This window comes from Streptomyces sp. NPDC058751 (assembly GCF_042746485.1).
Taxonomy (GTDB): domain Bacteria; phylum Actinomycetota; class Actinomycetes; order Streptomycetales; family Streptomycetaceae; genus Streptomyces.
Genome location: NZ_JBHYPZ010000017.1, coordinates 77,899 through 132,709 on the forward strand (window position 1 = coordinate 77,899; position 54,811 = coordinate 132,709).

54 protein-coding genes and 1 tRNA gene (1 of these 55 cut by a window edge) are annotated in these 54,811 nt (G+C 70.4%); 34 read left to right on the forward strand and 21 right to left on the reverse strand.

What is annotated here, in order from left to right; all coding sequences use genetic code 11:
* Nucleotides 1-180 precede the first annotated feature (180 nt).
* Nucleotides 181-2,958, reverse strand: coding sequence for a penicillin acylase family protein (locus ACFW6B_RS17730; protein WP_386596954.1), 2,778 nt, complete (start codon nt 2,956-2,958; stop codon nt 181-183).
* A gap of 199 nt (nt 2,959-3,157) precedes the next feature.
* On the opposite strand from ACFW6B_RS17730, the gene ACFW6B_RS17735 reads away from it, so the two are divergent.
* From ACFW6B_RS17735 to mscL, 6 genes are all read left to right on the forward strand, one after another.
* Nucleotides 3,158-4,750: a potassium/proton antiporter gene (locus tag ACFW6B_RS17735; RefSeq protein ID WP_386596956.1), complete on the forward strand. Its 1,593-nt coding sequence runs from the start codon at nt 3,158-3,160 to the stop codon at nt 4,748-4,750.
* A 337-nt stretch (nt 4,751-5,087) separates the two neighbouring features.
* Nucleotides 5,088-6,350, forward strand: coding sequence for an MFS transporter (locus ACFW6B_RS17740; RefSeq protein ID WP_386596958.1), 1,263 nt, complete (start codon nt 5,088-5,090; stop codon nt 6,348-6,350).
* Nucleotides 6,351-6,418: 68 nt separating this feature from the next.
* Nucleotides 6,419-6,736 (forward strand): FmdB family zinc ribbon protein, encoded by a 318-nt coding sequence (locus ACFW6B_RS17745; protein WP_386596960.1) that lies wholly within the window; start codon nt 6,419-6,421, stop codon nt 6,734-6,736.
* Nucleotides 6,737-6,838: 102 nt separating this feature from the next.
* Nucleotides 6,839-7,714, forward strand: a complete 876-nt coding sequence (locus tag ACFW6B_RS17750) for an S-methyl-5'-thioadenosine phosphorylase (protein WP_386596962.1) — start codon at nt 6,839-6,841, stop codon at nt 7,712-7,714.
* Nucleotides 7,715-8,008: 294 nt separating this feature from the next.
* Nucleotides 8,009-8,551 (forward strand): hypothetical protein, encoded by a 543-nt coding sequence (locus ACFW6B_RS17755; protein ID WP_386596964.1) that lies wholly within the window; start codon nt 8,009-8,011, stop codon nt 8,549-8,551.
* A 114-nt stretch (nt 8,552-8,665) separates the two neighbouring features.
* Entirely contained in the window at nt 8,666-9,136 is a 471-nt protein-coding gene (mscL, locus tag ACFW6B_RS17760; protein WP_386596966.1) for a large conductance mechanosensitive channel protein MscL, read from the forward strand.
* A 105-nt stretch (nt 9,137-9,241) separates the two neighbouring features.
* Here mscL and ACFW6B_RS17765 read toward each other — a convergent pair whose 3' ends face one another.
* Nucleotides 9,242-9,424: a hypothetical protein gene (locus ACFW6B_RS17765; protein WP_386596968.1), complete on the reverse strand. Its 183-nt coding sequence runs from the start codon at nt 9,422-9,424 to the stop codon at nt 9,242-9,244.
* Between the two features lie 119 nt (nt 9,425-9,543).
* Between ACFW6B_RS17765 and ACFW6B_RS17770 the strand changes: the two genes are divergently transcribed.
* Nucleotides 9,544-10,602 carry a P1 family peptidase gene (locus tag ACFW6B_RS17770; RefSeq protein WP_386596970.1) on the forward strand — a complete coding sequence of 353 codons (1,059 nt, stop codon included), beginning with the start codon at nt 9,544-9,546 and terminating at the stop codon, nt 10,600-10,602.
* Between the two features lie 369 nt (nt 10,603-10,971).
* The gene (locus ACFW6B_RS17775) at nt 10,972-11,721 is read left to right on the forward strand and encodes a DUF6227 family protein (protein ID WP_386596972.1); all 750 of its coding nucleotides are present in this window, start codon (nt 10,972-10,974) and stop codon (nt 11,719-11,721) included.
* 84 nt (nt 11,722-11,805) lie between these two features.
* Here the strand turns inward: ACFW6B_RS17775 and ACFW6B_RS17780 are convergent, their stop codons facing one another.
* Nucleotides 11,806-13,395 carry an MFS transporter gene (locus tag ACFW6B_RS17780; protein ID WP_386596974.1) on the reverse strand — a complete coding sequence of 530 codons (1,590 nt, stop codon included), beginning with the start codon at nt 13,393-13,395 and terminating at the stop codon, nt 11,806-11,808.
* Nucleotides 13,396-13,457: 62 nt separating this feature from the next.
* Between ACFW6B_RS17780 and ACFW6B_RS17785 the strand changes: the two genes are divergently transcribed.
* Nucleotides 13,458-14,441: a helix-turn-helix transcriptional regulator gene (locus ACFW6B_RS17785; RefSeq protein WP_386596977.1), complete on the forward strand. Its 984-nt coding sequence runs from the start codon at nt 13,458-13,460 to the stop codon at nt 14,439-14,441.
* Nucleotides 14,442-15,056: 615 nt separating this feature from the next.
* Here the strand turns inward: ACFW6B_RS17785 and ACFW6B_RS17790 are convergent.
* A complete protein-coding gene (locus ACFW6B_RS17790; protein ID WP_386596979.1) occupies nt 15,057-16,055 on the reverse strand; it encodes an RNA polymerase sigma factor RpoD/SigA in 999 nt (332 codons plus the stop codon).
* Between the two features lie 169 nt (nt 16,056-16,224).
* Between ACFW6B_RS17790 and ACFW6B_RS17795 the strand changes: the two genes are divergently transcribed.
* On the forward strand, nt 16,225-16,749 hold the full coding sequence (locus ACFW6B_RS17795; RefSeq protein ID WP_386596981.1) for a GNAT family N-acetyltransferase: 525 nt from the start codon (nt 16,225-16,227) through the stop codon (nt 16,747-16,749).
* 85 nt (nt 16,750-16,834) lie between these two features.
* Here ACFW6B_RS17795 and ACFW6B_RS17800 read toward each other — a convergent pair whose 3' ends face one another.
* A complete protein-coding gene (locus tag ACFW6B_RS17800) occupies nt 16,835-17,641 on the reverse strand; it encodes a dioxygenase (RefSeq protein WP_386596983.1) in 807 nt (268 codons plus the stop codon).
* A 159-nt stretch (nt 17,642-17,800) separates the two neighbouring features.
* On the opposite strand from ACFW6B_RS17800, the gene ACFW6B_RS17805 reads away from it, so the two are divergent.
* Nucleotides 17,801-18,310 (forward strand): MarR family winged helix-turn-helix transcriptional regulator, encoded by a 510-nt coding sequence (locus ACFW6B_RS17805; protein ID WP_386596985.1) that lies wholly within the window; start codon nt 17,801-17,803, stop codon nt 18,308-18,310.
* Between the two features lie 249 nt (nt 18,311-18,559).
* On the opposite strand, the gene ACFW6B_RS17810 is transcribed toward ACFW6B_RS17805, so the two are convergent.
* Nucleotides 18,560-20,110, reverse strand: a complete 1,551-nt coding sequence (locus ACFW6B_RS17810; RefSeq protein ID WP_386596987.1) for an MFS transporter — start codon at nt 20,108-20,110, stop codon at nt 18,560-18,562.
* A 270-nt stretch (nt 20,111-20,380) separates the two neighbouring features.
* Nucleotides 20,381-21,025, reverse strand: a complete 645-nt coding sequence (locus ACFW6B_RS17815) for a TetR/AcrR family transcriptional regulator (RefSeq protein ID WP_386596989.1) — start codon at nt 21,023-21,025, stop codon at nt 20,381-20,383.
* Between the two features lie 280 nt (nt 21,026-21,305).
* On the opposite strand from ACFW6B_RS17815, the gene ACFW6B_RS17820 reads away from it, so the two are divergent.
* The 5 genes from ACFW6B_RS17820 (at nt 21,306) to ACFW6B_RS17840 (ending at nt 25,718) form a co-directional block, all read left to right on the forward strand.
* Complete coding sequence (locus tag ACFW6B_RS17820; RefSeq protein WP_386596991.1) at nt 21,306-22,583, forward strand: M6 family metalloprotease domain-containing protein; 1,278 nt, start codon at nt 21,306-21,308, stop codon at nt 22,581-22,583.
* A 76-nt stretch (nt 22,584-22,659) separates the two neighbouring features.
* Nucleotides 22,660-22,956 (forward strand): hypothetical protein, encoded by a 297-nt coding sequence (locus ACFW6B_RS17825; protein WP_386596993.1) that lies wholly within the window; start codon nt 22,660-22,662, stop codon nt 22,954-22,956.
* 60 nt (nt 22,957-23,016) lie between these two features.
* Nucleotides 23,017-23,649, forward strand: coding sequence for a ScbR family autoregulator-binding transcription factor (locus tag ACFW6B_RS17830; protein WP_386596994.1), 633 nt, complete (start codon nt 23,017-23,019; stop codon nt 23,647-23,649).
* A 259-nt stretch (nt 23,650-23,908) separates the two neighbouring features.
* Nucleotides 23,909-23,981, forward strand: a tRNA-Arg gene (locus ACFW6B_RS17835).
* Between the two features lie 87 nt (nt 23,982-24,068).
* On the forward strand, nt 24,069-25,718 hold the full coding sequence (locus tag ACFW6B_RS17840) for a tyrosine-type recombinase/integrase (protein WP_386596996.1): 1,650 nt from the start codon (nt 24,069-24,071) through the stop codon (nt 25,716-25,718).
* A gap of 90 nt (nt 25,719-25,808) precedes the next feature.
* Here the strand turns inward: ACFW6B_RS17840 and ACFW6B_RS17845 are convergent, their stop codons facing one another.
* Nucleotides 25,809-26,366 carry a hypothetical protein gene (locus ACFW6B_RS17845; RefSeq protein ID WP_386596998.1) on the reverse strand — a complete coding sequence of 186 codons (558 nt, stop codon included), beginning with the start codon at nt 26,364-26,366 and terminating at the stop codon, nt 25,809-25,811.
* A gap of 78 nt (nt 26,367-26,444) precedes the next feature.
* The gene (locus ACFW6B_RS17850; protein WP_386597000.1) at nt 26,445-27,128 is read right to left on the reverse strand and encodes a hypothetical protein; all 684 of its coding nucleotides are present in this window, start codon (nt 27,126-27,128) and stop codon (nt 26,445-26,447) included.
* A 464-nt stretch (nt 27,129-27,592) separates the two neighbouring features.
* Here ACFW6B_RS17850 and ACFW6B_RS17855 point away from each other — a divergent pair, with 464 nt between their 5' ends.
* Together ACFW6B_RS17855 and ACFW6B_RS17860 are read left to right on the forward strand one after the other, a co-directional pair.
* Complete coding sequence (locus ACFW6B_RS17855; protein ID WP_386597002.1) at nt 27,593-28,111, forward strand: hypothetical protein; 519 nt, start codon at nt 27,593-27,595, stop codon at nt 28,109-28,111.
* Between the two features lie 142 nt (nt 28,112-28,253).
* The gene (locus ACFW6B_RS17860) at nt 28,254-28,457 is read left to right on the forward strand and encodes a hypothetical protein (protein WP_386597004.1); all 204 of its coding nucleotides are present in this window, start codon (nt 28,254-28,256) and stop codon (nt 28,455-28,457) included.
* A 355-nt stretch (nt 28,458-28,812) separates the two neighbouring features.
* Here the strand turns inward: ACFW6B_RS17860 and ACFW6B_RS17865 are convergent, their stop codons facing one another.
* Complete coding sequence (locus tag ACFW6B_RS17865) at nt 28,813-29,037, reverse strand: hypothetical protein (RefSeq protein ID WP_386597006.1); 225 nt, start codon at nt 29,035-29,037, stop codon at nt 28,813-28,815.
* A gap of 134 nt (nt 29,038-29,171) precedes the next feature.
* Nucleotides 29,172-29,900: a hypothetical protein gene (locus ACFW6B_RS17870; protein WP_386597008.1), complete on the reverse strand. Its 729-nt coding sequence runs from the start codon at nt 29,898-29,900 to the stop codon at nt 29,172-29,174.
* Nucleotides 29,901-30,282: 382 nt separating this feature from the next.
* Between ACFW6B_RS17870 and ACFW6B_RS17875 the strand changes: the two genes are divergently transcribed.
* The 3 genes from ACFW6B_RS17875 (at nt 30,283) to ACFW6B_RS17885 (ending at nt 32,963) form a co-directional block, all read left to right on the forward strand.
* The gene (locus ACFW6B_RS17875; protein WP_386597010.1) at nt 30,283-31,164 is read left to right on the forward strand and encodes a tyrosine-type recombinase/integrase; all 882 of its coding nucleotides are present in this window, start codon (nt 30,283-30,285) and stop codon (nt 31,162-31,164) included.
* 289 nt (nt 31,165-31,453) lie between these two features.
* Entirely contained in the window at nt 31,454-32,218 is a 765-nt protein-coding gene (locus ACFW6B_RS17880) for a hypothetical protein (protein ID WP_386597012.1), read from the forward strand.
* Between the two features lie 175 nt (nt 32,219-32,393).
* Nucleotides 32,394-32,963: a hypothetical protein gene (locus tag ACFW6B_RS17885; protein ID WP_386597014.1), complete on the forward strand. Its 570-nt coding sequence runs from the start codon at nt 32,394-32,396 to the stop codon at nt 32,961-32,963.
* Between the two features lie 250 nt (nt 32,964-33,213).
* Here the strand turns inward: ACFW6B_RS17885 and mobF are convergent, their stop codons facing one another.
* The 5 genes from mobF to ACFW6B_RS17910 all read right to left on the reverse strand — a co-directional run bounded on the left by mobF (nt 33,214) and on the right by ACFW6B_RS17910 (nt 42,260).
* A complete protein-coding gene (mobF, locus tag ACFW6B_RS17890) occupies nt 33,214-37,350 on the reverse strand; it encodes a MobF family relaxase (RefSeq protein ID WP_386597016.1) in 4,137 nt (1,378 codons plus the stop codon).
* 225 nt (nt 37,351-37,575) lie between these two features.
* Nucleotides 37,576-38,385, reverse strand: coding sequence for a hypothetical protein (locus tag ACFW6B_RS17895; RefSeq protein WP_386597018.1), 810 nt, complete (start codon nt 38,383-38,385; stop codon nt 37,576-37,578).
* The gene (locus ACFW6B_RS17900) at nt 38,382-39,908 is read right to left on the reverse strand and encodes a hypothetical protein (RefSeq protein ID WP_386597020.1); all 1,527 of its coding nucleotides are present in this window, start codon (nt 39,906-39,908) and stop codon (nt 38,382-38,384) included. The genes ACFW6B_RS17895 and ACFW6B_RS17900 overlap by 4 nt, the downstream gene beginning before the upstream one ends.
* Nucleotides 39,901-40,668 (reverse strand): AAA family ATPase, encoded by a 768-nt coding sequence (locus ACFW6B_RS17905; RefSeq protein WP_386597022.1) that lies wholly within the window; start codon nt 40,666-40,668, stop codon nt 39,901-39,903. The genes ACFW6B_RS17900 and ACFW6B_RS17905 overlap by 8 nt, the downstream gene beginning before the upstream one ends.
* Nucleotides 40,668-42,260 carry a Mu transposase C-terminal domain-containing protein gene (locus ACFW6B_RS17910; RefSeq protein ID WP_386597024.1) on the reverse strand — a complete coding sequence of 531 codons (1,593 nt, stop codon included), beginning with the start codon at nt 42,258-42,260 and terminating at the stop codon, nt 40,668-40,670. The genes ACFW6B_RS17905 and ACFW6B_RS17910 overlap by 1 nt, the downstream gene beginning before the upstream one ends.
* A 273-nt stretch (nt 42,261-42,533) precedes the next feature.
* Between ACFW6B_RS17910 and ACFW6B_RS17915 the strand changes: the two genes are divergently transcribed.
* From ACFW6B_RS17915 to ACFW6B_RS17930, 4 genes are all read left to right on the forward strand, one after another.
* Complete coding sequence (locus ACFW6B_RS17915; protein WP_386597026.1) at nt 42,534-43,208, forward strand: recombinase family protein; 675 nt, start codon at nt 42,534-42,536, stop codon at nt 43,206-43,208.
* Nucleotides 43,205-43,369, forward strand: coding sequence for a hypothetical protein (locus tag ACFW6B_RS17920; RefSeq protein WP_386597028.1), 165 nt, complete (start codon nt 43,205-43,207; stop codon nt 43,367-43,369). The genes ACFW6B_RS17915 and ACFW6B_RS17920 overlap by 4 nt, the downstream gene beginning before the upstream one ends.
* The gene (locus tag ACFW6B_RS17925) at nt 43,366-43,599 is read left to right on the forward strand and encodes a hypothetical protein (RefSeq protein WP_386597030.1); all 234 of its coding nucleotides are present in this window, start codon (nt 43,366-43,368) and stop codon (nt 43,597-43,599) included. Before ACFW6B_RS17920 ends, ACFW6B_RS17925 begins: the two co-directional genes overlap by 4 nt.
* A gap of 108 nt (nt 43,600-43,707) precedes the next feature.
* Nucleotides 43,708-43,848: a hypothetical protein gene (locus tag ACFW6B_RS17930; RefSeq protein ID WP_386597032.1), complete on the forward strand. Its 141-nt coding sequence runs from the start codon at nt 43,708-43,710 to the stop codon at nt 43,846-43,848.
* A gap of 18 nt (nt 43,849-43,866) precedes the next feature.
* On the opposite strand, the gene ACFW6B_RS17935 is transcribed toward ACFW6B_RS17930, so the two are convergent.
* The 3 genes from ACFW6B_RS17935 to ACFW6B_RS17945 form a co-directional block, all read right to left on the reverse strand.
* Nucleotides 43,867-44,310 carry a DUF2267 domain-containing protein gene (locus tag ACFW6B_RS17935; protein ID WP_386597034.1) on the reverse strand — a complete coding sequence of 148 codons (444 nt, stop codon included), beginning with the start codon at nt 44,308-44,310 and terminating at the stop codon, nt 43,867-43,869.
* Between the two features lie 59 nt (nt 44,311-44,369).
* Nucleotides 44,370-44,765, reverse strand: a complete 396-nt coding sequence (locus tag ACFW6B_RS17940) for a DUF2267 domain-containing protein (protein WP_386597036.1) — start codon at nt 44,763-44,765, stop codon at nt 44,370-44,372.
* Nucleotides 44,766-44,868: 103 nt separating this feature from the next.
* Complete coding sequence (locus ACFW6B_RS17945; RefSeq protein ID WP_324975789.1) at nt 44,869-45,300, reverse strand: Hsp20/alpha crystallin family protein; 432 nt, start codon at nt 45,298-45,300, stop codon at nt 44,869-44,871.
* A 151-nt stretch (nt 45,301-45,451) separates the two neighbouring features.
* On the opposite strand from ACFW6B_RS17945, the gene ACFW6B_RS17950 reads away from it, so the two are divergent.
* The 3 genes from ACFW6B_RS17950 (at nt 45,452) to ACFW6B_RS17960 (ending at nt 48,306) form a co-directional block, all read left to right on the forward strand.
* Nucleotides 45,452-46,060, forward strand: coding sequence for a type III effector protein (locus ACFW6B_RS17950; RefSeq protein WP_386597039.1), 609 nt, complete (start codon nt 45,452-45,454; stop codon nt 46,058-46,060).
* Between the two features lie 313 nt (nt 46,061-46,373).
* Entirely contained in the window at nt 46,374-46,766 is a 393-nt protein-coding gene (locus ACFW6B_RS17955) for a hypothetical protein (protein WP_386597041.1), read from the forward strand.
* Nucleotides 46,767-47,997: 1,231 nt separating this feature from the next.
* Nucleotides 47,998-48,306, forward strand: coding sequence for a helix-turn-helix domain-containing protein (locus tag ACFW6B_RS17960; RefSeq protein ID WP_386597043.1), 309 nt, complete (start codon nt 47,998-48,000; stop codon nt 48,304-48,306).
* 10 nt (nt 48,307-48,316) lie between these two features.
* On the opposite strand, the gene ACFW6B_RS17965 is transcribed toward ACFW6B_RS17960, so the two are convergent.
* Entirely contained in the window at nt 48,317-49,084 is a 768-nt protein-coding gene (locus ACFW6B_RS17965) for a GntR family transcriptional regulator (RefSeq protein ID WP_386597045.1), read from the reverse strand.
* Between the two features lie 3 nt (nt 49,085-49,087).
* Complete coding sequence (locus ACFW6B_RS17970; protein WP_386597047.1) at nt 49,088-49,627, reverse strand: GntR family transcriptional regulator; 540 nt, start codon at nt 49,625-49,627, stop codon at nt 49,088-49,090.
* 307 nt (nt 49,628-49,934) lie between these two features.
* On the opposite strand from ACFW6B_RS17970, the gene ACFW6B_RS17975 reads away from it, so the two are divergent.
* The 6 genes from ACFW6B_RS17975 to ACFW6B_RS18000 all read left to right on the forward strand — a co-directional run.
* Nucleotides 49,935-50,243, forward strand: a complete 309-nt coding sequence (locus tag ACFW6B_RS17975; protein WP_386597050.1) for a helix-turn-helix domain-containing protein — start codon at nt 49,935-49,937, stop codon at nt 50,241-50,243.
* Nucleotides 50,244-50,325: 82 nt separating this feature from the next.
* The gene (locus tag ACFW6B_RS17980; RefSeq protein WP_386597052.1) at nt 50,326-50,616 is read left to right on the forward strand and encodes a WhiB family transcriptional regulator; all 291 of its coding nucleotides are present in this window, start codon (nt 50,326-50,328) and stop codon (nt 50,614-50,616) included.
* A complete protein-coding gene (locus tag ACFW6B_RS17985; RefSeq protein WP_386597054.1) occupies nt 50,613-50,804 on the forward strand; it encodes a hypothetical protein in 192 nt (63 codons plus the stop codon). The genes ACFW6B_RS17980 and ACFW6B_RS17985 overlap by 4 nt, the downstream gene beginning before the upstream one ends.
* The gene (locus ACFW6B_RS17990; protein WP_386597056.1) at nt 50,801-51,985 is read left to right on the forward strand and encodes a hypothetical protein; all 1,185 of its coding nucleotides are present in this window, start codon (nt 50,801-50,803) and stop codon (nt 51,983-51,985) included. Before ACFW6B_RS17985 ends, ACFW6B_RS17990 begins: the two co-directional genes overlap by 4 nt.
* A 26-nt stretch (nt 51,986-52,011) precedes the next feature.
* Nucleotides 52,012-52,551: a hypothetical protein gene (locus ACFW6B_RS17995; RefSeq protein ID WP_386597058.1), complete on the forward strand. Its 540-nt coding sequence runs from the start codon at nt 52,012-52,014 to the stop codon at nt 52,549-52,551.
* 77 nt (nt 52,552-52,628) lie between these two features.
* Nucleotides 52,629-54,811, forward strand: the 5' portion of a protein-coding gene (locus tag ACFW6B_RS18000; RefSeq protein WP_386597060.1) for a hypothetical protein. It continues 106 nt past the right edge of the window; the window shows 2,183 of its 2,289 coding nt (coding positions 1-2,183); the start codon lies at nt 52,629-52,631; the stop codon falls past the right edge of the window.

The window sequence follows — 54,811 nt, forward strand, 5'->3', positions numbered from 1 at the left end:
GGGGGGCCCCCCGGTCCGGGCGCGCCCGGCCGGCGGGCGGCGCGGGGGGGGCGGGGGGGGGGGGCCGGCGGGGGCTGCCCGCGCCCCCCCCCGCCCGGCCGGCCCCCCCACTTCCGTTCGGACGCCGGCTTCAGGGCGTCGGGTGCGGCGGGGACGCCGGCTCCGACGGCCGCCGGAGCGTCAGGGCTTCAGCACCAGGGTGTCGCTCGTCTGCTTGTCGACGGCCTTCTTGGTGAAGGCCCACGGCAGGAGTTCTCCCTCGACCCACTTCTCCGTCTGGTCGGTGTAGTGCGCGTTGTAGGCGTGCCCCGAGGCGCCCGAGAGGTTGATCCACTTGGACTTGTCGAGGTCGCCGAGGTTGACGACCATCCGCATCGAGGGCACCCAGACCACCCCGTAGCCGCCCGCCGCGTTCCAGCCGGTCGCGTTGACCGTCGCCTCGCCGCCGCCGAGGTTCCAGGGACCGCGGTTGAGCATGTACTGCAGGAAACCGGGGCCCGCGGTACCGAGGGTCTGGTTCTTCAGGAACAGGCGGTGCAGCCGGCCCCAGCTCCAGGTGTCGATGTCCTTGCCGAGCTTGGCGGTCAGCTCCCAGCGGGCGTCGTCCATGGCCCGGCGGAACAGGTCGTCCCGGGTGGCGGTCGCCTCCTCGGTGCGCGTCCTCGGCAGCTTCCACCAGTCGTTGCGCTCGTCGTCGATGATCTTGCGGATCACCTCGAACCAGCGGTCGCCGCCGTCCGGCTGCGCCTGGTCCGGCTCGCGCTGGCCGCACTCGCGCACGGTCTGGTCCTCGTCCGCGGGACCGGTGCTGTCGGCCTTCTCGACCCACAGGCACTGGCCCTTGACCCGCAGTTCCTTGGGCAGCTTGTTGCCGAAGGCGAGCTTGAGGATGTTGCGCCAGGTGGCGTTGAAGTAGGCGGCCGCCGCGGAGTCGGCGTCCTGGGTGTAGTCCCAGCCCTCCAGGAGCTTCTGCGCGTCGCGGACGTCCTTGTCGGGCACGTCGATCTTGAGCAGCTTCGGCACGATCAGCTTGGCGATCTCGCTGCTGTTGTCGAGCTGCATCTGGCGCATGTCGTCGGTCGAGATCTTGGCGCCGCCCTTGGTCTTCGCCTCGATCAGGTCGGTGATCCGCTGGCTGCGGGTGCCGTAGCCCCAGTCCGTGGTGAGCGTGTACGGGTACTTGTCCGGGTCGACGACCGCCTGATTGGCGGTGACGATGTAGCCGCGGGAGGGGTTGTACTCGTAGGGCAGGGCGGACTGCTTGATGTAGCCGGTCCACCGGTACTTCGAGTCCCAGCCGGGCGAGGGCAGCGAGCCGTCGTCGCCCTTCACGCGCGTGGGGATCTTGCCGGGGAGCTGGTAGCCGATGTTGCCGTTCGCGCCGGCCCCGTCGGCGTAGACCAGGTTCTGGGACGGCACGTCGAAGGACGCGGCCGCCTTGCGGAACTCGTTCCAGTCCGACGCCCTGTCCATCGCGAAGACGGCGTCCATGGTCCTGCCCGGGTCCAGCGCGGTCCAGCGCAGTGCTATCGCGTAACCGTCACCGCGGTCGGGCGCCTCGGCGTCGACCGTGGCCTTCTTGCCGACCTGGACCAGTTCGTCGTCACGGTCGGAGAGCAGCGGCATCCCGTCCCGGGTCTGCCGGACGACGATCGTCTTGGCGGAACCGCCCGCGACCTTGATCGTTTCCTTGCGGGTGGTGAACGGCAGCACCTTGCCGTCGTACTCGTAGCCCTCCCCGGTGATCTTCTCCAGGTAGAGGTCGGTGACGTCGACCCCGGAGTTGGTCATGCCCCAGGCCATGTCGGCGTTGTGGCCGATGACCACGCCGGGCATGCCCGCGAAGGTGTAGCCGGAGACGTCGTACTGGCACTCGGCCGAGACGGCGGTGCAGTGCAGGCCCATCTGGTACCAGACCGAGGGCAGCGACGCCGACAGGTGCGGGTCGTTGGCCAGCAGCGGCTTGCCGGTGATCGTGCGGCTCCCGGCGACGACCCAGGAGTTCGAGCCGATGCCGTTGCCGTTCACACCGACGGCGGTGGGCAGGTCGTCGAGGACCTCGTAGAGCCCCGAGAGCTGGCCCTGGAACCCGGCCGGCGTCTCGGTGTCGCCCGTGAGCCCCGTGCCCGCCGCACCCGCCGTGCCCGCGGAGGACGCCGGGGCGGCGTCCGAGGACGTGTACGTGCCGGTGGCGCTGTCGTACGAGCCCGTCCGGACGATCGTCTTGTTCCTGCCGTACGGGTACTCCGGGTACAGGTCCGCGATCTGCTTCGGGCCGAGCCGGCTCGTCATCAGCGAGCGGTCGATCTCGTCCTGCATGTTGCCGCGCAGGTCCCAGGCCATCGCCTTGAGCCAGGCCACCGAGTCGACCGGGGTCCACCCGGTCGGCTCGTAGTCGTTGGTGAAGCCCAGGGCGGCGTACTCCAGGGAGATGTCCTCGGCGCTCCTGTCCTTCAGGTAGGCGTTGACACCCTCGGAGTACGCCTGGAGGTACTTCTTCGTGGAGGCCGACAGCTTGGTGTCGTACTCCTTCTTCGCGATCCGGTCCCAGCCCAGCGTGCGCAGGAACTCGTCGTTCTCGACCTGGCCCTCGCCGAACATCTCGGAGAGCCGGCCCGAGGTCATGTGGCGGCGCACGTCCATCTCGTAGAACCGGTCCTGCGCCTGGACGAAGCCCTGGGCCATGAACAGGTCCTCGTCGGACGAGGCGTAGATCTGCGGGATCCCGTTGCCGTCGCGCTGGACGGTCACGGGCCCCGACAGGCCCTCGAGCCGGATGGATCCCTCGGTCTGCGGGAAGGAGGCGCGCACCGTGCTGATGCTCCAGTACCCGCCGAAGGCGATGCCTCCGATGATGGCGAGAACCAGGACAATCAAGAACAGTCGGGCTTTGCGCCCCTTCTTCCTGCCGGACTTGCCGGGCTGCTGGCCGGAAGAGGCGGTGGTGTTGGGGGGCATCGCTGTCCTTGCTGTCCTAACGCGAGCGGCAGGCGGTCCTGGAGTGCTGGGGCAACCATAGGCGCAGGGCCCACCGCGCCTTGACGCGGAGTAGGAAACCGGGGAGCACGACCGTTCGATCTTGCCTCCGGGAACGTCAAGAAAACGTCAAGACTTAGGTAAGGTAACGAAGTACTTGCACTGAAGTGGCCGGCTTCCGGTGCTCGGATCCTGGGCCGCCGACGGCGGAGACGGATCGGCGAGAAAGGAACAGCCCCTGACTGTCCACCACCTCAACCAGCTCCTGCTCGTGTGCTCGCTCGTCCTGCTCCTCGCGGTGGCGGCGGTCAGGATCTCCTCACGCAGCGGGCTCCCCACGCTGCTCGTGTACCTGGGCATCGGTGTCGCGATCGGCCAGGACGGAATCGGGGACATCCAGTTCAGCAACGCCGAGCTGACCCAGGTCATCGGATACGCGGCCCTGGTCGTGATCCTGGCCGAAGGCGGTCTCGGCACGAAGTGGAAGGAGATCAGACCGGCCCTTCCGGCGGCCTCCGCGCTGGCGACGGTGGGCGTCGCGGTGAGCGTCGGCGTGACGGCCGCGGCCGCGCACTACCTGATCGGCCTCGAATGGCACCAGGCGCTCATCATCGGGGCGGTCGTCTCCTCGACGGACGCGGCGGCGGTCTTCTCCGTCCTGCGGAAGATCCCCCTGCCCTCTCGCGTGACGGGCATCCTGGAGGCCGAATCGGGCTTCAACGACGCTCCGGTGGTCATCCTGGTCGTCGCGTTCTCCACCACGGGCCCGGTGGAGCACTGGTACGCGCTGATCGGCGAGATCGCGCTGGAGCTGACCATCGGCGCCGCCATCGGTCTCGCGGTCGGCTGGCTGGGCGCCTACGGACTGCGGCACGTGGCACTGCCGGCCTCCGGCCTGTACCCGATCGCCGTGATGGCGATCGCCGTCGCCGCGTACGCCGCCGGCGCGCTCGCCCACGGCAGCGGCTTCCTCGCCGTCTATCTCGCCTCCATGGTGCTCGGGAACGCGAAGCTGCCGCACTGGCCCGCCACACGCGGCTTCGCCGAGGGGCTCGGCTGGATCGCCCAGATCGGCATGTTCGTACTTCTCGGCCTCCTGGTCACCCCGCACGAGATGGGCGACGACATCGTCCCCGCCCTCCTCATCGGCCTGGCGCTGACCATGGTGGCGCGGCCGCTGAGCGTGATCGTCAGCCTGCTGCCGTTCCGGATCCCGTGGCAGGAGCAGGCGCTGCTGTCCTGGGCCGGACTGCGCGGCGCCGTGCCCATCATCCTGGCGACGATCCCGATGGTGAGCGGTATCGAGGAGAGCAAGCGGATCTTCAACATCGTCTTCGTCCTGGTCGTCGTCTACACCCTCGTCCAGGGGCCGACCCTGCCCTGGCTGGCCCGCAAGCTCCGTCTCGGGCAGTCCGCGGGCGCCGCCGACCTCGGCATCGAGTCGGCGCCGCTGGAGCGGCTGCGCGGCCATCTGCTGTCCGTCGCGATCCCCGAGGGGTCGCGCATGCACGGTGTCGAGGTGGGCGAGCTGCGGCTGCCTCCCGGCGCGGCGGTCACCCTCGTCGTCCGCGAGGAGAAGTCCTTCGTGCCCCTGCCCACGACGGTGCTGCGGCTCGGCGACGAGCTGCTGGTGGTGGCGACCGACCCGGTCCGGGACGCGACCGAGAGACGTCTTCGCGCGGTGGGCCTGGGCGGCAAGCTCGCCGACTGGCTCGGCATAGGCAACGGCGACGACGGAACGGAACACCGGACACGGCACCGAACGGGCCTGTGACACGACCGCCGGGCCCCGGCCGGCTTCCTGCCGGGCTCCGGGCGGGGCCCGCGCAGGACGTCGAACGCGTGCCCGGACACTCGGAAACGAAGGGCGTTCACAGGCCCGCGCCCGCGGAGTGCTCTTTTTCACAGGCCCGGCCCGACGGCCACCCCCTGTACGATGAACGCACACCTTGATCGAACCAACTCTGCCTGACGCAGAGCTGGCGCGACCGTATGGCGGCCGTGACGTCCTTCCGCAGAGGACACCGGTATCTACCGCAGATCCGCGCAAGAGGACAGCTCTCGGCGCCCCCCGCACGGGCGCGCTACCAGGCGGCAGAAAGGCACGGGCCGTGGCATCCACGGTCACCTCCCGTCCTGGATACGGACAACTGCTGCGCACCCGCGGCGCCTGGACGTTCCTGCTCCCCGGCTTCGCCGCCCGTCAGCCGTTCGCCATGCTGACGATCTCCATCGTGCTGCTCGTGCAGCACACCACCGGCTCGTACGGGGCGGCCGGCGCGGTCGCGGCCGTCACCGGTGTCTCCATGGCGCTGTTCGCGCCCTTCACCGGCCGTCTGGCCGACCGGCACGGACAGCGGGCCGTCCTGCTCCCCGGCGTCATCGCGCACGCCGTGGCCGGCTTCTCCCTGACCGCGCTCGCGCTGTCGGGAGCCCCCCTGTGGGCGCTCTTCGCCGCCGCCGTGCCCACCGGCGCCTCGGTGCCCCAGATCAGCCCCATGGTGCGGGCCCGCTGGGGCGTGAAGCTCCAGGACTCGCCCCTGATGTCGACCGCGGCCGCCTTCGAGTCCGTCACGGACGAACTGACCTTCGTCCTCGGCCCGCTGCTCGCCACCGCGCTGTGCACCGCCGTCGCCCCCGCCGCGGGCCTGCTGACCGAGGCGTCGCTGACCCTGGTCGGCGGCCTGCTGTTCGCCGCGCAGAAGAGCACCCAGCCCGCGGTCTCCGCCGCCGGGCACGCGCGCGTGGAGCACGGTTCCGCCCTGCGCATCCCCGGGGTGCGCGTTCTGATCATGACGTTCCTCGGCATCGGCTCCGTCTTCGGCGGCATGCAGGTCTCGCTGGCCGCGTACACCGAGTCGATCGGCGAGCCCGGCCTGAACGGTGTCCTGTACGGCGTCTTCGCCGCGGGCAACATGCTCTCGGGCGTCGTCTGCGGCGCCCTCGCCTGGAAGGTGGCCCCGCAGCGACGGCTCGTCCTCGGGTACGCCGCCCTCGCGCTGGCCGCCTCCGGGCTGTGGGCCGCGAACTCGGTGGTCGTCCTCGCCGGCCTCGGCCTGGTGGTCGGCATGTGCATCGCCCCGAGCCTGATCACCGGCTACACCCTGGTCGAGAGCCTCGTCCCGCGGGGCGCCCGCACCGAGGCCTTCACCTGGCTCACCGGTGCCGTCGCGCTCGGCCAGGCGGCGGCCGTCACGGTCGCCGGACAGCTCGAGGACAGGCTCTGGGACGGTGCCGGGTTCCTGGTGCCGATGGCCGGTACGGCACTGGCCCTGGCGGCCCTGGTGGCCCTGCGTTCACGCCTGGCCGTGCAGGCCCCGGGCCGCGCCGTCGCGCGTGGCGTCGGTCACCGCGTGCCGGTGGCAGTGGACTGATCTCGCGGAATACGTCAGTATGGATCGTCGTTAGCACTCACTGAGTGAGAGTGCCAGGAGGAAGACAAGTGCCGACCTACCAGTACCAGTGCACCGAGTGCGGCGAGGGCCTCGAGGCGGTGCAGAAGTTCACCGATGACGCTTTGACGGAATGCCCGAGCTGCAACGGCCGCCTGAAGAAGGTCTTCTCGGCCGTCGGCATCGTCTTCAAGGGCTCCGGCTTCTACCGCAACGACAGCCGCGGATCCTCGTCGAGCAGCTCGCCCGCGTCGAAGTCGTCCACGACCTCGTCCTCGGACACGAAGTCCACGTCGACGGCGTCCGCCTCGTCGTCCTCGGACACGAAGTCCTCGGGCACCAGCTCGGCCGGCAGCTCCGCGGCCTGAGGCCGCACGGCCGCACAAGGCTCGTTCGCGCGGACCCCGTCGTCGTACGACGACGGGGTTTTCCGCGTTCTTCCGTCCGGGACAGCCCGTAGGGTGCCGTCCATGGCGAACACGGAGAACCCACAGACCACGGCCGAGCAGCCGACGGCCTCGGCCGAGATCGGCGTCATCGGCGGCTCGGGCTTCTACTCCTTCCTCGACGACGTGACCGAGCTGCGGGTGGACACTCCTTACGGACCGCCCAGCGACTCCCTGTTCCTCGGCGAGATCGCCGGCCGGCGGGTCGCCTTCCTGCCCCGCCACGGCCGCGGCCACCACCTGCCGCCGCACCGCATCAACTACCGCGCCAACCTGTGGGCGCTGCGCTCCGTCGGCGCCCGCCAGATCCTCGGCCCCTGCGCCGTGGGCGGACTGCGTCCCGAGTACGGGCCCGGGACCCTGCTCGTTCCCGACCAGTTCGTGGACCGTACGAAGTCCCGGGCGCAGTCCTACTTCGACGGGCTGCCGCTGCCCGACGGCACCGTGCCGAACGTGGTGCACGTGTCGCCGGCCGACCCGTACTGTCCCGTCGGACGTGAGGTCGCGCTGGAAGCGGCCCGCGGGCGTGGCTGGGAGCCGGTGGACGGCGGCGCGCTCGTGGTCGTGGAGGGTCCGCGGTTCTCCACCCGGGCCGAGTCGCTCTGGCACCAGGCGCAGGGCTGGTCGGTGGTCGGCATGACCGGGCACCCCGAGGCCGTGCTCGCCCGCGAGCTGGAACTCTGCTACACGTCGTTGACGCTGGTCACCGACCTCGACGCGGGCGCCGAGACCGGTGAGGGCGTCTCCCACGACGAGGTGCTGAAGGTGTTCGCGGCGAACGTGGACCGGCTGCGGGACGTGCTGTTCGACGCGGTCGCGGGACTGCCGGCGAACGGATCCCGGGACTGCCTGTGCACGAGGGCACTGGGCGGGATGGACCCCGGCTTCGAACTGCCGTGACCCGGGCTGCCGCAACTCGGATTTCCGTGACCCGGGCTGCCGGGACCTGGACCGCCGTTCCCTGGACCGCCAGGGCCTGGACTGCCAGGGCCTGGACTGCCAGAGCCTGTACTGCCGGGACCTGTGCGGCAACGCCGCGGGCAGCTGCGGCCCTCACCCGAATTGGGCGGAATCTCCCGTTCGGGTGAGGCAGTTGTCCACAATCGCCGGGTGGTCCACGGACGTCTGCGGGCTTCGCCGCGAGGGCTCATCGTGGGAGCGCAAGCCGGTCCCTCGTCGCAGGTGGTGGTCACCATGGTTCAGCTCTCGCAGCACATCCGCCCGCCGGGCGCGGAGACGCCTCCGACGTGCGAGGTGCCGCAGTTCGCGCCCGTCCGTGTGCGGGGCGGGCGCTGTCGGCTGCGGCTCCTCGCACGGCACAGGAGGCGGGCGGTCGCCGCGGGCCTGGCCATGACCGCCACCGCGCTCGTGGCGGCCGGCCCGGGCGGCTCCGGGAGGGTGCGCGGACATCCGGCGTCCGCACCCTCCACCACCGCCTCCACCACCGCTTCCACTCCCGTACGCGGACCTGGCGCGGCCGAGACGGTGAGGGCGCCGGTCCGGATCGCGGACGGCGACACGGCGAGCCTGTTGCGTCCCGGCGACCGGGTCGACGTGGTCGCGGCGGACAGCGGCGGCGAGGTGCGGGTGGTCGCGGCCGGAGCGCGGGTCACCGGGGTTCCGGACGTCTCCACGACCGGCACCGGAACACTGGTCGTCCTCTCCGTTCCGCGTGCGACGGCCGTGCGGCTGGCCGGCGCCGGCACCACGTCACGACTGGCGGTGACGCTGCGATGAGCACCGAAACCGTGCCGGGTCCGTCGTTCGGGCCACCCGGTTGGACAGACGCGCCACGCCCTGCCGTAGGTTGCGGAGCTGTTTGTTCCACGATCCGCGCGGAGGGGTGTCCCAGTGAGCGACAACAAGCAGCCCGGCGTCTGGGAGGGCTTCAAGGCCTTCCTCATGCGTGGCAACGTCATCGACCTGGCCGTCGCCGTGGTCATCGGCGCGGCCTTCACCAACATCGTCAACTCCGTGGTGAAGGGGATCATCAACCCTCTGGTCGGCGCTGTCGGCACGAAGAACCTCGACAACTACAGCTCCTGCCTGGAGGGCCCCTGCACGGGCACCGGAGCGGACGCCACGGGAATCCGCATCATGTGGGGCTCGGTGCTGGGCGCCACCCTCAGCTTCGTGATCACCGCCACCGTCGTCTACTTCCTGATGGTGCTGCCGATGGCCAAGTTCCTGGCCCGCCAGGCGGCCCGCCAGAAGGCGAGGGAGGGCACGAAGGAGGTCATCGAGGTGTCCGAGCTGGAGGTGCTGAAGCAGATCCGCGACGAGCTGGTGGCCCAGCGCGGCCAGGGACGCCGCGACCACTGACCGGCGGGACTGCGGGCGGGCACCGCCCGGGAGTCCGGCCGGCGTCGGCACCGGGAGACCGGGTTCCGCGCGTCGGGGCAGGGGCGCCGGGGCCCGGGACCGGGCTCAGAGGTGGTGGGGCGGCTTCTCGTCGAGGAAGCGCTTCAGGTCGGCGGCGCTGTCACCGGTGCTGTCTGACCGCTCGCCCCACCCGCGGTCCGTGTCGTCCGAGGACTGCTGGTCCAACGGATCGTCGAAGACCAGCGCGGGCTTCGGATCGCGCGGTTCGGGGGCGGGGGCGGAACTCATGCCCCCAGCGTACGCCGCGGGGGCACGGGTCCCGTCCCTGGGCGACCGGGCGGCCCTCGCCACGGAGATCACCTCCGCGCCGACCGTGACGGTCCGGGCGGCCGGGGAAGACTGGGCACATGACAGTTGACGCTCTGACAGATGTCGTGGGTCTGCGGGTGGGTCACGCGACACGCACCGGGGACGGGTGGCTCACGGGGACGACGATCGTGCTCGCGCCCGAGGGCGGTGTGATCGCCGCCGTGGACGTGCGCGGCGGCGGGCCCGGCACCAAGGAGACGGACGCCCTCGATCCGCGCAATCTCGTGCAGAGGATCGAGGCGGTCGTACTGACCGGAGGCAGCGCGTACGGGCTGGACTCGGCGTCGGGTGTCATGGCGTGGCTGGAGCAGCGGGGACGCGGGGTGCGGGTGGGGCCGGACCCGACGCACGTCGTGCCCGTCGTCCCCGCCGCCTGTGTCTTCGACCTCGGGCGCGGCGGCGACTTCCGGTCGCGGCCGGACGCCTCCACCGGAACCGCCGCGGTCGAGGCCGCCGCCGCGAGTGCGCTGCGCGCGCCGGTGCGCGAGGGCGGAGTGGGCGCCGGCACGGGGGCGGTGGCCGGAGCGCTCAAGGGCGGGGTCGGGACGGCGAGCGCCGTGCTGGAGTCGGGTGTCACGGTGGCCGCGCTGGTGGTGGCCAACGCGGTGGGATCGGTGGTGGAGCCGGAAACGGGTTTGCTGTACGGGGAGTTGGCGCGAGGACGCACGGCGGGGCCGTCGGCCGCGGTGCGCGAGGCGGCCCGGCTGCGGCTCGCGGAGGCCGCTGCGAGGAACACGCCGCCGCCGTTGAACACGACGCTCGCCGTCGTCGCCACCGACGCCGGTCTGACGCGGGCGCAGGCACAGAAGTTCGCGGGTACGGCGCACGACGGGATCGCGCGTGCCGTGCGGCCGGTGCATCTGCTGAACGACGGGGACACGGTGTTCGCGCTGGCCACGGGTGACCGGCCGCTCGACGCCGGGAACCCCCTGGCGCTCAACGAGATCCTCGCGGCGGGCGCGGACCTGGTGACGCGCGCGATCGTGCGCGCCGTACGCGCGGCGGAGCCGGTGGACGGACCGGGCGGGGCGTGGCCGTCGTACGAGGAACTGTACGGGGAGGGCGGGGAGGGGGAGGGCCCCGGTTCTCCCGGGTGATCGCGTGACGGAGCGGGCCGGGGCCCGCCCGACGGGATCCCGTAGCCACCGGGATCCCATAGCCACCGGGATGCCGTGACCGCCGGAACCCCGTGGCCGCCGGGATGTCGTAGCCGCCGGGAACTGGTGCGGCAAGGGCGCCTTGCCGGACAATGGGCGCGACGGGCCGGAACCTTTCGCGGGGCGCGCGGACCGCTGGAACTGCCGCCCGACGAGGGCTTTTCGGCATCTCGGCGAGCCGCGGGGGAACTTGCCGCGCGGCCCGCCCGTTTTCCGTCCGCACGTTTTCTCGGTTCGCGGACATGATGTCCGACCGAGGGGCTACGGTATGCACCCACAAGGTGACATGCAGCAACGCCGGGAGAAACCTTGAGCGTTCCGTACGAGACGGCAGCGTACGAACCACCCGAGTCGCCCGAGTCTCCGGAGGAGCATCTCGCACGACTTCTGGGCCGCGCCCTGAACTCGTTCGAGCTGCCCGACGAGACGATACGGCGGCTCGACTGCGCGTTGGCGCACGACAGTTCGCTGCACTCCGCGCACCACAGCGCGGGGCTGCACCGCGAGACGCACCGGCACACCTGGCTGCTCGCCGACGGTTCCGCCGTCACGCTGTGGGAGCTGGTGCACAACACGGCGACGGGCCGCGACGCCCAGCACGAGGTGTACGTCGACGAGGAGGAGCTGCGCACCGCCACGTCCCGGCTGCCGCTCCCTCCGGACGCGCCGGACTTCGAGCTGCCCGTGTTCGTGCAGTTGTCGTCGATCCCCGAGCCGCGTCACACCTACGTGCCCGACGACTCCGCCGATCACGCGCGCCGGCTTCTGCGGCGCGCGGAGAATCCGGACCGGCCGGACGCCGACCTCACGTCGCTGCTGCTCCGGGAGGCGCTCGCGCACCAGATCACACAGGCCTTCGGACGCCCTTGCCGCGCGGGGCAGGCGGGGCTGTGCTTCTCGCTGTACGAGCACGCCTTCCTGCTGCGCGACGGGCGGGAGATCTCCCTGTGGGAGGTCGAGCACACGGCGACCCCGGACCGGCGGCACATGTGCGAGGTGTACGCGACGGAGGACGCCGCCCGGGACGCGATGGAGCGCCGGGCGGCACGACTGGGCTGAAGCCGGAAGGGGCCCCGGCACCGATGTGCCGGGGCCCCTTCCCGTTCGGACCTCCGCGTCGCGCGGGTGACGGCCGGGCGGGGATCAGCCCGCGAATTCCGGCGTGCGGTCCGACTTCCGACCCTCGTTCTCGTCCTTGCCCTGGGTCTGGTCCTGGCCGGGGATCCGGTCCGCGGTGTCCGTCTCGTCCTGCGTGCCCTCGACGTGCTGGGCCGGCCGCTTCGGCAGGGCGAACATCAGCAGGAAGATGACGGCCAGCACGGCGGCGACCCAGCCCAGCGCGTGCTGGAAGGCGTTCACGAAGGCCGGGCCCGTCTGGACGGGGGTCAGCCGGTCGTCGATCTCTCCGAAGAAGACGACCGAGACCAGGCCGAGGCCGAGCGCGTTGCCCATCTGCTGCACGGTGTTGATCAGACCCGAGGCCGAACCCGAGTGCTCGCGCGGGACCTCCGAGAGCACGGCGTCCGTCAGCGGCGCGACGATGAAGCCCATGCCGGCGCCCATGACCACCAGCGGGAGGGCCATCTGCCAGGAGGCGATGTCCATGCCGTACCGGTCGGACTCCCAGATGTAGAGCAGCACACCGAGCGCCATGATCAGGGCGCCCGCCTGGAGCACCTTGCGCCCGAAGCGCGGGACCAGCAGCTGCACGGACATGCCCGCCGCGGCCGAGACCGCGATCGAGAACGGCACTCCGGTGAGCCCCGCCCGCAGGAGGCTCCAGCCCAGCCCGATCTGCAGGTACAGCGTCCAGACCAGGAAGAAGATGCCGAGCGCGATACCGAAGACGGTCTGCACGGCGATGCCCGCCGCGAAGCTCTTCACCCTGAACAGCGACAGCTCGACCAGCGGTGAACCGTCCCGCGCCGTCTTCCGCCTCTCGTACGCCACCAGTGCCGCGAAGACCCCGAGGGAGCCGGCCATCGACGCGTACCCCCACAGCGGCCAGCCCAGCTCACGGCCCCGGGTCAGCGGGTAGAGCAGCATCAGCAGGCCGAGCGTGACGAGGGCGACGCCGACGAGGTCGAGCTTGAGGGCCTTCGGGGCCTTGGACTCGCTGATGAAGCGGCCGCCCAGGATCAGCGCGACGACACCGACCGGCAGGTTGATGAGGAAGATCGGCCGCCATTCCAGCCCGAACAGGTTCCACTCGGTGAGCAGCGCGCCCAGCAGCGGGCCCGAGACCGCGCCCAGACCGACGATCGCGCCGAAGAGACCGAAGACCTTGCCGCGCTCGTGCGCGGGGAAGGTGGCGTGCACGATCGACAGGACCTGCGGCACCATCATCGCGGCCATGGCGCCCTGCAGGATGCGCGAGGCGACGAGCATCTCCGGGTTCGCCGCGAAGCCGCACAGCGCGGACGCGACCGTGAAACCGGCCACGCCGATGAGGAAGAGCCGCTTGCGGCCGTGGATGTCGCCGAGCCGCCCGCCGGTGACGAGTCCCGCGGCGAAGGCCAGCGCGTAGCCCGCGGTGATCCACTGGATCTGGCTGAAGCTGGCGCCCTCGTCCTGCTGGATCGACGGGATCGCGATGTTGACGATCGTGACGTCGACCAGGTCCATGAAGGCCGCGGTCATCACGATGGCGAGGGCGAACCAGCGCCGCCGGTCGGGCACGGCGCCGGGTTCCGTACTGCTGAGAGCTGTCTCAGAGGTCTCGGTGGAGGTCATGCGACAAACCTAGAACCCGATTAGGTCAGGTCGTGTCCTAGTTGTCCGGCACCCTGGAAAACATGACGACCGATACCCCGGCCCGGCTTCTCCAGCTCCTCTCCCTCCTCCAGACGCCCCGCGAGTGGCCCGGCGGCGAGCTGTCCGAGCGTCTCGGGGTGTCCCGTCGTACGGTCCGCCGCGACATCGACCGGCTCCGCGAGCTCGGCTATCCGGTGCAGGCGACCAAGGGCGCGGACGGCGGCTACCGGCTGGTGGCGGGCACGGCGATGCCCCCGCTCGTCCTCGACGACGAGGAGGCCGTCGCCATCGCGGTGGGCCTGCGGGCCGGCGCCGGGCACGCGCTCGCGGGTGTGGACGAGGCCTCGGTGCGGGCGCTGGCCAAGCTGGAACAGGTGCTGCCGTCGCGGCTGCGCCGCCGTGTGTCCATGCTCCAGGCCGCGACCACTCCCCTGACCAGCGGGGACGGGGCGAGCATCGCCCCGGAGACGCTGACCGTGATCGCGTCGGGCATCGCGGGGCAGGAGCGGCTGCGGTTCGCCTACCGCTCCGGGGACGGGACACCGTCGCGGCGGCTGACCGAGCCGTACCGGCTGGTCTCCACCGGCCGCCGCTGGTATCTCGTCGCGTACGACCTCGACCGCGGCGACTGGCGGACGTTCCGCGTCGACCGGGTGGGCGAGCCCTTCGTGACGGGGGCACGGTTCACCCCCCGCGAACTGCCCACGGGGAACGCGGCCGAGTTCCTGCGGCAGTCGATGTACCGGCGCCAGGAGACCTACACGTACGACATCGTCTTCGCCGCCCCGGCGGACTTCGTCGCGGCGCGCTTGCCCGCCTGGGTCGGCGCGCCCGAGCCGCTCGACGAACGGAGCTGCCGGCTCCGGTCCTCCTCCAGCGACTCGGTGGAATGGCTGGCGGTGCGGATCGCGATGGTCGACTGCGACTTCACGGTCCGGGAACCGAGGGAACTCGCCGACTACATGAGGGAGCTGGGCGCACGGCTGAGCCGGGCGGGGACGGTGCCGCGGACCGGCGGCGGCTGACGGCCGGGCGCGCCCGGGCGGGGCCGCCCGCGCGACGGGGCCGGTGACACCGGGTGGACCGTCGGCGACGGCAGGTTATGCCGCTGTGGCAGAATCTGGCATCCGGGTCACCCCGGGGTTCAGGTTCGGGGTGGCCCGTTCTCGTCCTGCCCGAAAACCCTTCGTGCGCCCTTCGCGCATCCTGCGCACCCTTCGCGCCCGTCCCGCTCTCCGCCGGACCCCGCGCCCGCGGTCCTCCGCCCGGGACCGCAAGGGAGCCGGGCTTCGACGCCAGGGGGGAGGCGCCGAAACCCGGCTCTGGAAGAGTCCCGGCGCAGGGGGGGTGGGCGTCGGGACTCGGTTCTTGGGAGCGGTGTGCTTCCGCTCGGTGTTTCCGGTCGCTCGTTCCGCTGGGCGGGACCCCGAAGCGCGGGCCCTGAAGTCTTGTTCCCAGGGCCCGGAGGATTGAAGCGGCCTTACATGGCCATGTCTGGTCGACTTGTGGCCAACGTGGCGGGGGTACCCGTGCGCGGACAGGGCGAGGCCGGTCCGGCGACCGCTCGGTGAATGCACCCGTACGGCCCACTCACCCCGCTCGCCCGGCCTCTCCCGTGCGCTCCACGTGCCCCTCCGCCGCTACGCCGCCGCGTCGAATCCGGTGTTTCGCGCCAGCTTCTTCAGTTCGAGCAGGGCGTGCTTCTCGATCTGACGGATGCGCTCGCGCGTGAGTCCGTGCTCCTTGCCGACCTCCGTGAGCGTGCGCTCCCGGCCGTCGTCGATGCCGTACCGCATCTTGATGATGGAGGCGGTGCGCTGGTCGAGGTGGCCGATCAGATCGTCCAGCTCCTCGCTGCGCAGCAGTGTGAGGACCGACTGCTCGGGCGACACGGCCGAGGTGTCCTCCAGCAGGTCGCCGAACTGGGTCTCGCCCTCGTCGTCCACCGACATGTTCAGCGAGACCGGGTCGCGGGCCCAGTCCAGCACGTCGCCGACGCGCTCGGGCGTCGTGCCGAGCTCGGCGGCTATCTCCGCGTGGTCGGGCTCGCGTCCGTTCTCACGGTTGAACTCGCGCTGCACGCGGCGGATCCTGCCCAGTTCCTCGACCAGGTGGACGGGGAGGCGGATCGTGCGCGACTGGTCGGCGATGGAGCGGGTGATGGCCTGACGGATCCACCAGGTGGCGTACGTCGAGAACTTGAAGCCCTTGCGGTAGTCGAACTTCTCGACCGCGCGCACCAGGCCGGCGTTCCCCTCCTGGATCAGGTCGAGCAGGGGCAGGCCGCTGCGCGGGTAACGGCGCGCCACGGCCACGACCAGCCGGAGGTTCGAACGGATGAAGACGTCCTTGGCGCGCTCGCTGTCGGCGACCAGCGCCTCCAGCTCCTCGCGGGAAGCGTCCGTCCTGGCCTCCGCCTCACCGTCGAGGATCTGCCGCGCGAACACACCCGCCTCGATGACCTGGGACAACTCGACTTCCTTGGCGGCGTCGAGCAGCGGTGTTCGCGCGATCTCGTCGAGGTACATGCCGACCAGGTCGCGGTCGGCGATTTCGCCGCCTCCGGCGCGAACACTGCGTGCCGCGTCGGCGGTCCCGCTGGTGGCGGACTGACGACGGGCGACGGCACGGGTTGCCATGCGTGCTCCCTTGCGTGGTGGGCTTGCGGGTGGTCCTGGACAACCGGTCTCACCCTCCCGGGTGCCCGGCATCCGATGGAAACAACGACTGGAATCAGGACAGAATTCCCAACCCGACCTCTGATTTTTCTGATCGTGCAGTACCCTGTCGCATCACTCTGGAGGTCCGATGCGGTCAGAACGTACAGATGTGCAGGTCAGACCGGGAGTCGCAGCCGACCTCGACGCACTCACGGAGCTGTACAACCACTACGTGCGTGAGACGTCCATCACGTTCGACACCATCGTCTTCACACCGGAGGAACGTCGTCCGTGGCTGCTCTCCCACCCTGAAGACGGACCGCACCGCCTGATGGTTGCCACGGACGCGGATTCACAGGTGATTCTGGGGTACGCCACCTCCAGCGCCTTTCGCGTGAAGCCCGCATACGCCACCTCCGTGGAGGTGACGGTCTACGTCGCCCCGGACGCCGCGCGCCGGGGCGTCGGCACCCTCCTCTACGAGGCGCTCTTCTCGGCGCTCGCGGCCGAGGACCTGCACCGGGCGTACGCCGGCATCACCCTGCCCAACGAAGCGTCCGTGCGCCTGCACGAACGCTTCGGGTTCCGGCACGTCGGCACCTACCGGGAGGTCGGGCGCAAGTTCGGCCGTTACTGGGACGTCGCCTGGTACGAGAAGGAACTCGCCCCCTAGGGGGTCCCGTTCGGGTCAGCCCGGGTCCGCGGGCCCGGGACCCGGACCGTCCCCGACGACGCCCGGGACCCGGACCGTCCCCCGGTCAGCCGAACTGCACCGACCGCTTCGCCATCCCGAGCCAGAATCCGTCGATCACGGACCGCTGCCCGTCGAGGCCCCCGGCGGCGTCCGCCGCGCCCATGGTCACGAAGAGCGGGGCGAAGTGCTCGGTGCGCGGGTGGGCGAGACGCCCCGCCGGTGACTTGCGCTCGAAGTCGAGGAGCGCGTCCACGTCGCCGGCCTCCAGCGCGCGGTGTCCCCAGTCGTCGAACTCGCTCGACCACGCGGGCACTCCCCCGCCGGTGTGCCGCAGGGCCGCGAGGTTGTGGGTGAAGAAGCCGGAACCGACGATCAGCACGCCCTCGTCGCGCAGCGGCGCCAGCTTCCGTCCGATCTCGAACAGCCGGACCGGGTCGAGCGTCGGCATGGAGATCTGGAGCACCGGGACGTCGGCCTCGGGGAACATCTCCTTGAGGGGGACGTAAGCGCCGTGGTCGAGCCCGCGGTCCGGGATGTCCTGCACCGGCGTACCGGGCGCGCGCAGCAGCTTGCGCACGGACTCGGCGAGCCGCGGGGCGCCGGGGGCCGCGTACGTCACCTGGTAGTAGTGCTCGGGGAAGCCCCAGAAGTCGTACACGAGGGGGACCGCCTCGGTGGCTCCGAGGGCGAGCGGGGCCTCCTCCCAGTGGGCGGAGACCATGAGGATCGCCTTGGGGCGGGGCAGGTCGGCGGACCAGGCGGCGAGCTGGCCGGGCCAGACCGGGTCGTCGGCGAGCGGCGGGGCGCCGTGGCTGAGGTAGAGGGCGGGCATGCGCTCCGGCGCGGGGCGCTCCTCGGTGGCGGCGGACATGGCGGCTCCCTCCGGAGGGTTCCATCGTACGGCGGCAGTGCTTGACCTTTGAAGCAGATGCTTGAAGTCTCAATCCATTGCTTAAAGTCTCAAGCTCTTCTCGTCGAGACTACGGCGACTTTATTTAAGTTTCAAGGACGTGCTCGTACAGTGGAGTACATGAACACGGCACCTGCTCCCGCTGAAGAGCCGCGCTGGCTGACCGACGAGGAACAGCGCACCTGGCGCGCGTACATGCACGCCACGACCCTCCTGGAGGACCACCTCGACCGTCAGCTCCAGCGTGACGCGGGCATGCCGCACATCTACTACGGCCTGCTCGTGCAGCTCGGTGAGGCGCCGGACCGCCGGCTGCGGATGACGGAGCTGGCCATGAACGCGAAGATCACCCGCTCGCGGCTCTCGCACGCCGTCGCGCGGCTGGAGAAGAACGGCTGGGTGCGCCGGGAGAGCTGCCCGTCCGACAAGCGGGGCCAGTTCGCCGTCCTGACCGACGAGGGCCACGAGGTGCTGCGCCGCACCGCGCCCGGCCATGTCGCCGCCGTACGCCAGGCCCTGTTCGACCGGCTCGGCCCCGAGCGGCAGAAGGCGTTCGGCGAGGCCATGCGGATCATCGCCGAGGGACTGCAGCCGAAGGACGCGGGAGCGGACCTGCCCTGGCTGCGCTAGGCCCTGTCGTTCGGATCAGGTGGCGCCGAGCGCGTCCGGACAGGGAACCGCCCCGGTTCCGTCTGGCGTGGAACCGGGGCGGTCTCCGGAGTCGTACGGACGGGGCGTCCCCGTCCCCGTACGTACGCGGGGCACCGTGGGTACGGACCGTGGAGTACCGGAGCACGGACCGCTGGACTACCGGAGTGCGGGCTGCGGAAGTGCCGGACCGTGGAGTACGGAAGCGCCGGAGGGCGGGTGGCCGCGGGGTCAGTGCGCGACGACCGGCACCTTCAGCTCGTCCTCCGCGCCCTCGCCCGTGCCCGAACCGACGACCGCGGAGGCGTCCGGACGGCCGGTGTTGATCAGGGTGAAGGCGATTCCCGCGGCGACCACGAGGATGCCGACGGCGAACCAGATCGCGTTGCTGTAGCCGTGCACCATGCCCTCCGCCTGGACGAGCTGCTGCTGCGCCTCGGTGCCGGCGCCCGCCATGTGGTCCTTGATGTAGGCGGTGGTCGCGGAGGCCGCGATCGTGTTCAGCAGGGCCGTGCCGATCGCGCCGCCGACCTGCTGCGAGGTGTTGACCATCGCCGAGGCGACACCGGCGTCCCGCGGCTCGATCCCGTGCGTGGCCAGCGACATGGCGGGCATGAACGCCGTACCCATGCCGAGGCCGAGCAGCAGCATCGCCGGCATCACCAGGGTGACGTACGACGAACCGATCTCCAGCTGCGCCAGGAGCAGCATGCCGAGCGCGGCGACCAGGAAGCCGGGGCCCATCAGCAGCCGCGGCGCGACCCGGGTCATCAGACGGGCGCCGATCTGCGTGGAGCCCGTGATCATGCCCGCGATCATCGGCAGGAAGGCGAAGCCGGTCGAGATCGGCGAGTAGCCCTTCACGATCTGCAGGTAGTACGTGAGGAAGAGGAAGGTGCCGAACATCGCGATGATCGCGAGGCCGAGGGAGAGGTAGACACCACCGCGGTTGCGCTCGGTGATGACGCGCAGGGGCAGCAGCGGGGCCTTGACCTTGGACTCGGTGAAGACGAACGCGGCCAGCAGCAGGGCCGAGGCGACGAACAGGCCGACCGTCAGGGAGTCGCTCCAGCCGTCCGACTCGGCGCGGGTGAAGCCGTAGACGAGGGAGACCAGACCGAGGGTGGACAGGACGACACCCGGGATGTCGAGCGGCGAGCGGTTGCGGCCGCCCTCGGGCTCACGGATGACGAAGTACGCGCCGGCCGCGGCGATGATCGCGAACGGGATGTTGACGAAGAAGGTCCAGCGCCAGTTCATGTACTCGGTGAGGACACCGCCGAGGATGAAGCCGACGGCGCCACCGCCACCGGCGATCGCGCCGTAGATGCCGAACGCCTTCGCGCGCTCCTTGGCGTCGGTGAACATCACGGCGAGCAGCGAGAGCGCCGCGGGCGCCAGCAGCGCGCCGAACACGCCCTGGAGGGCACGGGCACCGAACATCATCGCGCCGCTCTGTGCCGCGCCGCCGAGCGCGGAGGCCGCGGCGAAGCCGACCAGGCCGATGACGAACGCCCGCTTGCGGCCCCACAGGTCGGCGATGCGGCCGCCGAACAGGAGCAGACCGCCGAAGGCGAGGGCGTAGGCCGTGACGACCCACTGCCGGTTGCCGTCCGAGATACCCAGGTCCTGCTGGGCCGAGGGCAGGGCGATGTTCACGATCGTGGCGTCGAGCACCACCATGAGCTGGGCCAGCGCGATGAAGACGAGCGCCTTCCAGCGGTTGTTGTGCGCGTCGGACACCGGGTCCGGAACTGCTTTGGACGTGCCTGTTTCAGACATGGGGGTACCCACTCCGGGACTTCGTGGCGAAAAAACGCAATGAAAGGGGACGGCTCGTCGACGTCGACGGCCGGAGGACGCAGCACGGGCTGCTCGGGCTGTACGGCTATGTGACTGTGCGGCTTATGACTGTGCGGCTATGGCTGTGCGGCTGTGCGGCTGTGCGTCTGTCGGATACGAGCAGGGGTCACGTGTTCTGACCGGCGCCCGGTGCCGGACTCATCGGCCGTCGGCCGGCCGGTCACGGCGTCACGGCGCCTCGCGCGTCGGTCACACTCGTCGCAGTTCCTCCACGGTGGCGGCCACTCCCGGCAGTTCGGAACGGGCAGGGGCCCGTATCCCGTCCAGGAACAGCTGCAGATGACGGTGTACGAAGCGGTCGATGCCCTGGCACGCGGTGCCCGGCAGCGGCCTGGTGAGCTGGCTGACGGCGATCATCAGATCGCCCAGCTCGACGTCGGGGCGCAGCTGTCCGGCCTCACGGGCGCGGGCCATCAGCCGCTGGATCAGATCGGTGATCCGGTCGCGCGCGGCGACCAGGTCGGGATGGTTCTGGTCGAAGTTCGCGGAGAGCATCGGGCACAGGGCGCCGATCCGCTCGTCGGCGGCGAAGTGCACGAAGCCGCTCAGCGCCTCGAACGCGTCGCCGTCCTCGGCGAGCGCCTCCTCGACCCACTCCGAGGTGCGGTCCATGACCGAGCACACGACCTCGCGGGCGAGGGCGTCCCGGTCGGGGAAGTTGCGGTACACCGTGGCGTTGCCGACACCGGCCCGGCGGGCGATCTCGTCGAACGGCACCTCGGCGCCGAACTCGACGAACATCTCGCGGGCGGCGGCGACGATCCGCTCCCGGTTGCGCAGGGCGTCGGCGCGGGGCCGGGTGACTCGGCGCTGCACGGGGGTCGCGGTCTCCACGACGTACTCCTCGAAGCATCTCGAACTCGGATGCGATCCGGGGAATCGGTCCCCGTTTCGCTCGGACGTATGACTAAACGGGGAAACGATCCCCGGTTATTTCCCGGACCTGGAAGAGAAATATGTGACCTGCGTCACACTCATTCTTCCCCTCTTCGGCGCCTCCCGCAGGTGAACCCGATCGGGCCCATCCAGCGCGCGCCCGGCGCGTCGGCGACCGAGGGTGATCGAAAGGGTGCAGTCGGAGACCGGTGGCTGCCGTGGAGCGAAGGACCCCCGCATGCAGCCGTCCAGTCGCCGCCGCATACGCCCGCGCCGTGTGGCCGCGCTGGCCACGGTGACCGCTCTGACGCTGGCGGTCAGCACTTCCGCCGGCACCGGACACCTGACGGCGGGCTCCGCCACGGCGGGCCCCACGGCGCTCGCCCGCTCCACGGCACTCGGCCCCTGCATGATCAACGGCCCGTCGGACGTCCAGATGGGGGAAGGGGTTCCGACCCCGTCCGGCTACGCCCGCTCCACCGGCACCCTGCGGGCCCTGACGCTGATGATCGACTTCTCCGACGCACCCGGCGAGGGCAGCGCCCGCGAGCGGTACGACGAGTTCTTCCCGAAGACGCAGGAATGGTTCCGCACCGCCTCCTACGGCCGCCTCGACTACCGGCCCGAGGCCCCCGTCCGGCACTGGCTGCGGATGCCCGAACCCTTCAAGGCGTACGGGATAGAACGCGGCGCGCCCTTCGAGCCCGGGTACCGCCAGCTGGTCCAGGACATCGTGGCCACCGCCGATCCCGAGGTCGACTTCCGGTCGTACGACATCCTGAACGTACTGGTCACACCGAACGCCGGGCCCTCCGCGCTGGACACCGTGCTGTCCGTGACCTTCGCCGGCAACACCGAGGCACCGGTGGCCGACGGCGTCCCGGTCGCCAACGCCTCCTTCGTCTACAGCCGCCAGGACGACGGCTCGGGCTCCTACGCCGACACCGGTTACCGCGTCCTGCCGCACGAGAACGGCCACACCTTCGGCCTGCCCGACCTCTACACGCAGGACGGCGGGGGCGCGGTCGGGCACTGGGACATCATGAGCGAGGACTGGGGGGCCGACAACGACCTCCTCGGCTGGCACAAGTGGAAGCTCGGCTGGCTCGACGCCTCCCAGGTCGGCTGCGCGGCGGCGCGCGGCACCACCGAGTACACGCTGACCCCGCTGGCCCTGCGGGGCGGCGCCAAGCTCGTCGTCATACCCGTCGGCCCCCGGAGCGGGTACGTCCTCGAAGTGCGCACCCGCGCGGGCAACGACTCCGCCGTCTGCCGTCCCGGAATACTCGTCTACAAGGTCGACGCGGACGTGGACACCGGGAACGGGCCCGTCACCGTGTACGACTCCCGCCGCGACAGCGGCGGGTGCACCCGTTCGCCCAACGTCCAGGCGGAACTCTCCGACGCGCCCTTCTCCCCCGGCGAGACCTTCAAGGCCGCCAGGGCGGGGCTCACCGTCCAGGTCGCGTCGGCGGACGGGGCGGGGAGGTACCGGGTGTACGTGACGCGCCGCTGACCACCGGGCGAGCCGTCGGCCGACCGCATCGGAGAGCCCGTGCCATCAGGTCCCGCACCACCGGGCCCCACGCCTGATGGAACTCGGCAACGCCTGCCTCGCCGCCCTCCGGCTGCCCCGCGTCCTGGGCCCGCTCGTCGACGAACTGGCCGACGAACTGGCCGACGAGATCGACGAGTCGGTCTCCCCCGCCGTCCGCGCCCGGGGCCGCCCGCGGGCCGGGCGTCACGGACCCGAAGCGGTTCAGGTCCGCCTCGACGCGGGCCGCTTCCGCCGGGTGCCGCGATGCCGAGATCACAGGAGGCCGCCACCTGGCGTGAAGATGATCTGTGCGCCCCAGGCCCCGTTGACAGACCCAGAAGCAGGTTTCTAGCGTCGCTCGCGGCAGGACAAACAGCAGCCGAACGACAAGGAGCGTCCGGGTGGTCGCGTCGTGGTGAGGCAGGAGAGGTCCGAACGGACCAGGCGCAACCTGATCAGGGCCGCCTCGACCGTGTTCGACCAGTCCGGCTACGAACGGGCCACCCTGTCCGCGATCAGTGAGCGCGCGCAGGTCACCAAAGGCGCCCTGTTCTTCCACTTCGCGGCCAAGTCCGATCTGGCCCGCGCCGTCCAGACGCAGGCCTGCGCGACGTCGGGGGCGGCGCTGGGGAGGCTGGCGCGGCGCGAGACGCCGGCGTTCGAGATCGCCACCGCCATGGCCCACACCCTCGTGCGCCTCCTGGAGACGGACATGACCGTCCGCGCGGGCGCACGCCTGGCCCAGGAGATCAGGACTCCCGACGACCCGTCACTCCACTGTCACGCCAACTGGCTCGGCGCCCTGCACGGGGTCATGGGCCGGGCCCGGAAGGACGGTTCGCTGCTCCCCGGTGTCGACGTCCGCGCGGCGGCCGTACTGATACTGGCCATGGTCACCGGCACGACGACCCTCCCCCACCTCGCCGCGGCCCCCACCGCCCCGCACACCTCGGCCCCCCGCTCCTCCGAGGAGACGGGCGACCTGTGGCTGACCCGCATGCTCCACCTGACCCGCCCGGCCCTCTCGACCCTCCCGCCCTCCTGACCGCCACCCGAAAGCCCCCGCCGGACCCCGCCCGGAACCGCCGCCCCGACCTCGACACCGGACCTCTCACACCCCTGCCGATACACACACCCGCACCCTGCCGACACACCCGCACCCCGGCGACACACACCCGCATACCGCCCACCAAGCCCCGAACCCCCCGCCCGTCCCCACCCCACCCGACCTGCGCGAACGGGAACCTTCCCAGCCTCCACCCCGGATCCGCTACGCTAGCTACCGGATCGCACACGATCCGCACGCCTTCGTAGCTCAGGGGATAGAGCACCGCTCTCCTAAAGCGGGTGTCGCAGGTTCGAATCCTGCCGGGGGCACAGTGTCTGACCAGCGCGTTTACCTCTCCGAGGTAGGCGCGCTGTTCGTCGTAGCCATGGCATTAACCATGAATAGGTTCCAGAACCATGGCGAACACCAAGAGCAAGCGACGTCAGCGCGGCAGCATCCGCCCCAACGGGGCCGGCTTCCAGATCCGGGTCTACGCCGGGCGCGACCCGCTCACGAAGAAGGACATCTACCTCCACGAGCAGGCCGAGACGGAGACCGAGGCGGAGAAGGTCCGTACCCGGCTCCTCCACCAGGTCGACGAGAAGCGCCACCCCAAGACGCAGGTGACCATGTCCTTCCTGCTCGACCGGTGGCTGGGCGTCGCAGAGCTCGACGAGACGTCGTACGAACGGGCCGAGGGCATCATCCGCAACTACCTCAAGCCCACCTTCGGCGACCTCAAGGCCGGCAGACTGACCGCCGAGATGCTGGAGCTGTTCTACGCCCGTCTCCGGCAGTGCCGGGACCAGTGCGAAGGCCGGCGCAACGGCAAGACCGACCCCAAGACGAAGCAGAAGCACGTCTGCGAGCCGCTCGCCGCGAACTCCGTCCGCAAGATTCACTTCATCCTGCGGCCGGCACTCAACCGCGGCCTGCGCTGGGGTTACGTGACGACGAACGTGGCGACCCTCGCCGAGCCGCCCTCCCAACCCAAGCCGAACCCCGACCCGCCCACTCCCGAAGAGGCGGCCCTGGTTCTGAACACGGCCTGGCAGCGGGACCTGGACTGGGGAACGTTCCTGTTCATGACGATGGTCACCGGCTCACGCCGCGGCGAGATGTGCGCCCTGCGCTGGTCGGACATCAGCCTCGACCGCCTCGAACTCTTCGTGAAGCACTCCAACAACGGCCGCAGGATCAAGGACACCAAGACCCACCAGCGCCGCAAGCAGGCCATCGACGTGATCACGCGTTCTGTCCTGGCCGCCCACCGGGCCCGAGCCGAGGAATGCTGCAAGGCGCTCGGCGGTGAACTCGCCCGTGACGCCTTCGTGTTCTCCGGCGAAGCCGACAACTCCGCCCCGCTCGTGCCCTCGAGCGTCAGTCAGCGTTACCGCCGCCTCGCGAAGAAACTGAAGATCCACACCCACCGGCTGAAGGACCTGCGCGCGTACAACGTGACCGAGCTCCTGGGCGCCGGTGCCGACGTACGGACGGTCGCCGGCCGCGTCGGGCACGGCGGCGGAGGCGCGACCACGCTCAAGTACTACGCGGCCTTCCTGGCCACCTCCGACCGCCAGGCCGTCACCGCCTTCGCCAAGCAGCTCCCGGTGCCGGAAGGGCTACTCGCCGAGCAGCCGGTCACCACCGTCATCAACGGGCTCCGCCTGCTCTGCGAGTGCGGCAACGAATCGCTGTGGGCGATGCTCGTGGTCACCGAGGACGGCGCCGAGGCCCTGTGCGGCCAGTGCGAGGCAGCCGTCCAAGCCCGCCCGGACGCAGCCGTGGGCCCCATCGGCAAGACCATCAAGGCCGAGGCCGCCCCGCCGCGTGAGCTCGCTCCCTGGGAAGTGATCGCACAGGAACTCGCGGACGCCATCAAGGACGGCACGATGCTCCCTGGCGAGGACGTCCCCACGGTCGGCGACATCGCGCAAGCCCACAGTGTCTCGGTCGGCACCGCGCACCGGGCCTTCACTCAGCTGAAGAAGGACGGCCTGATCGAGGTCAGCCGGGGCCGCCGAGCCGTCGTCCGCCAGCGTCAGGAGACAGCCGATGTCGCATAAGCCCCGTACCCTCCCCCGCTTCCTCCGCTGCGCGTGTCGAGGCCCGTACCGTAGGTCGGTGGAGTGGGATGTTCGAGGGCGGGCTGGATGTCATGGCCTTGCTGGGGACTCCAGGTCGTCTAGGAGCCGTTCCAACTCCGTCCAGGAGCGGACGCGCTGACGGGCGTACACGGGGCTGTCGAAGAACAGCGTGTGGCAGTGCTGGGTGATGTTCTGCAGGGCGGTCAGCTTCTGTTCCTCGGTCCGGTCCGAGATCCAGACCCCGCGAACATTGCTGGAGTAGCGCACTGCCAGCTCCGGGAGCCGAGACCCGGTGTACGCGAAGAGGAGCTGCACGGCATGGTCGGTGAGGTACTTGGTTGCCTCGTCGACCTGAGCCCGCCAGCGGGCGCGTTCCTCCCGCAGTGCGGTGCGGACCGCGTCGGTTGCCTCCGGCACGACGGGTGCCGCAAGCAGATGAGTGACCGCGGACAGGACGTTCAGCATGTTGGCCTGGAACTTCTCGCGGGCCTGCATCTTTGCTTGGAAGCGCCGGTTCCGGACTTCAAGCAAGGGCGAGACGTATCGTCCGGCGACTATCAGGGTGAGCAGGGAAGTCACGATCGAGATCAACGCGGTCGTACCCCACGAGGGCATCCAGTCAGGCATAGACACGATTCTGGTGGCCTGAGTCAAGGGCGGTGGCCGTTGGGGGCCTTCGTTCACCCTGTGCGTGACGACGGATTCCTACATGTTGCTGCCGCTGGAGCCTTCGTCCAACTGCCGGCGCGCCCCGCCGTTGGCCCGCGCGGTTGCTTTGGCCAGCCCGTCCACTGAGTAGGAGATGCCTTTCAGTGCCTCTTCCAGAGGCTTGCTCGGGCTCTCGCCCATCAGCACTCCCTGAAGGACCTCCAGGTCCACCCGGTACGTCAGCGTCTCCACAGGCCCAGCCGGACCCGTCGCGTCGACAGTGAAGTCGAACTGCATCGGCAGCCCGGACGCCTCACGCCGGTAGTAGACGTCGAAGGCGAACACCAGACGACGTCCCGGCGGCAACACCGGGATGGTCCGCGCCAGGGCCCGCTGCAGTCGTTCGGTGAGGTTGTCGTGGCTGGATGCGAGATCCGGGGTGACCCGGATCCGTACGTCCCGGGCCATGGTCGGCCCCGTGTTCTCGATGCTGAGCACCAGCAACGGGGAGCCCTGCCGGTCGGGGCCGATGTCCACGACCACGTACGGTTCGCTTTGCTCCCGGTGCACCCGTTCAGCAAGCGCCAACTGTTCGCGGTGGGCACGCTCGGCATGCTCAGTCTGCTGCCTGGCGATACTCAGCTGTTCCTCGGCCGCTTGAGCTTGGCGGTCGGCGTGCCTTGCCGAGTCGGACGCGGTCCTGGCCTGCCAGAACGTGATCCCTGCCGCGACCAGAGCCACGGCACCCGCATACCGCGGCCGGCGCGCCCACATGGGCCCTGCTGGTCATCGGGCTCGCGGTCACCCACGCAGACCTGCACAACACCGACCGAGCCCGTCACCGCGACCAGACGAGCTGACGACCGGAACGCCCCTGGCCACAGACCCAGGCAACCAGCGGGGCTCAGGGGAACTCACCGGATGTCGCACACGAGAGCGCAGGGCGCCGGGAAGTGGTGCGTGCGGACCTCCTCCCAGCAGCTACCGGCGGGTTACTTGTTCCCCGGTGTCTGGGCTAGGACTTCGGGGCCTACACACGCGCCGACGGCTACCAGAGTGCGGCTCGGCGGGGTCGCGCTCGCCTTCCTGCTCGATCTACTTGAAGAGCTGGCATCCCGGGGGTTGAAGGTATCGAGCCTTCGTGCCAGGATCTCGATAGTCCAAAGGGCGGGGAGCCCTGAGTATTCACCTATTGGGGGCAGTTCATGATTCACATCACCCTTGGTGCGAGGCGGTACGTCAACCCGCAGGAGGACCAGCTCGGCCGCAACGTCGTCGGCTTCGACCCGGTCATGAACGACGATGCCCTCTTCCACGCCAACCGTGGCTGCTGGGTCCTCGGCGAACGAGCTGAGAAGGAGCGCTACGCCCTGCTCTCCCACGAGGGCGAGGTCCGCATGGCCATCGAGATTGACAGCCTCGTCGCCGTGGCCGGAGGACGCAAGGCGATCGAGGGCAGGTACCTCACGTCGGGCGACGAGGTCTACGACGCTTATGTTGGCAAGCCCACGCCCGTCGAGACGACCCGCAACCCGATCACCTACTTCGACTCCCCCCTCGGCGCCCGCACCTGCTACTGCGGCTGCGGAGAACTGGTGGCCAGCGGCTGGTTCGTAATCGGCCACGACCAGCGGGCGCTGCACGCCCGGATCTCGAAGATCGGCACCGTGCGCGAGTTCATCGACTGGTTCGACAGCACCTACGTCGAGGCGATGGGCGAGTAGCCGCCCGTACCTTTCACCTCATCTGGGTAGGCCTTGTGCTCCTGGCCGCGGCCAGGAGCACAAGGGCACCGCCGACCGCATCGCCGCGCCCGGCCGGACGGAGATACAGCGTGCGGCGCCGTTTCTGCATGAGGTGATCGCGATGCTCCCCGGGCTGGAGGTAGTCGTCCCGATGGGGCGCAAGGCGCAGGCCGGCTGGGCGGCCTACCAAGAACAGTACGCACCCAAGGTCCACAGGCTCGCCACGTGGCATCCCAGCCCGCGGGTGTTCGCCTCCAGGCCCGCAGCCCGTCAGGAGATCCTGGACACGTTGCACCAGGCGGCCAAGCTCCTGAAATCCGTCTGAACACCACACCCAGGGGCTGAAGGCCCCCCTCACATCCCGCCATGCGGCCCGTAGTCGGGCGACGGGCATGCCGCCCTGGTCTATGTGAACACCCTCATGCTCCAGGCGGTCCTGGCCGAACCCGAGTGGTCGAACCTACTCACCTCGGCCGACCGGCGCGGCCTGACCCCGTTGTGCTGGGGACGCGTACGGCCCTACGGCGAGGTGAAACTGGACCTGGGCGCCCGCCTTCGGATCGGCGGCACCGACATGGGGGCGTGTAGAAGCAACCCACCAGGTGGGGCAGGCCGCTGGTCTGCCCCACCTGAACTGCGGAACGCCCCCGCAATCGGTTCGCCGCCTTTCGAAGAGGCGGTCAGGCCAGCCGGTAGACGGCCCGATCGGGATCCGGCCTCACGATCAGACCGTCATCGGTGAGCGCGCGCAAGGCCCCACGCGCCGCCTTGGCCGTGGCCTCGTCGTCTGCCTTCTCATGCCCGGCAACACTCAGGCCAAGTACGGCGCGTTTCGTGTCCCAGTCGCCACCCAGCGCCTGAATTACTGTGAAAAGTGCCTGTTTGTCCGGCAGCTTCTCGGTCATCTCATTCTCCCCTTCGGCATGCGCCACGGGCGCGGTGTGTACCTGCCGGGTTCTGCGTCGCGCTTCCCCGGTGTGAGTATTTGCGGTGCCAAACCGAGACCGATCATCGTCGTGATGGGCGCCTCGGCGTGGTCCTACGCGTCATACGCGGCAAGGCGGTAGACAGCCCGGTCGGCGTCGACACGGTGAAGCAGGCCGCCAGCGGTGAGGTCGCGCAGAATCTGTCGGGCGCGCTTCTCGTCGACCGTGTAGCCAACCTCGTGGAGCGCCTCGACGGAGCGCTGTGCGTCCCAGTCTCCGCAGTCGGATCGGATGGCCTCGGCGAGAGAGTCCTTCTGGCTCGCCAGTTCGCCCTGCTGGTGAGTCTCTACGGCGGTCTGGAACGCTTGGAGGGCTTCGCCGCGAATGCGATAGCCAACAACCTTGCCGAACCCCGGGCCCTCGGCCAGGACGGGAAGGAGCTGGTCGGGTCCCCACCAGCCGCGCCGCACACCGCGCTTGAGAGCGGCCTTGAAAGCTCCGCTGCTTCCGGTGAGTTTGTCGCTGCCGCTGGGGCCTCGCAGCACGTCCGCCGGCACGTAGCCGTCTTCACGGGTGGCGGCCTCACGCAAGATGCGCTGTGCAGTCTTGGGCAGAGACAGGTAGTAACGCGAGGCGGTCTCGGGGTCGGTCCAACTCGTAGCGGTTTCCGCGACCTCAAGGTCACCGCCGCGCTTGGCAAGAAGGTCGAGCAGGGTTTTCTGGAAGTCAGGGTCGGGGTCTTCGATGATCACGTGCAAACGCACGTTACACCTCCACGAGAAGACGAGGGTAAAGGCTGACTTGACGAGGGGAACCGTATCGCCGGCCACCTCGTATTGCAACCCTCTACCCTCCTTATGTATTGCAACAAGTAACGAGAGGATCATCGGTGGCACTGTCGCGGTAAATGCCGGATTTACTGCGGCAGAGCCTCTACGGTGATCACCGCGACCTGCGGTGGACGATTCCGGCCGCAGAGATGAGGTATACGCATTTACTGCGGCAGCGCCGGGAAGGCGGAGCAGACGTGACGGTCGAACCAGTGACCGAACTCGGAAGTGGGGGCGCGCTTCGGCTGCCGCGCGCCCGAGTCGTGCCCCTGTCCGCCGCACCGGCGTCGTACCGGCGTCGTACACCGCGGCGGTCGAGCGGTACCTCACCAGCGCGGGCATCGCCAAGTCCTCCGCGCGGATCTACCGGATCTCGCTGACGACATGGGGATGGATGTTCGCAAGCGAACCCGCGCCGACCGGACCCGCCCGCCGCGGCGCGAAGCCGCCCGTCTTCCCCGTCGCCTCGATCGACGACCCGGCTCTGCCGGAGGTCCTGGCCGAGCTGGCGGCGGCGCGGGCGGACGAGATGGACGCCGACACCGTCAACCGGGAGCTGTCCATCGCGCGCAAGGCGATCGGCTGGTGGCAGCGCCAGGGCTGGATCGACGGCGATCCGACGATCGGCATCGAGCGGCGGCCGGCACCGCCGGACCGGACTAAGGCCCTCGCCGAGAACCAGATCGCCGCCCTGTGGCGCCTGGACGTCGCCCTGTGGGAGAAGACGTTCTGGAAGATGCTCTACGAGTCCGCCGCACGGGCCGATGAGGTGCTGTGCCTGAACGTCGAAGACCTGTACCCGCAGGACAAGCGCGGGAAGATCACCGCCAAGGGCGGGGCGACCGAGTGGATTCACTGGCAGTCCGGCACCGCCCAGCTGCTGCCCCGACTGATCGCCCGCCGCACCCGCGGCCCGCTGTTCCTCACCGATCGCAGGGCCCCGGCCGGAACACCGACGCTGGACGTTTGCGAGGAAACCGGCCGGGCGAGGCTCTCCTACCGGCGGGTCGAGGAGATCTTCGAGGAGAACACCCGGCTGCTGGCCAACCCGCTGGCCTCACCGGAGAACATCGAGGACCTGGACGGCTGGACCCTGCACCGACTCCGCCACAGTGCCCTCACACACGACGCCGAGGGCGGCACCTCCACCCCGATGCTGCTGGCCCGCTCCCGCCACGCCTCCGTCCGCTCCCTGGAGCGGTACGCCCGCCCCGGCGTCGACGCGGTCGCCCGCCACGTCGCCGAGCGGGACCCTGCTGCCCGCCGACGGGGTTAAACCGGGTTGCCTCGGCGGCTGCCCGCCAGAGGCTCCAAGATCAACTATTAGCGGCTTCTGGGCTTACCTCGGCGTCACCCCTGGAACGGTACGCCCGTCCCGGTGCCGACGCGGTCGCCTGGCACGTCGCGCAGCGCGATCCGGCGCCCGCCGACGCACGTGAATGGAAGGCTGAGAAGCATTCGTGGCGGATCGTGAGGTAGCCGCTCTCCGGGCCGTAACGACGGGTGCTATGCCCCATTGGCATACTGCCGACGTTTACACGAAGAGTCGGTAAGGGGTGGGGCAGATGTGGGGCTGGCTGGGGTTTTCGCAGAGATGGACGAGCGGGGCGTGGCGGTGGGCAGCCTTCGCGTTCGGCGTGCTCCTTGTGACCGCCCTGACAAGGGGTCGGGGCGACAACCTGCTGGAGAGCGCAGTCGTGGTCTTCGTGATCTATGCGGCTATCACGTACATGTTTCCGCGGTTCGTCTCGGTGTCGAGCATCGGCATCTACGCGGCATGTGCGGCAGGTGTCGTGGTTGCCGCCTTCATGGGGCGTTGGCAACTTGCTGGGGCTCTCGCCGTGCAGGGGGTCGCGCACTACGGGCTGATGTGGCTTGGCTGGAAGACCTACGGCTACAAGTCGGCCCGCGCAGCCCGCTGGGAGGCGCGGGCAGAGCGTGCCGAGGCTCGCAGGCAGGTTGACGCCTGGGCGGCGGAGGTGGCACCGCTGGTACCGCGCACGTATCCGAACGGGGAACCGTTCCCCGTGGACGCGGTGCAGCAAGTACAGCGGGTGGCCACTCGCCTGTCCCTGACGAACCACCCGGACCTGAGCGAGCTTCTGATCTCGTGCATGATGCTCTTCCAGCGACTCGCAGCCCTCGCAAAGCCGGAGGGGGAAAACGGCTACACGGTGCACTTCGCTGAGGTCATGATCGCGACGCGGAACTCCCTTCTGCAGGAGGGACTCACCAGCGAGGCTGAGACGCTGAGGGACGCGTACTTCGCGATCATTGAGTACCACCGGCAGGCGGGGAACATGCCAACCGACGATCGCGAGGACGCGTAGACCTCGACCTAGCCCTCATTCGCCGACACGAAGCGGGGCCACGAGGTGCTGGTGATGCCGGATGAACGTGCCTGTGGAGGGCTCAACAGGCAGAAGGAAAATTACCGTTATCCTTCCCTCGCCCACCGGCTGGCGGGCGGCCCCGGCCGGGGTGAGGCGAAGGGAAGAGGCGTCCTTGGATGGCGAACTGGTCACTGCGATCGCCGCAACGATGGTGAGCGCGGTCGCCACGGGTTACGCCGCCATGCAGGCGCACATCGCCAAGGGCGCCGCCCGTTCCGCCGAAGCTCAAGTAGCCCTGCTGCTGCGGCAGATCGAGGGGGAGGAAGCGGACCGCTTCGAGGCCCGCGGACCGCAGTTCAGCATCGAAGCGGCCCACACCGACGAGTCCGACGTGAACGTGCCGCGCGGGAAGCTGGTGGTCAAGCAGGACTCCGGACCGCCGCTCAACTCGGTCACTGTCAGTGCGATCGGCTCCGGGGTGGAGGGCATGCGTGGCGGGTACGACCCTGACAGCGGTCACTCGGACTACCTCCGGGAGCAGAGCATCGACATCGGGCCGATGGCCGCCGGCGGGACGCACGACGTCTACGTGGATCTGGACTACCACACACATCGCACCCGCATTCAGCTCAGTCTGGTGTGCCGGGACCACACGGGCGACACCTGGCAGCGTGGCGTCGCCGCACGAGTCGAGCCGCTGCCCGACCCGCCGCGCGGGCCAGGCTCGACGGTGCGCGGATGAGCGAGTTACTTGTTCCCTGGTGTCTGAGCTAGGACTACGGGGCCAACCCCGGAAGCCGTCCGCGGGCGGTACCGGGGCCCTGCGCGGTTTTGGGACTTCCGGGCCCACCTACGCGCACGCGCGCGTGAACCTGTGCAAGTTGAGCAATCAGGCGGCGATCCGTCCGGGTTGCTCCCGCTGTTGGCCTCGTACGCGCGTGCGTGCGAAGGGCGGTCCAGAAAGTCCAGAAACCTCGGGCGCGACCCGCGTCCTACTTCATGCTCCGCCCCCTGGACTGGTCCGGCTGCGGGTGCACCGCGGCGGCCGGCTGGTGCTGAGCGGCCTGCTTCGTCTGCTGGTGGGCCCGGCGCGCGGTGGCCTCCCGGTCGTACAGCTCCGGGTGCTTCTCGGCGATCGTGGCGCGCAGGGCCTTCTCGGCGCGGGCGTCGGCGGCCTGGCGGCGGTGGCTGGCGGCGTACCCACGGAACTCGCCCGCCTTCCGAATGGCGCGGCCGACGTCGTCACGGTCCCGCTTGTCCATGCTGTGGCCGCGCCGTTCGGCGCCGGAGCGCATCTCCACGAGCCGCTCGGCGACCTTCTCCACGTCGGCGGGCGGCACCGGCGTGCTCGCGACACCGAAGCTCTCCGCGAACCGGCTCTGCCGCACCTGCTCCCATGCCTCCCGCAGGGCCTGCCGGGCGTCCCGCTTCGCGTCAGCCTCCATCTGAAGGTACGCGGCGCGCTCCGAGGACAGGCTCCCGGTCAGCTCGCGGTACTCCTTCAGCGACGTCCTCGCCAGGCGCAGCGCGATACAGCCCTTGCCCTCGCTCTCGGCGACGTTGGCCAACTGCCGGGCGCGGTCGTCGGCGTGGCCGGCCGCGGCGAACGCGGTCTGCAGGTGCTCCCGTGCGGTGGCGACATGGGCATCCGCCTGGTCGAGGACCTCCCCGGCCTCGGTGGCGAACCGCTGGCCGCGGGTGGGCTGTCCGGTGGCCTTCTCGTGGTCGAGGCGCGCGGCGAGTTCCCGGGCCTTGTTCTCCGCCTCGGTGACGGTGGCCTCGGCGTCGGCGGCGTACCGGTCGCCCTCGGCGATCAGCCGGTTCAGCTCCTGGGGGGAGGCGGCGCCGTAAATGCGCTTCGTCCAGGACGGGACCGCTCGTTCCTCGGCCCCGGCCCGGAGGCGGGCGAGCAGCTGCTTGGCCCTCTCCTCGGAACGCCGGGCCTCATCCTCACGGCGGGCCTCGCTCTGTGCCTGGCGGGCGGACAGGGACACCGACTTGGCCCGCCCGTGTCGCGCCATGCGGCTCTGTCGGAGCCTGCGTTCGGCGTCGGCGCGAGCCTCCTCGGCGGACAGGTCGCGCTGCTGGGGGAGCAAGGCGGGGGCCGGCGGTTCCTGCAGGAGGTCGGAGACCATGCCGTCCGGCCGGGACTGTCCCAGGAAGCGGGCGAAGGCGTCGATGGCGCGCTCCAGGCGCTCCCTCTCGGTGCGGGACTCGCCGAGCCGGGCCCGGGTCTGCTCGTTCTCGAGGACGGCCAGCGGCAGCCACAGGTGGTTTTGGCGCCGGGCCCGGGTGATGCCGGGATAGGTGGCGAAGGCGTTCGCGCCGTGCCCGTACATGAGCGAGGTGTTGCACGTCAGGCCCTGGCTCGCGGCGATCGTCATGGCGTAGCCGAGGGACAGCGCGCCGCCGGCGACCTTCTGCGGGGTCACCCAGCTGGACTCGTGGCGGTAGCCGTCGGGGGCCTTGGCGTCCCTGACCCGCCAGGTGATCTCGACGCGGTGGTTGTCGTCCAGCGCCGTGATGACGGCCCGGTAGCCGTTGAGCATGTCCGGGCCCTCGCCGCGGCGGCTGCGGTAGTCGTTCTCCCGGACGCGGACGATGTCGCCCACGGCGAGGGTGAGAGTGTCGCCGCCGGGCAGGGCGTAGGTGTGCTCGGCGCCGAGTTCGCCGGTCTCGCGGCGGATCGCCTGCGCGCCGAGGTTGAGCGCGTCGACGTCGCTGTTGCGGGCGGCGAGCACCACCATGCTGGCGATGAGGTCGTGCGGGTCGGCCCACTCCTGCAGGCGCAGTTCGTCCCATGCCATGAGGATCTGGGAGCGGGCCTCCTCGGCGGTCTCGGCGGGGTGCAGACGCCCGCCCTCGGCGAGCATCCGCAGAGCCAGTTCGTGGTCGCCGGTGCGCCAGACCTCCAGCGCGGCCCGTTCGGCGGCGTCCTCCTGACGGCGGTTCTCGGTGAGGGTGAGCCCGTGGACCAGGCGGTGGGCCTCGCGGAACCAGCCGCCGGGGCCGATCGCCTGCAGCTGCAGGTGGTCGCCGATGCCGACGACCTTCGTGCCGGTGCGCGCGGCCTCGGTCATCAGCGCGGCCGCCGCGCGGTCGTCGACCATCGTCGCTTCGTCCACGACCAGGACGTCGATGCCGCGCAGTCCGTTTCCGTTCTCGATCTCGCCGAGCCAGGCGGCCACGGTCCGGGCGGGGATGCCGGAGGCGTCGGTCAGGTTCTTCGCGGCGACCGCGGCGAGCGTCGCGCCAGCGTACGTGGTGTTGGTGGCGTCCCAGCCGATCCGGCACGCCTCCATCAGCGTCGACTTGCCTGCGCCCGCGACGCCGACGATGGCGTCGATGCCGTGCCCGGCGGTCAGCACCCGGGTCACCGCGGCGGACTGTTCCTCGGACAGCTCGAACCCAGCGGCGACCTGGAAGACGTCGATGGCGGCTGCGGCCTGGTCGCCGGTGAGCTGCACGGCGCCGCTACCGAACCTCTCCAGCGCCTGCGTGCGGACGCTCTCCTCGGCGTCGAGGATGTCCTGGGTGGTGTAGCGGTCGACGGACGACATGACGGTGGAGCCGATGGTGGGCACGCGCACCGCGTAGCCCTCGGCCGCCAGGACGTCGTCGCACAGCCGCTCCAGACTGTCCGGGGCGGCGTCGATCCCGAACTCCAGCGCGTTCGCCACGGCCGCCAGGAGCTGCGCGCGGCTGAACGTCTTGTCGGTCGCGGTCAGCCCCTCCTTGGGGTCGAACACGACGGCCGCGATGTCGCCGGGCGGCGGAATGCGCGGACCGATCCCGCCGGGCCCGTCGACACCGGCCCCGCCGTACGGGCCGCCAGGACCGTCCGGCCCGGGGGCGGCCGCAGCCAGCATCGCGTCGACGTCGTCGACGACCTGTTCGGCCCGCTGCCTCCAGCTCTCGCGCATCGTGGCCGCGTCGACGTCGAGCTTGTCGCGCTTGGTCGCCATGGAGACGGCCTGCTTCTCCTGGCGGCTGGCGTCGGCGCCGGCCTTCTCGTCGACGAGCGCGGCCCGGCGGGAAAAGTGGTCGCGCACCTGCTCGGGGATGCCGACGATCTCCCAGGCACCGGTGCGTTCGTTGCGCACCCGCCGGATGCCGAAGTGCTCGTACGTGAGCGCGCGGACGCGGGCCTTGAAGTAGGCGTCCAGGGCTGAGGCGTGGTGGTGCAGGTCGCTTCCGCTGTTGGCGATCGACCGCCACTCGCCGTCCTCGCACAGCGCCATGTTGACGACGGTGACATGCAGGTGCAGGTGGGGGTCGCCAGGCTCCCCGGCCCGGATCGGGCGGGCACTCTGGTGCTCGACACTCCAGGCGAGCAGTCCCCCGGTGGCCAGCCGCACCGGATCGCCGTCCTTGCTGCCGACCGCGTACCCGGCCCACCGCTCCATCTGCCGGAAGGTGTCACCCATGGCCTGGTGGACCAGCTCGCGCAGCTTCTCTGCCGGGAGCAGGCCCATCAGGGCCTGCACCACGCTGTCGGACTTGGGGAGGTCGAAGACCACGTCCCAGCCCCGGACACGGTCGTCGGCACGGAGGTCTTTGTTCTCCCATGCCGTGGCGAGTTCCGTTTCGCCATAGACGTCGTCCAGGGAAATCCCGGCGGCACGCGCGAGTTTGTGAAGGGTGGTCACCTGCATCCGGTGCATCTCACCGAAGTGGTGAACGTTGCGCTGTTGCTGCTCGAATACGCGCTTCTGCTTCGGCTTCCCCTCGAACAGTTCGCCCGGCTCAACGCCCTTTTCCTCGGCGGCCTTTTCGACGGCCTCGACAAGCCGGGCGGTGGTCAGCTGAGCCTTTTCGTGTGCGCGTACGGAGGTGCGGGACTTGATCAAGCGGGCGCCGGTCTTCGGATGGCAGCCGGCCATCAGGAGTCGGGCGGCCTGCTTGTCCTCCTCGTCGAGCCCAGCTCCCTCGATGAGCCCGACGGCCTTCAGGCCGCTGCCCATCCAGACCAGAGCGGATCCGCCCTCGGGGCGCAGTCGGTAGTCGACGGCCTGGTCCTCGCCATCGTCCAGGACGACGCCGTCGGACTCGACCACGTCGCATCCGGCCTGCTGCTTGAGCCGGTATTCGACCTGCGCGTCCTCCGTGATCTTCGTAACCCAGGTCACCGGCCGCCCCTCCCCGTGCTGTGCGTGTGCTTCTCACCCGGCCTGCCGGGGTTCTCCGAGAGGGGAACCCCCTTTGTCCTCCCCTGCTCTTTGATCACACGTACGTCACCGTGCTCAGTCGCCGCACAGATGCCAGGCCATGTCGGACGCGTGGCAGATGTCGGCTGCCATGAGGACGTCAGCGGAGTCTGCCACTGGATGTCAGTGGTTCTGCCATGAGGTGTGTCAGTAGGTACTGCCGTCGTCGGCGTCGGTGAGGCGAAGGCCGTACCGGACGTCGTCGGCCAGGACGGCGATGCCATCGGCGGCGCGGGTCAGGAGTCCGGCGTCGAGCAGGCTCGCGACGGTGGCCGCGGTGGGCTCCTCGGGGTCGGTGGAGACGGAGCCCTCGTAGGACGCCTGGAACAACACGGCCGCATCCTCCTTGCTGAGGACGTCGCGCTGGAGCGGCCGGTAGTGGGCATCGCGCGGGTGGCGCCACGGCTCGGTGTGGTTGGCGGGGTGGACCCAATTCATCTGCCGGTCGGTGAGGACGTCCAGGCGCGGGCTGAGGGTGAAGTGGGCGGGGGCCGCGCGCCGTAGGGCGTACGGCCCGGCGAGGTGGGGGTAGGCCCAGGCGCGTTCGATGGCGTCGCTGACGCGGTCGAGGTCCCATCTGAGGCACTCGGCGAGGAAGTCGGCGGTGAGCGGGCGGCCGGCGTGGGCGAGGGCGTTGAGGACGGCGACGGCGTCCGTGTCGGTGCCGGGGGCGGGCTCGGGCGGGCACTGGGCGTCGGAGTAGTGGGGGTGGTTGTAGACCTCGGCGGCGTACGGGGTGAGGTCGCCGGGGTGGAGGTCGAGGCGGCGGGCGAGTTCGAGGACGACGTGCAGCGGCTGGTTGGGCAGGTGGTCCAGGGAGATGTCGTGTTCGTGGACGCCGAGGAGGTCGGCGAGCTCCCATGCGGACATGCCCGCGTTGTGCTGGCGGCGGCGCAGTTCCTCGCCCCAGCCGCGGGGTTTGTAGCGCGGGGGCTTGTAGGGGCCGGGGCCGGTCACAGGGTGGCGCCCTGGTCGCTGAGGATCTCCACGTCGAGGCGGCGCGCGGCCATCCAGTCGGTGAGCGGGGCGGGGCCGGCGCCGAGCTGCGTGCCTTGGCAGGAGCCGCGGTGCAGCCAGATCGGGTCGACGCCGATGCGGCGGCAGGTGCGCAGCACCACCTCGGTCAGGGCGCGGTCGGTGGCTTCGAGCTCGGGGTTCTTCGGGTCGGCGAAGAAGCGGCGGCGTGTGCCGGCGCCGTCCGCGCGGCGGTGGGCGAGGTGGGCGGCGATGATGTCGGCCGCGTACGGCGGGAGCAGGGTCTTGCCGGTGGTGTGGGCGTAGCTGGGGCACTCGTCCTCGTCGCGGCGGTCGAGCTGGTCGGCCCAGTCGGCGCGGAGGTAGACGGCGTGGTCGGCGAAGGTCGGCAGGTACAGGTAGCCGCCCGCCTCGTCGATGTTGCGGCACAGCAGGTGGGAGAAGCGGTCGGGAGCCGCGGTCAGGTGCAGGGAGAGCACGGTGACGGCGGCGGCGTGGGTGGAGACGGTGGCGCGCAGGGCCCGGCAGATGCCGGGGGTGAGCCAGGTGGTGAGCTTGTCGGGGGCGGCGGGGCCGAGGGCGGCCGGCTGCCAGCGCAGCAGGACGCCGCGGGTGAGCAGGGCGGCCTGGATGGCCCGCAGTCGGATGAGGGCGAGGCGCGGGCTGGCGGCGGTGCCGAGGCGTTCGTCGCGCAGGTAGGCGTTCAGCTGCCGCTGGAGCTCGCCGGGGGTCCGGTGGGGGGTCAGCTCGTGGCGGTGGCGGCGTACGAACTCATCCGCGCGCTGTGCTTCGGTGCGGTAGGTGAGATTGAGCTGGTCGAAGGTGTCCCCGGCGAGGCGGCGACGGCAGGTGGCGAGGAAGAGGGGGAAGTCGACGGTCGGCAGGGCCGGCCAGTCGGCGTCGGGGTCGGCGTGCTCGTCGGGGTGGAGCGGCTGGTGGTGGGCCGGGGCGGGCAGCGGCAGCAGGTCGTGGAAGATGCTGATGCCGATCACCCGGACCTCTCGGTGGGGTCCGCTGTGCGGGAGGCGGCCGCCGTTGCGGCGGGAGCGGCCGAGGCTCTCGATCGAGTTGCAGGTGCGGGTCGGGTCGGTGGGTGAGGACCAGATCAGCCACAGGTCGGCGTCGATCGCGTCGGCGAGCCGGGCCAGGGCGAGCGGTTCGCCGGGCAGGAGCCGGTGGGCGCGTTCCACGATGACGTCGGTGACGCGGGCGGAGGTCAGCCAGGCGGCGGCGTCCTTCCAGGCGTCGGCGACGCTCATACGCGGGGAGTGGACGGCGGCGGGGTTCTTGCCCGCGGCGGCCAGCACGTCCCATACGAGGTCGGTGGTGGAGCGTACGGGGTTGGGACGGATCACGATGCGTGTGGTGGTTTCGAGCGCGGCCAGGCGCCGGTTGAGGTTGGGGTCGTCGCCGGCGTCGATGACGACGCGGACGGTACGGCGCGGGACGGCCGGCTGGGCGGCGGGGTCTTCCGTCTGTTCGGCGTCGGGCAGGGTGTCAGTCACGCAGGCCGCCGCCGAGGAGGGCGTAGGCGTTGTGCACCGTGGTCTGGTCGACGGTGGCCAGGTTCTGTTCGGCGCACAGGGCGGCGGCGGTGTGGGTGAAGACGGCCCAGTCGCGCATAGTGCCGTGTCCGTAGGAGGCGTCGACCTCGTGCAGCAGCTCGTCGTCGGCGCCCTGGTAGATGGGGTGGTAGCGGCGCATCAGGGCCGGGACCTTCGCCGGGGCCAGGGGTGAGAAGGGCAGGCGGCGGAAGACGCGGGAGCGGAGCATCGGCTCCTTGGACAGGACTTCCCAGCAGCCGTCTCCGCCGACGTAGAGCAGCGCGAAGCGGGTCTTGGGGTGGTCGTGGAGGTGGCGCAGCAGCTCGATGCAGTCGCCGTTCAGCCGCTGGGCCTCGTCGACGACGACCAGGCGCATCGGGGTGGCGAGCAGGCCGACCAGTTTGGTGGTGAGGTCGAAGCGGTTGCGGGAGGTGGGGGTGTCCGCGCCGGTGAGTTCGCGCAGCAGCTGGTCGGCGACCATGCGCATGGTCGGGCGGGAGGGGAAGGTCAGCACGCACACCTGCGGCCGGTCGACGGGGGAAAGCGCGTCGAGGGCTTCGAGGGCGGCTTCGACGGCGAAGGTCTTGCCGGTGCCGGCCGGGCCGTGGACGACGCCGGTCGCCGCGTGCGCGACGAGGTCGCGGACGATCCGGGCGGTCATCTGGAAGTGGCCGGTGGGCAGGGCCGCGGCCCCGGTCAGGTCGACGAAGTGGCGCGGCATCAGCTCTCCGGATCGGCGGGAACGGGGGCGGTGGGGTCGATCAGTCCGAGCAGGGTGGTGGAGGCGCGCGCAGCGAGGGCTGCGTCGCGGTCGCGCTGGGTGCGACTCCGGCCGTCGGCGGCCGCCACGAGCCGGGACTCCGCGGGCGCGGCGTCGCCGGTCATCGGGGCCAGGGTGCGGCGGGCCTGACGGGAGGCACGGCGCCGCTCCCGGCCGAGCCGCATCGCTTCGGCGCGGGCGTGCTCGCGGAACGCGTCGGTCTGCGCCTCGGTGAGCTGCCCGGTCGGGTAGGCGGTGCACAGGTGCTCCGGCCCCAGGTAGACCTCGATGGTGCGGTCGTCGTGCGGCATGTAGCGGATCTGGACCCGCTGTCCGCCGCGCCCGTACAGCTCGGGGGCGACGTAGGCCAGGGAGCGGAAGTTGATGCCGTCCTTCTGCACGATCCGTGTCGTCCCGGCGAGCATGAGGTGGCGCAGCTGGTCGACGGGGACGCGCCGCAGCGGGGCGGGGTCCTCCTCCCATGCCTGGAGCGGGGTGCGCCCGCCGAGCATCCGGTGGCGGTGGGCGGTGTTGTACCAGCGGGCCCAGTCGGCGAAGCGGGTCACGAACCGCTCCAGGCGCAGCGGGCCCTCGCCCTCGGCTGAGCCTTCGGCGGCCCGCTGTGCGGCCGCCGAGTCCCTGATCGGCCCGTACAGGCGGCCGGCGGCGTCGCGCGGGCCGCCGGTGAAGCCGGGGAGCTGGGAGATCAGCATCTGCTCGATGGTGAGGTTCAGCCGCTCGACCTTGCCCTTGCGGTGCGGGGTGAACGCGGGCAGCCGGTGCATGACCACGGCCAGGCCGCCCAGGACCTCCTTCACGGCGCCGGCGGCGAACTCCAGACCGCGGTCGATGCGCACGAGCTCGGGCACCGCGCCGAACGGAGAGAGGTCCGGTTCGTGGGTGAGCGCCATGCGCATCGCGGTGAGCACGGTGCCGGAGGTGGGGGCGGTGGCGATGGCCCAGCCGAGCAGGGCCCGGGTGCCGTCGTCCACCACGGTGGTCAGCCACGGCGCGAGCGCCTTACCCTTCGGCGGCAGGACGAGCAGCGGGAGCTGCTTGTGGTCCATCTCCCAGCACCGGCCGCGCAGCGCGTCCGGGCGGCGCAGGTAGACCGAGCCCGCCCGGCGCCCGGCCTCACCGGTCTTCCACGCCGCGCGCTCCGCCGGGGGCAGGCCGTCGGTGAACGCCCGGTACAAGGTGCGCTCCGCCACCGGCTTCGCACTCGCCCAGCCCTCGGCGAGGAAGTCGGGCACCGGCGCCCCGGCCGTCGTGCCGTCCCCGTCGGTCACCGCGCGCCGGGCGCGGACCACCGCGGCGACGTTGCCCCGGTAGAAGGCGAGCGCCGCCCGGTCGGTCTCGCTCAGCTCGTAGCGCGGGCGGGCGGCGGGCGCGGCCGGCTTCGGCGGCGCGAGCCAGCGCCACACCGTCCGCTCCGACACCTCAAGGCCGTCCGCGACCGTACGCACGTGCGCCGCGGTCAACGCCTCGTCCTCGCGCAGCCGGGACAGCCGTTCGACGGCCGCCCGGCGCTTCTCCGCCGACACCCTCCCCATAGACCGAAGTGTCAGTGGTGGCAGAACCGCCGCGCCCGAACATGCGCCCGCATCCACACGTCCGGGTGGACCGTGCCCGAACCAGTGGCGCGCGGATGCCGAACATGATCCAGATAGGGCCGCTGGGGCCCGGATTTCCTCATCAAAGGGTGGTCGGGGGTTTCTGACGGGCCGGGGTTTTTGAGGGAGTTGTTGAAGGCTCCAGGGACCCCTTCGAGGGGTGTCCGGGTGTTCCTCATAAAACGATGGTTAGTTGAGGGCACACTGCCGTACGTGACGACCCTGAGCGACGTGTTCGGCGCCGACGACGACCTCCTGGTCGCCTTCCCTGCCCGGCCGACCGAGATCCGCATCGGCTACGCCCGCGTCTCCACCGGCGGACAGAAACTCGACCGGCAGATCGACGCGCTCACCCTCGCGGGCTGCCGGCGCATCTTCCCCGAGAAGAAGTCCGGGAAGGACGACGCCCGCCCGGAGCTCAAGGCGTGCCACGCCTTCCTCCAGGCCGGGGACACCCTCGTCGTCCCCTCCCTGGACCGGTACGGCCGCAGTCTCCAGGACCTGGTGAACATGGTCGCCGAGCTGCGCACGCGCGGGATCGGCTTCACCTCGCTGCACGAGAAGCTCGACACCCTCACCCCCGGCGGCCGGCTCATCTTCCACGTCTTCGCCGCGCTCGCGGAGTTCATCCGGGAGCTGATCGTGCAGGGCACCAACGAGGGCCTGGCCGCCGCACGGGCCCGCGGCCGCGTCGGCGGCCGGCCTTCGGTCGTCAACGACAAGCTGCTGCGCGCCGCCCGCGACATGCTGCCCAACCCGGAGAACAGCATCGAGACGATCGCGGCGCTGCTCGGCGTCTCCGTCGGCACCCTCTACAACCACATCCCCGACCTCAAGGAGCTGCGGACCTCCCGCGTCCCCGCCCCGCTCGAAGGGAGCGCCCGGTGATCCCCGCCCCGCACCGCATGAAGGGGGCCGCCCTCGTCCTGGGCGCCCGCGCGGCCGGGGAGATCGGGCCCTTCGGGCCGTACGGCGGCGACACCGGCGACGACGTCGACGAGCACGACCAGGCGCACGCCGCGCCGGCCGACGACCGTACGGTGCGATGACCATGCTGTGGCGGACCGTGCTGTCCGCGCTCCAGGACCCTGCCGCTCCCGGCCGCGAGGCGACCATCGCCCGCGGCGCTGCCGCGCTCGCCCTCAAGCGGACTCTCGAAGCGACGGCCGAGGACGTGCTGGAGATCGGACTGTACGAGTTCGGTGTCGTCATCGAGTCGCAGACCGCGGCGGCCGCGCTGGCTGCCCACCGGGTGACCGAGGCCGAGCAGGAGCGTTGACCCGTGACGACGCCCAGCCCTCTTCGGGCTGCACCCCATGCGGCTGCTGGACCGGGCGGCCTTGGTTGGGCCCCGCCCGGTCCGGCCGCCGCGCCGGAGGTGGCCCGGATGATCGAGCACATCGTGGCGGCGGTGCGTGTCGGCGACGACCCGGCGATCCGGACCCTGCTTCACCAACTGGCCGATGTCGCCGAGACCGAAGCCCTCCTGCTGCTGCACCGCCGACTCAGGGAAGACCTGCACCACTGACCGGCACGACGGCGCCAGTTATGCGGCCGGGTTGAGTTCGGCTTGGCCGAAGAGCAGGGCCCAGCCGGTGGGGAGCTGGTGGAGGATGCGGGTGATGAGGTCGGGGCCGGCGTGGGCGGTGACGGCGGCGAAGACGGATCCGGTGTCCCAGCGTGTGGTGGCCAGGGAGGCGCCGGAGCGGGCGGCGAGGTCCTTGACGAAGGTCCAGCCGGTCAGCGGCTGGGTGTCGGGGATCTGTGCGGTCAGGACGCGTGCGGCCTCCAGGGGCAGGCAGGCGGCCAGGTCGACGCGTTCGTCACCGGTCAGCTGGCGTCCCAGCCCTGCGAGGACCATGCGGACGGCTTCGTCGGCCCTTTCGCGGGTGGGGTAGGCGCCTTCGTAGCGGACCTTCTCCAGCATCTGCTCGTACGCCGTCGAGTACGGCTGCTGGTGCTCAAGCGGTACGCGCACGTCGGTGATCACTGCGGTGGATGCCTTTCGTGGTGCCGGGGTGGTGTGGTGCCGGTGTGCGGCACCGGTGGTCAGGTGGGCTGGGGTCGGCCGAAGAGGAGGTCGTATCCGGGGGGGAGCTGGAGCAGGATCTGCCCCATCAGGTCCTCGCCCGCGGTGTCGGCGACCGTGGACAGGACGGCGCTGACGTCCCAGGTCGCGGTCTGCTCGGTGGCGCCCTCGATCCAGGCCGCTGTCGCCCGGACGAACCGCTCCGTCGGCAGCGGTTCGGCGCTCTGCAGCGGGTTGAGCAGGATCAGGGCGAATTCCTCCGGCAGGCGTGCCGCGAGCTGGGCGCGGACTTCACCGACCAGATGCGCGCCGAGCAGGGCGAGCACCACGCGGGCCGCGCGCTCGGCTTCCTCCGCAGTGCCGTACTCGCCGCGTTCCTTGACGTGGTCGAGGAACGCTTCGCGTCGCAGAGTCATCTTGGTCGCCACCCCTTCGTGTTCTCGGACTGCCCAGGGGGTGCGGAGGACGGAATGGAGGGGGAGATCAGGTGCCCGTCCTCCGCACCTTCTCCGGCGGGTGTCAGCCGGAGATCTCCTTGTGGCCGGAGCCGACGCCGATGGAGATCTTGCGGGGCTTGGCGCGCTCGGCGATCGGGATGCGCAGGGTGAGCACGCCCGCGTCGTAGTCGGCCTTGATGTGCTCGGTGTCCAGGGTGTCGGCGAGCACGATCTGGCGGGAGAAGACGCCCAGCGGCCGCTCGGACAGTTCCATCTGCACGTCGTCGGCCTTCGCCACCGGCCGGCGCTCGGCCTTGACGGTCAGCATGTTCCGTTCGACGTCGATGTCGATCGCGTCCGCGGTGACGCCGGGCAGGTCGAAGGCCACCACGTACTCGTCGCCCTCGCGGTAGGCGTCCATCGGCATCGCCGATGGCTTCGACCAGGTCCCCGGGCCCATCAGCTGCTGCGCGAGGCGGTCCAGCTCACGGAAGGGGTCAGTGCGCATCAACATCGTGAAACACCTCCAGCGGGTCGTAGGCAGTTACTGCCAATGCGCTGCACTGACACCGTTGTAACATGTCATCCAATGGATGACAAACACGATGTCGTCAACACGATGACACCCGAGGGAGGTGCCCGTGACCGCAGCCGAGAAGCCGTCCATGACCAGCACTGACGCACACAGTCCGGCTTCGTTCCTAGCCGCCGCAGCGGCCCTGAACGCCATAGACGACGCCCTGCGCGAAGCCCATCACCAGGCTCCTGGTACCCCGCCCGGGACCGGGCCGGGCCCGGAGCAGGCCCTGGCCTCGCTGATGCTGCTGCGGCAGGTCCGCGAACAGCTCGCCGGATGGGAGACCGGCCTGATCGAAACCGCCCGCGACGCCGGCGCCAGCTGGGCCGACCTCGCCTCCCCCCTCGGCGTCGCCAGCCGCCAGGCCGCCGAACGCCGCTACCTGCGCGGCCGCCCCGGCCCCTCCGGGACCACCGGCGAACAGCGCGTGACGGCCACCCGCGAACGCCGCGCCGCGAGGCGCAGCACCGCCGCCTGGGCCCGCGACAACGCGGCCGACCTGCGCCGCCTCGCCGGCCAGATCAGCGCCCTCACCGACCTGCCCGCCGCCGCCCGCCACCCGCTCAGCGAGCTCCACACGGCACTCGCCCACGACGATCCCGCCGACCTCATCGCCCCCCTGACCGCCACCCGCCCCCACCTGGCCACCGCCCACCCCGACCTCGCCGCCCGGCTCGACACCCTCACGCCCCCCTGACCCCGCCCGGGCGCTGCAACAGCAGCCCGGTCGACCTCCGCCGCGGGCGGAGACAGCGGACGGGTGCCAGCCCCGGTCCGCGCGGGCCCTGGCACGACGAAGGCCCCGACCGCTCGGGGAGATCGGGACCTTCGTGTGCCTCATGGGGAGCTGACACGGCCCCGACGCCGGGCGGGTATCGGGGCCGCGGACCGCACAGGCCGTGAAGGCTCATGACCCGTGCACGCCTCACCATCTCAACGCCCGCCCTGCCTGCAAGGACACGGTCGGCGCCGACGCACAGCGCATCCCGGGTCCTAGGAGGATGATCCTCATGGAGTCGCTGCCCATCCCCTGCCCCGCCGACCAGGTCCCGGACGCCACCGGTCTGGAAGCCTTCGAAACCGCATACCGGGCAGCCAAGCAGCAGCAGGTGGTGTTCGTCGCCGTGGAGAGCCAGGGCCCGCGATGGACGGTGAAGGCCGACGCGCTCACCGCTCCCCAGCACACCATCGACAGCACGGTGTACGAGGCCGTGCGCGAGGCTGTCATCCACCTGATCCGCACCCGCCAGGTTCGCCCCGACTCCTCCGCCGGCCCGGTCTACTTCGTGCTGCACGACGTAGAGACCGAAGGCCGCGCCCGCGAACTGGCCGCTGCACTGCACGCCGCCCTGTACGGAGACCCCGAACCCCTCACCCGCGCTGCGCCCGAGACATCACCCTGACCCCACATAAGCCACTGACACTTCACGTGGCAGAGCGACTGACGTTCTCATGGCAGACGACAGCAGACCGGACAGGCTGTCCGGCTACGCTCCCGGGCCTCATGCGACGTCTCGTATCGGCCGGTGAACCCGTGCTCGGGACGCTCTCTGAACGCCGCTCCATTCGCGCGGTGCCCCGCTCGATGACGGCCGTTCTCACCTCCAGGTCATGGACTCGGCAGCTCAGCTCTTCAACGCGGGAGAGGACTTCGGTCCACTGTTCACTGGGCATCATGGTTACCTCCGGTGGCCCTTGATGCCCTGATGTTGGTCCCGGTCACAAGGCCGGAACGGCCCGGACTGCCGTACTTCCTGTGGGGCGGGAAACCAATTTCTTCGCCTCCCGTCAGGCGGGCATCGGGCCCATCCGTGACGCTCGCGGACGACGTGAGAGACCGAGACCCCAGGGCTGTACGGGGCGACCGACAGGAGCCTCTCGAACGAGGGCCTGGGCTGTTTCCTGCGGCACGTCCTCGACGCCCGCGCAGACACGTTCCGTGACTAGCGGCGCGCCGGTTGCTACTCGGAGGCCCCGACACGACAGGGATTACAGGGTAAATCGCTGACCTGCGAAAACGCCGACAGGGATAAGCGCAGGGCAAAGACAGGGATTACAGGGTTGAACGTTCAACCCTGTAATCCCTGTCTTTGCCCTGCACCTCCGAACAGGAGCAAAGCGCCTGGTCAGCGATTTACCCTGTAATCCCTGTCGCTTCTCGGACGTCACCCCCGACTGGCAGGCGGAACTCACGAGGCCGTCACTCTGAGCTACATCGATGATGTGCGAGGACGCGATCACATTCCCCGCTTCGCAACCCGGGCAAAGTGTCCGGACCGTCCCGTCCCGAGGAACGGATCCTGAGCTCCGGCGCCGCCGAACCGGATCGCCCTCTGATCGACCGGACAGGCCCTAATCGACCATGCGGCTGAGCTCATCGAGACGGCGTACGACTCCCGCCTTCTCCCAGCCGTCGGCACCGAGTTGTTCAGGCGAACCTGCCCGCCTGGCGGGAAGGCAAAGAAGAAAGTTTCCCGTCCTGCGGGTAATCCGATGCTCGCCGCCGTTCTGCCCTTGCAAGTCCTGTCAGCCTCAGGAGATCAAGGAAAGAGAACCGGGTCGCGAAGTGTTCACGCACCCCGCGCACCCCTCTCTGACACCCGAGATGCCCTCTCTGAGTACACAGGAGTATCAATGCACGACCTGGCCAGTCAGCCCGATCCCGCCGTGAAACTGCAGCGCATCAACGGCAGCCACAAACCCAATCGACTCGCCCTCCCCATCGCCGAGGCCGCCGAGCAACTCGGCGTCAGCTACCAGACGCTGTGGCGCGCCATCCGCGAGGGCGAGTTCCCCGGCATCAAGATCCGGGGCCGCATCCTCGTGCCCATCAAGGCCATCGAGCTGCTGATGGAGTCGGTCACCCGCTCCGGGCAGCTCGTGGACGCAGCCGACTGGACGGCCTCGTGGCGTGCCGAGGCCGCCGTTGCCGAGGCGGTCTGAGTTGGCCGGCTCAGTCGAGGTCGAGCGGGACCCGGTACAGCAGTTCATGAAGGTGCGCGGCCTTGACCATGACCGTCACCTCGATGGGCTTGGCGTTGTCCGAGTAGACGACGCGAAAGGTCCTGAGTACGGGCACTTCCGTCGGCAGCTCCAGGCCGACGAACTCTTCCTCGGTCGGAGGGCGGCACGACACCCTGTCGACCATCTCGCGCGGCGGGTAGCCCTTGTCGGCCAGAAGTGTGGGCGATCCACCCTTGATCTTCTTGCGTTCGAGAAGAGCGGTGCCCTGGGCGATGTCCATGGGGTAGTAGGACCAGACGAGTTCGGCCGGGTCCTCGTCCAGGAGCAGCAAACGCTCGCGCATCGCGACCGTCTCGCCTGGCTCGAGTCCGAGCGCATCACGGACTTGCGTCGGCGGCACGACCTCCGCAACGCGCAGGATCTTGTTGGTCCCGACCTTCGACTGCTTGGCGGCTTCCTTGATCCACACGTAGGGCTCGCCGTCTCGGGCCGGCGGCATCGTCGCGACGCTGTCGAATGCCTGTTGCGGGCTGTCCCGTACGAAGACGCCGCGGCCGGATCGGCCGACGATGCAGCCCTCCGCCTTCAGCAGCCCGAGGGCCCGCTGAATCGTCTGGCTGGACACTCCGTATTGCGTTACGAGGTCTTGCGTGATCGGCAATTGCTGACCGGCCGCGAGATCACCAGACATGATCTCCGCACGGATCTGTGCCGCGATTCTGTGATGCGCTGGACGAGTGTCAGTGTGCTTCGCCATGGATCAGCCGACCTTGGTCTGATAGGTGAGGCGATGACCACGCAGCATGGTCATCTGGGATACCTCCACGGGCTGCCGATCGGACGTGGTGCTGGTGCGCGTGAGTACGAGCACGGGTTCGCCCTCGTCCAGGCGCAGCGCCTCCCGGACCTTCTGGCTCGGCATGTCCACAGTCACGTCCTCGCTGACCTCACTGATCGCGAATCCGAGCTCGGCCATGAGGGTGACAGCGCCTCCGGGAATCTTGCGGACCTCCGCGAGAGCTGTGCCGCGAGCGATAGCCGCCGGGTAGTACGAATCCGTCAGCTCCACAGGCTGATCATCCACGTACATGATCCGTTGCCGCACAACAGCCGTTTCGCCGGCCTTGAGGCCCAGGGCCGCCGCGATCGACGGCGGCGGCTCCAACTCGCGTACATCAACGATCCGCTGCGAACCTCGACGTTGCTGACGCCCCAACTCCTGACTCCAAGCGTCGCTCTCCCCTGCACCACGCGGTGTCAGGTAGGCGACCGAGTCGGACTCCCACATGCGACCTGGCACGACTACACCCTTCGTTGGCCTGATCCCACGATAGTCGCCTACTCGCTTGATGAGTCTTTCAGCATGCCTCTTGCTAGCTTGATGAACATCTCACTAAGCTAGTAAGCGTGCTCCAGGGATCGCCCCTGATTGCGCATGGCATTCCGTTGCTCCGAATCCCGTGTCGACCTGCGTCGATTCAGGTCGAGTCCTGGGCTCGGCTGCAGCAAGCACAGCGGCCCCGACGAAGTCCGGCCCGTGGTGCACCACCACCACAAAGCCCTTCGCCGAGGCCGACACCCACCCCCTGCTCTGATCAGGAGGCACGATGCAGGACCAGGCTAGTCAGTCGGCCCCCGCTGTGAAGCTGCAGCGCGTCAAGGGCGGCACCGCTCCCAACCGCCTCGCCATCGCCATCGGTGAGGCTGCCGTACAGCTCGGCGTCAGCTACCAGACGCTGTGGCGAGCGATCCATGACGGCGAATTTCCCGGAATCAAGATCCGGGGTCGCATCCTCGTACCCGTCAAGGCGATCGAGCTGCTGATGGAGTCCGTCACCAAGTCCGGCCAACTCATCGACGTAGCCGACTGGACGACCTCCTGGCGGGCCGAGAACACCATTGCCGAGGTGGTCTGACGTGGCTGCCCCGCGCCGTACCGGTGGGCGCCTCGCCGCGGCCTCGAAACCCGTTGCGGCCTCGTCCAATTGGCGGACGCAGATGGCGGAGAGGGCCGCGCGCACCGCGCACCGCCTCGACGAGAACATCGAGCGCGAGGCCGCATGCGCCGGCTACGACACCGCTCTCTTCTTCCCCCGCGAGACCGACACGGCAGCCGTCGAGGCCGCCAAGGCCGTGTGCCGACGCTGCCCGGTCATGCGGAGCTGCCTGGTACAGGCGCTGCGCCATGGCGATGAATTCGCGATCCTCGGCGGCACCACCCCGCCCGAGCGGCGCCTTATCCGCCGACGGCTCGCCGAGCGCAAGCGCGAAACGGGGGTCGCGGCATGAGGGCCCTGGAGCAGTTCCGCGAGCAGCACGGCAGCCCCGAGAAGTGGAGCGCCGCCGAGTTCGACGAGTACCTCGAGATCGGCGACCAGCAGATTGCCGCTGCTGAGGCCGCCCACCTACTCATCGGCGACATGTCCCGGAGCGGCCAAGTGGCGGTGGCCACCGCGTGGGAGAGGGGAACGCGGTGAGCGTCACCGACCTGCACCCCGAGAAGTCCGGCGGCACGTACGCCGAGGGCCTCGCGCGTGCCGAGCAGATGCAGGCAGACACCGAAGCCCGGCGCATCAAGAACGAGGGCGAGCGCGTCCGCCAGGAGCTGGCGAACGAGCGGGCCCGCGCGAAGGCGCAGAAGGACATCCAGCGCGACCTCGACGACGCGGCCGAGGAGCGCCGGCACCGTGGTGAGGCCCGCCGGGAGGCAGCCGAGGCCAAAGCCCGTGCGGCGAAGTCCGCCGCGACCTGGCGCAAGGCCGCGAAGGCGATCGCCGCCGTGTGCATCGTCGTATCGCTGCCGCTGCAGGTCATGGCGTTCTGGGACCCGCACGCCTGGTTCCTCGTCGCCGCCCCGTTCGTCCTGGAAGGCGTCGCCTGGGCGCTGCTGTGCGGGGCGCAGGCCGCCATCGACGAGGGCCGCCCGTCCTGGCACTACCGGCTCGGAGCGCTCATCCAGGCGCTGATCGCCGCCGGGATCAACTACGCGCACGGCAGTGCCGAGTACGGCATGGCGACCGGGATCGGTGGGGCGCTGTGCTCCGTGATCGGCCCGATGATCTGGGACCTGCACGAGCACGGCCGGATCACCAAGCGGGAGGGGCGCACCCCGCGTTCCGTGCGCCGGGCCGAGCGCCGCGCGGACCGTGCCGAACTCCAGCACTTGGACGCGGTCAACGCCGCCCGCGCCGCCCGTGACACCGACGTGTGGGAGCGGGCCCTCGACCTCGCCGCCGCGTACGGCGAAGTCCGTCCCGGCCGCCGCTCGGGCTTGCTGAGCCTGCGCGGTGCGAAGGCGCCGAAGGTCGTCCCGAGCGAGAAGACCTACACCCGGGCGTGCGTCGAGATCCACGGTGCCGAGCCTGGCTCGACGGCCGAGCGGATCGCCCACATGCGCACCGCCAAGCGTGCCGTCCGTATCGCCCAGAACGGGCCCCTCGACGGCCCGCAGAAGGACGCGAACCCGCAGGTCGATTCCCAAACGCCCGCCGTCGACGACGAGCTCTCCACGGCCCGCAGGAAGGCACCGAAGACGCCCGGCGAGGACGGCCGCAAGCGCAACGGCGGAACCCCGCCCCGCCGCCGCCCCGGCACCGTCAAGTACCACCCCGCCGCCAAGAAGCAGATGGCCCTCGCGGCCGCCCGCCAGACCGACTGACTCGCCCCGCGAAGGAGAACACGACCATGGCTCGCATCATCCGCACCCTCGCCCTGACCGGTGCCGCCGCCGCTGCCCTCCTGGGCACCGCCGGGACCGTCCACGCCGACACCCCCGAGAAGGCCACGGCCACCGTCGAGGCCGCCATCGACCGTGCGGCCGGCGCCCCGGTCACCCTCCCCTCCGGCAGGACCGTCCACATCCGCGGCCTCGACACCGCCGCTTACCGCGCCGACGCCTCGCACCGCAGCACGGTCGTCACGATCGCGGACGGACAGAACACCGGCACCGGCGTCGGAACCCCGGCGTACACGGACTTCAACACCCAGACCCAGCAGGTCCGCACGCAGTCGGCCGGGGGCACGATCAGCGTCGTCGCGATGCTCGGCACCGGCCTGGCCATCTTCACCTTCTTCATGGTCAAGAAGGGCCGGATCAACGCCTGGCACGCGGTCGCGCTGGTGATGTTCGGCGTCGTTCTCGCCCCGACCACCTTCGGCCCGCTGCTGCAGAACCTGGGCGTCTCCGCCGCGACCTCCCTGGGCAACGTCTGGGGCGGCTTCTAGGCCACCGACCAGCCAGTTAGCCAGCAAGCCAACCAGCCGGGGCGCGTCACGCGCCCCGGGAGAGGGGAAACCGGCCGATGGCCATCGAAATGCACTCCCACCCCACCGGAGAAAGCGAAGGCGTCGTCGACGCCGAGATCATCGAGGCAGAGGAGGCCAGCCGCGGCGACCGGGCGAAGGAGTGGGCCGCCCACCGACGCACCCAGGCCGCCGCCGCGTTCGCCGAGCAGCGCGCCCGTGTCGCGCAGCGCTTACAGGCGTGGTTCGCGACGGCGGATGTCACCGACGAGCAGCTTGCCCAGCACGTGGAGCGCCGGCGCCGCCTGGCCCAGCAGAGCAAGGAGGCCGAAGTCCGGGGCCAGGTCAAAACGCTGCAGGCTCAGCTGCGAGGCGCCTCCAAGGAAGAGTCGGCCGGGATCGCGGTGCAGCTGGCGGGAGCCGAGGCCCAGCTCGCCCTCATCACGGGCGACGCGGACGCCGACCGGATGAAGGTCGACGGCCGGGCGCTGAGCCGGGCTCGCTGGGCGAAGAAGGTCGGCCGCCTCGCGAGCGCCGTCGGCGTCGTCGTGGTGTACGTGAACGTGGTCCTCACCGTGGAGCCCATGCTCGCGCTCGCCTCCTTGGGCGCCGCGCCGTTCGGCTGGTGGTACCTCTCCCGCCCCCTGGTCGACGACAAGGCGACCGGGCAGGCCGGGGCGGTCGACCTGGCCAAGGCCCCCGACGGCACGGTCATGGTGGTCGACCAGGCCACCGGCGAAGCCGTCCCCGCGGACGCGGCGCCGTTCATGCCGGACACCCTGGCCAACCTCGGGAGGGTCAGCCTCATCAAGCGGGAGTCGGGCCGGGTCCAGGGGGAATCCGACCTGGTCACCGCGCTGGTCAAGGCGGGCATCATCACCGAGGCGCAGCGCGACGAGACCCACCTCGCCGGGGTCATCCAGCCGTCCGGGCCGGGCTGGACCGCCACCGTGGAACTTCCGCGGGGCGTCAAGGCGTCCGCCGCGATCAGCAAGGTCGAAGACCTCGCCTCCGCGATGCGGATCAAGAAGACCCGGATCGAGATGTCCGCCGACACCTCGGACGACGGTCACGAGGGCCGGTTCGTGCTGTGGGTCGCCGATGAGGACAACCCCTACGGCACCGACAAGCACCCCTCGGAGCTGATCACAGCGGAGCGCTGGGACTTCTGGCAGCAGGGTGTCCCGCTCGGAGCGGACGCCCGCCGGGGCCGCCACGCCCTGCACCTGCTGTGGTTCTCCCTGCTCATCGGCGGGCTGATGGGCTACGGCAAGTCCTACCTCGCCCGCCTGGTGGCGGCTGCGGCCGCGCTGGACCCGACCGTTCGGATCATCGTCATCACCGGCAAGACCGGGCCGGACTGGGCACCGCTGCGGCACATCGCCCACCAGTGGATCGCCGGGGCCACCCCCGGCATCATCCGGCAGGTCCTCGATGTGATCGGCCAGACCATCGAGGAGATGCAGGACCGCGGCAACGAGCTGGACCGCCTGTACGAGGAAGACCCCGAGTCCGTCCCCGAGGGGAAGATCACCCCGGAGCTGGCCAAGAAGGGCATGGGCCCGGTCCTCCTGGTGGTCGACGAGCTCCAGGAGCTCCTGGACGGCGCCGCCCTCGTACAGGTCCCCGTCGACGAGGACCGAGACCCGGAGGCCGGCGGCCGGGTCAAGACCCGCTCCGGCCGCGACCTGATGGTCGAAGGCTTCGCCCGCTACGTGCGCGTGACCCGCTTCGTCGGCGGCATGGGCGTGTTCATCACCCAGCGCCCCGACGCCGACAGCGTGCCCACCAAGCTGCGCGAGGTCTGTGCCAAGCGCGCCTCCTACCGGGTCAAGGGCGACCGCAGCTCCAAGATGGTCCTCGGTGACGACGCCGTCGCCAACGGCGCCGCCCCGCACCTGCTCACCGAGGCCAGCCGCGGCGTCGTCGTCCTGGACCAGGGAAGCGACGACGGGCACGTCACCCTCAAGGCCGACGTCATCGATCTCCCCCAGTTCAAGGAGATCTGCCTGCGCGGCCGCCAGCTGCGCGAAGAGGCGGGCACCCTCACCGGCGACGCCGTCGTATACGGCAAGACCCACGCCGCCGAGGCCACCGCCCGGAACCTGATCGCCGACTGCATCGCCGTCATGGACGCCGACGGAGTCGATCGCATCCGCACCCAGCGCCTGGTGGAACTCCTGCAAACCCGCCACCCGGACCGCTACAAGGACCTCACCCCGGGCTCCCTGCAGTCCCAGCT

What these genes read in the sequence shown, in the direction of transcription:
- ACFW6B_RS17765 (WP_386596968.1), bottom strand. Translation starts at nt 9,424, where the DNA reads ATGAGTTCCGCCCCCGCCCCCGAACCGCGCGATCCGAAGCCCGCGCTG.
- ACFW6B_RS17855 (WP_386597002.1), top strand. Translation starts at nt 27,593, where the DNA reads ATGATTCACATCACCCTTGGTGCGAGGCGGTACGTCAACCCGCAGGAG.
- ACFW6B_RS17930 (WP_386597032.1), top strand. Translation starts at nt 43,708, where the DNA reads ATGATCGAGCACATCGTGGCGGCGGTGCGTGTCGGCGACGACCCGGCG.
- ACFW6B_RS17755 (WP_386596964.1), top strand. Translation starts at nt 8,009, where the DNA reads ATGGTTCAGCTCTCGCAGCACATCCGCCCGCCGGGCGCGGAGACGCCT.
- ACFW6B_RS17905 (WP_386597022.1), bottom strand. Translation starts at nt 40,668, where the DNA reads ATGCCGCGCCACTTCGTCGACCTGACCGGGGCCGCGGCCCTGCCCACC.
- ACFW6B_RS17925 (WP_386597030.1), top strand. Translation starts at nt 43,366, where the DNA reads ATGACCATGCTGTGGCGGACCGTGCTGTCCGCGCTCCAGGACCCTGCC.
- ACFW6B_RS17810 (WP_386596987.1), bottom strand. Translation starts at nt 20,110, where the DNA reads ATGTCTGAAACAGGCACGTCCAAAGCAGTTCCGGACCCGGTGTCCGAC.
- ACFW6B_RS17910 (WP_386597024.1), bottom strand. Translation starts at nt 42,260, where the DNA reads ATGGGGAGGGTGTCGGCGGAGAAGCGCCGGGCGGCCGTCGAACGGCTG.
- ACFW6B_RS17955 (WP_386597041.1), top strand. Translation starts at nt 46,374, where the DNA reads ATGGAGTCGCTGCCCATCCCCTGCCCCGCCGACCAGGTCCCGGACGCC.
- ACFW6B_RS17945 (WP_324975789.1), bottom strand. Translation starts at nt 45,300, where the DNA reads ATGTTGATGCGCACTGACCCCTTCCGTGAGCTGGACCGCCTCGCGCAG.
- ACFW6B_RS17825 (WP_386596993.1), top strand. Translation starts at nt 22,660, where the DNA reads ATGGAACTCGGCAACGCCTGCCTCGCCGCCCTCCGGCTGCCCCGCGTC.
- ACFW6B_RS17975 (WP_386597050.1), top strand. Translation starts at nt 49,935, where the DNA reads ATGCAGGACCAGGCTAGTCAGTCGGCCCCCGCTGTGAAGCTGCAGCGC.
- ACFW6B_RS17840 (WP_386596996.1), top strand. Translation starts at nt 24,069, where the DNA reads ATGGCGAACACCAAGAGCAAGCGACGTCAGCGCGGCAGCATCCGCCCC.
- ACFW6B_RS17750 (WP_386596962.1), top strand. Translation starts at nt 6,839, where the DNA reads ATGGCGAACACGGAGAACCCACAGACCACGGCCGAGCAGCCGACGGCC.
- ACFW6B_RS17770 (WP_386596970.1), top strand. Translation starts at nt 9,544, where the DNA reads ATGACAGTTGACGCTCTGACAGATGTCGTGGGTCTGCGGGTGGGTCAC.
- ACFW6B_RS17965 (WP_386597045.1), bottom strand. Translation starts at nt 49,084, where the DNA reads ATGGCGAAGCACACTGACACTCGTCCAGCGCATCACAGAATCGCGGCA.
- ACFW6B_RS17845 (WP_386596998.1), bottom strand. Translation starts at nt 26,366, where the DNA reads ATGCCTGACTGGATGCCCTCGTGGGGTACGACCGCGTTGATCTCGATC.
- ACFW6B_RS17820 (WP_386596991.1), top strand. Translation starts at nt 21,306, where the DNA reads ATGCAGCCGTCCAGTCGCCGCCGCATACGCCCGCGCCGTGTGGCCGCG.
- ACFW6B_RS17960 (WP_386597043.1), top strand. Translation starts at nt 47,998, where the DNA reads ATGCACGACCTGGCCAGTCAGCCCGATCCCGCCGTGAAACTGCAGCGC.
- ACFW6B_RS17790 (WP_386596979.1), bottom strand. Translation starts at nt 16,055, where the DNA reads ATGGCAACCCGTGCCGTCGCCCGTCGTCAGTCCGCCACCAGCGGGACC.
- ACFW6B_RS17985 (WP_386597054.1), top strand. Translation starts at nt 50,613, where the DNA reads ATGAGGGCCCTGGAGCAGTTCCGCGAGCAGCACGGCAGCCCCGAGAAG.
- ACFW6B_RS17780 (WP_386596974.1), bottom strand. Translation starts at nt 13,395, where the DNA reads ATGACCTCCACCGAGACCTCTGAGACAGCTCTCAGCAGTACGGAACCC.
- ACFW6B_RS17860 (WP_386597004.1), top strand. Translation starts at nt 28,254, where the DNA reads ATGCTCCCCGGGCTGGAGGTAGTCGTCCCGATGGGGCGCAAGGCGCAG.
- ACFW6B_RS17940 (WP_386597036.1), bottom strand. Translation starts at nt 44,765, where the DNA reads ATGACTCTGCGACGCGAAGCGTTCCTCGACCACGTCAAGGAACGCGGC.
- ACFW6B_RS17805 (WP_386596985.1), top strand. Translation starts at nt 17,801, where the DNA reads ATGAACACGGCACCTGCTCCCGCTGAAGAGCCGCGCTGGCTGACCGAC.
- ACFW6B_RS17995 (WP_386597058.1), top strand. Translation starts at nt 52,012, where the DNA reads ATGGCTCGCATCATCCGCACCCTCGCCCTGACCGGTGCCGCCGCCGCT.
- ACFW6B_RS17800 (WP_386596983.1), bottom strand. Translation starts at nt 17,641, where the DNA reads ATGTCCGCCGCCACCGAGGAGCGCCCCGCGCCGGAGCGCATGCCCGCC.
- ACFW6B_RS17795 (WP_386596981.1), top strand. Translation starts at nt 16,225, where the DNA reads ATGCGGTCAGAACGTACAGATGTGCAGGTCAGACCGGGAGTCGCAGCC.
- ACFW6B_RS17785 (WP_386596977.1), top strand. Translation starts at nt 13,458, where the DNA reads ATGACGACCGATACCCCGGCCCGGCTTCTCCAGCTCCTCTCCCTCCTC.
- ACFW6B_RS17875 (WP_386597010.1), top strand. Translation starts at nt 30,283, where the DNA reads ATGTTCGCAAGCGAACCCGCGCCGACCGGACCCGCCCGCCGCGGCGCG.
- ACFW6B_RS17865 (WP_386597006.1), bottom strand. Translation starts at nt 29,037, where the DNA reads ATGACCGAGAAGCTGCCGGACAAACAGGCACTTTTCACAGTAATTCAG.
- ACFW6B_RS17880 (WP_386597012.1), top strand. Translation starts at nt 31,454, where the DNA reads ATGTGGGGCTGGCTGGGGTTTTCGCAGAGATGGACGAGCGGGGCGTGG.
- ACFW6B_RS17980 (WP_386597052.1), top strand. Translation starts at nt 50,326, where the DNA reads ATGGCGGAGAGGGCCGCGCGCACCGCGCACCGCCTCGACGAGAACATC.
- ACFW6B_RS17950 (WP_386597039.1), top strand. Translation starts at nt 45,452, where the DNA reads ATGACCAGCACTGACGCACACAGTCCGGCTTCGTTCCTAGCCGCCGCA.
- ACFW6B_RS17730 (WP_386596954.1), bottom strand. Translation starts at nt 2,958, where the DNA reads ATGCCCCCCAACACCACCGCCTCTTCCGGCCAGCAGCCCGGCAAGTCC.